This is a genomic window from Neomelitea salexigens DSM 19753, assembly GCF_000422345.1.
Taxonomy (GTDB): Bacteria; Pseudomonadota; Gammaproteobacteria; order Pseudomonadales; family Spongiibacteraceae; genus Spongiibacter; species Spongiibacter marinus_A.
The window spans coordinates 1-57671 of record NZ_AULP01000009.1; the positions used below are offsets into that span (position 1 = coordinate 1).

The 57671-nt window shown below is 53.9% G+C and carries 49 protein-coding genes (1 of these 49 running past the window's edge); 32 read left to right on the forward strand and 17 right to left on the reverse strand.

The window, feature by feature from the left end; all coding sequences use genetic code 11:
* Positions 1–204: 204 nt before the first annotated feature.
* The 12 genes from H573_RS0112875 (at position 205) to H573_RS0112930 (ending at position 12609) form a co-directional block, all read left to right on the forward strand.
* Positions 205–954 carry a CpaB family protein gene (locus H573_RS0112875; protein ID WP_084498048.1) on the forward strand — a complete coding sequence of 250 codons (750 nt, stop codon included), beginning with the start codon at positions 205–207 and terminating at the stop codon, positions 952–954.
* A 27-nt stretch (positions 955–981) separates the two neighbouring features.
* Positions 982–2322, forward strand: a complete 1341-nt coding sequence (locus tag H573_RS0112880) for a TadA family conjugal transfer-associated ATPase (protein ID WP_084498049.1) — start codon at positions 982–984, stop codon at positions 2320–2322.
* Positions 2309–3199 carry a type II secretion system F family protein gene (locus H573_RS0112885; RefSeq protein ID WP_027874485.1) on the forward strand — a complete coding sequence of 297 codons (891 nt, stop codon included), beginning with the start codon at positions 2309–2311 and terminating at the stop codon, positions 3197–3199. The genes H573_RS0112880 and H573_RS0112885 overlap by 14 nt, the downstream gene beginning before the upstream one ends.
* Positions 3196–4026, forward strand: a complete 831-nt coding sequence (locus H573_RS0112890; protein ID WP_027874642.1) for a type II secretion system F family protein — start codon at positions 3196–3198, stop codon at positions 4024–4026. Before H573_RS0112885 ends, H573_RS0112890 begins: the two co-directional genes overlap by 4 nt.
* 19 nt (positions 4027–4045) lie before the next feature.
* Positions 4046–5293, forward strand: a complete 1248-nt coding sequence (locus tag H573_RS18140) for a hypothetical protein (protein WP_051171286.1) — start codon at positions 4046–4048, stop codon at positions 5291–5293.
* 111 nt (positions 5294–5404) lie between these two features.
* Positions 5405–5734 carry a hypothetical protein gene (locus H573_RS19115; protein ID WP_051171287.1) on the forward strand — a complete coding sequence of 110 codons (330 nt, stop codon included), beginning with the start codon at positions 5405–5407 and terminating at the stop codon, positions 5732–5734.
* Positions 5735–5917: 183 nt separating this feature from the next.
* Positions 5918–7165, forward strand: coding sequence for an oligosaccharide flippase family protein (locus tag H573_RS0112905; RefSeq protein WP_027874643.1), 1248 nt, complete (start codon positions 5918–5920; stop codon positions 7163–7165).
* Between the two features lie 253 nt (positions 7166–7418).
* Positions 7419–8108 (forward strand): sugar transferase, encoded by a 690-nt coding sequence (locus tag H573_RS0112910; protein ID WP_036256813.1) that lies wholly within the window; start codon positions 7419–7421, stop codon positions 8106–8108.
* Positions 8109–8149: 41 nt separating this feature from the next.
* Positions 8150–9187: a glycosyltransferase family 2 protein gene (locus H573_RS0112915; protein ID WP_084498068.1), complete on the forward strand. Its 1038-nt coding sequence runs from the start codon at positions 8150–8152 to the stop codon at positions 9185–9187.
* Positions 9188–9272: 85 nt separating this feature from the next.
* Complete coding sequence (locus tag H573_RS0112920) at positions 9273–9863, forward strand: hypothetical protein (RefSeq protein WP_154653899.1); 591 nt, start codon at positions 9273–9275, stop codon at positions 9861–9863.
* A 158-nt stretch (positions 9864–10021) separates the two neighbouring features.
* Positions 10022–11548, forward strand: coding sequence for a WG repeat-containing protein (locus H573_RS0112925; RefSeq protein ID WP_027874647.1), 1527 nt, complete (start codon positions 10022–10024; stop codon positions 11546–11548).
* 107 nt (positions 11549–11655) lie between these two features.
* A complete protein-coding gene (locus H573_RS0112930; RefSeq protein ID WP_027874648.1) occupies positions 11656–12609 on the forward strand; it encodes a tetratricopeptide repeat protein in 954 nt (317 codons plus the stop codon).
* Positions 12610–12739: 130 nt separating this feature from the next.
* Here H573_RS0112930 and H573_RS18150 read toward each other — a convergent pair whose 3' ends face one another.
* From H573_RS18150 to H573_RS18170, 6 genes are all read right to left on the reverse strand, one after another.
* Complete coding sequence (locus H573_RS18150) at positions 12740–13654, reverse strand: glycosyltransferase family 2 protein (RefSeq protein ID WP_161624267.1); 915 nt, start codon at positions 13652–13654, stop codon at positions 12740–12742.
* The gene (locus H573_RS18155; protein ID WP_051171289.1) at positions 13651–14748 is read right to left on the reverse strand and encodes a polysaccharide pyruvyl transferase family protein; all 1098 of its coding nucleotides are present in this window, start codon (positions 14746–14748) and stop codon (positions 13651–13653) included. Before H573_RS18155 ends, H573_RS18150 begins: the two co-directional genes overlap by 4 nt.
* Positions 14735–16036: an O-antigen ligase family protein gene (locus tag H573_RS18160; RefSeq protein ID WP_051171290.1), complete on the reverse strand. Its 1302-nt coding sequence runs from the start codon at positions 16034–16036 to the stop codon at positions 14735–14737. The genes H573_RS18155 and H573_RS18160 overlap by 14 nt, the downstream gene beginning before the upstream one ends.
* The gene (locus tag H573_RS18165; RefSeq protein ID WP_051171291.1) at positions 15976–17382 is read right to left on the reverse strand and encodes a GumC family protein; all 1407 of its coding nucleotides are present in this window, start codon (positions 17380–17382) and stop codon (positions 15976–15978) included. The genes H573_RS18160 and H573_RS18165 overlap by 61 nt, the downstream gene beginning before the upstream one ends.
* A 17-nt stretch (positions 17383–17399) precedes the next feature.
* Positions 17400–18662, reverse strand: coding sequence for a polysaccharide biosynthesis/export family protein (locus H573_RS0112955; RefSeq protein ID WP_161624268.1), 1263 nt, complete (start codon positions 18660–18662; stop codon positions 17400–17402).
* Between the two features lie 303 nt (positions 18663–18965).
* On the reverse strand, positions 18966–20180 hold the full coding sequence (locus H573_RS18170; protein WP_051171292.1) for a WecB/TagA/CpsF family glycosyltransferase: 1215 nt from the start codon (positions 20178–20180) through the stop codon (positions 18966–18968).
* A 257-nt stretch (positions 20181–20437) separates the two neighbouring features.
* Here H573_RS18170 and H573_RS19120 point away from each other — a divergent pair, with 257 nt between their 5' ends.
* Together H573_RS19120 and H573_RS18180 are read left to right on the forward strand one after the other, a co-directional pair.
* Positions 20438–22855, forward strand: a complete 2418-nt coding sequence (locus H573_RS19120; protein ID WP_051171293.1) for an ATP-binding protein — start codon at positions 20438–20440, stop codon at positions 22853–22855.
* 159 nt (positions 22856–23014) lie between these two features.
* A complete protein-coding gene (locus tag H573_RS18180) occupies positions 23015–23878 on the forward strand; it encodes an EAL domain-containing protein (protein WP_084498070.1) in 864 nt (287 codons plus the stop codon).
* Here H573_RS18180 and H573_RS0112980 read toward each other — a convergent pair.
* The gene (locus H573_RS0112980) at positions 23844–26501 is read right to left on the reverse strand and encodes an ATP-binding protein (RefSeq protein ID WP_027874650.1); all 2658 of its coding nucleotides are present in this window, start codon (positions 26499–26501) and stop codon (positions 23844–23846) included. The genes H573_RS18180 and H573_RS0112980 overlap by 35 nt on opposite strands.
* 296 nt (positions 26502–26797) lie before the next feature.
* Between H573_RS0112980 and H573_RS0112985 the strand changes: the two genes are divergently transcribed.
* Entirely contained in the window at positions 26798–27541 is a 744-nt protein-coding gene (locus H573_RS0112985) for a response regulator (RefSeq protein WP_027874651.1), read from the forward strand.
* Positions 27534–28997, forward strand: coding sequence for a sigma-54-dependent transcriptional regulator (locus H573_RS0112990; RefSeq protein WP_027874652.1), 1464 nt, complete (start codon positions 27534–27536; stop codon positions 28995–28997). The genes H573_RS0112985 and H573_RS0112990 overlap by 8 nt, the downstream gene beginning before the upstream one ends.
* 32 nt (positions 28998–29029) lie before the next feature.
* Here the strand turns inward: H573_RS0112990 and H573_RS0112995 are convergent, their stop codons facing one another.
* From H573_RS0112995 to H573_RS0113005, 3 genes are all read right to left on the reverse strand, one after another.
* Positions 29030–30271, reverse strand: coding sequence for an acetyl-CoA acetyltransferase (locus H573_RS0112995; protein ID WP_027874653.1), 1242 nt, complete (start codon positions 30269–30271; stop codon positions 29030–29032).
* A 5-nt stretch (positions 30272–30276) separates the two neighbouring features.
* The gene (locus H573_RS0113000; protein ID WP_027874654.1) at positions 30277–31980 is read right to left on the reverse strand and encodes an AMP-binding protein; all 1704 of its coding nucleotides are present in this window, start codon (positions 31978–31980) and stop codon (positions 30277–30279) included.
* 72 nt (positions 31981–32052) lie between these two features.
* Positions 32053–33525, reverse strand: coding sequence for a carotenoid oxygenase family protein (locus H573_RS0113005; protein ID WP_027874655.1), 1473 nt, complete (start codon positions 33523–33525; stop codon positions 32053–32055).
* A 141-nt stretch (positions 33526–33666) separates the two neighbouring features.
* Here H573_RS0113005 and H573_RS0113010 point away from each other — a divergent pair, with 141 nt between their 5' ends.
* The 4 genes from H573_RS0113010 to H573_RS0113025 all read left to right on the forward strand — a co-directional run bounded on the left by H573_RS0113010 (position 33667) and on the right by H573_RS0113025 (position 39141).
* Positions 33667–34641, forward strand: a complete 975-nt coding sequence (locus H573_RS0113010; protein ID WP_027874656.1) for a winged helix-turn-helix transcriptional regulator — start codon at positions 33667–33669, stop codon at positions 34639–34641.
* Entirely contained in the window at positions 34638–35615 is a 978-nt protein-coding gene (locus H573_RS0113015; RefSeq protein ID WP_027874657.1) for an SMP-30/gluconolactonase/LRE family protein, read from the forward strand. The genes H573_RS0113010 and H573_RS0113015 overlap by 4 nt, the downstream gene beginning before the upstream one ends.
* 360 nt (positions 35616–35975) lie before the next feature.
* The gene (locus tag H573_RS0113020; protein ID WP_027874658.1) at positions 35976–36860 is read left to right on the forward strand and encodes a DUF1295 domain-containing protein; all 885 of its coding nucleotides are present in this window, start codon (positions 35976–35978) and stop codon (positions 36858–36860) included.
* A gap of 22 nt (positions 36861–36882) precedes the next feature.
* Positions 36883–39141, forward strand: coding sequence for a TonB-dependent receptor (locus H573_RS0113025; RefSeq protein ID WP_205618942.1), 2259 nt, complete (start codon positions 36883–36885; stop codon positions 39139–39141).
* A 250-nt stretch (positions 39142–39391) separates the two neighbouring features.
* Here the strand turns inward: H573_RS0113025 and H573_RS0113035 are convergent, their stop codons facing one another.
* Positions 39392–39787 carry a GreA/GreB family elongation factor gene (locus tag H573_RS0113035; RefSeq protein WP_027874660.1) on the reverse strand — a complete coding sequence of 132 codons (396 nt, stop codon included), beginning with the start codon at positions 39785–39787 and terminating at the stop codon, positions 39392–39394.
* A gap of 248 nt (positions 39788–40035) precedes the next feature.
* Between H573_RS0113035 and hemP the strand changes: the two genes are divergently transcribed.
* From hemP to H573_RS18195, 9 genes are all read left to right on the forward strand, one after another.
* Complete coding sequence (gene hemP, locus H573_RS19370) at positions 40036–40200, forward strand: hemin uptake protein HemP (protein ID WP_084498074.1); 165 nt, start codon at positions 40036–40038, stop codon at positions 40198–40200.
* A gap of 62 nt (positions 40201–40262) precedes the next feature.
* The gene (locus H573_RS0113045; RefSeq protein ID WP_027874661.1) at positions 40263–42392 is read left to right on the forward strand and encodes a TonB-dependent hemoglobin/transferrin/lactoferrin family receptor; all 2130 of its coding nucleotides are present in this window, start codon (positions 40263–40265) and stop codon (positions 42390–42392) included.
* Positions 42386–43096 (forward strand): energy transducer TonB, encoded by a 711-nt coding sequence (locus tag H573_RS19125; RefSeq protein ID WP_051171294.1) that lies wholly within the window; start codon positions 42386–42388, stop codon positions 43094–43096. Before H573_RS0113045 ends, H573_RS19125 begins: the two co-directional genes overlap by 7 nt.
* 12 nt (positions 43097–43108) lie before the next feature.
* Positions 43109–44143, forward strand: coding sequence for a hemin-degrading factor (locus tag H573_RS0113055; protein WP_027874662.1), 1035 nt, complete (start codon positions 43109–43111; stop codon positions 44141–44143).
* On the forward strand, positions 44143–44712 hold the full coding sequence (locus H573_RS19130) for a MotA/TolQ/ExbB proton channel family protein (protein ID WP_051171295.1): 570 nt from the start codon (positions 44143–44145) through the stop codon (positions 44710–44712). The genes H573_RS0113055 and H573_RS19130 overlap by 1 nt, the downstream gene beginning before the upstream one ends.
* Positions 44709–45131 (forward strand): ExbD/TolR family protein, encoded by a 423-nt coding sequence (locus H573_RS0113065; protein ID WP_027874663.1) that lies wholly within the window; start codon positions 44709–44711, stop codon positions 45129–45131. The genes H573_RS19130 and H573_RS0113065 overlap by 4 nt, the downstream gene beginning before the upstream one ends.
* On the forward strand, positions 45118–45987 hold the full coding sequence (locus H573_RS0113070) for a heme/hemin ABC transporter substrate-binding protein (RefSeq protein WP_027874664.1): 870 nt from the start codon (positions 45118–45120) through the stop codon (positions 45985–45987). The genes H573_RS0113065 and H573_RS0113070 overlap by 14 nt, the downstream gene beginning before the upstream one ends.
* Entirely contained in the window at positions 45965–46987 is a 1023-nt protein-coding gene (locus H573_RS0113075; RefSeq protein ID WP_234701875.1) for a FecCD family ABC transporter permease, read from the forward strand. Before H573_RS0113070 ends, H573_RS0113075 begins: the two co-directional genes overlap by 23 nt.
* Positions 46984–47745 carry an ATP-binding cassette domain-containing protein gene (locus H573_RS18195; RefSeq protein WP_051171296.1) on the forward strand — a complete coding sequence of 254 codons (762 nt, stop codon included), beginning with the start codon at positions 46984–46986 and terminating at the stop codon, positions 47743–47745. The genes H573_RS0113075 and H573_RS18195 overlap by 4 nt, the downstream gene beginning before the upstream one ends.
* Before the next feature lie 268 nt (positions 47746–48013).
* Here H573_RS18195 and H573_RS18200 read toward each other — a convergent pair whose 3' ends face one another.
* On the reverse strand, positions 48014–49087 hold the full coding sequence (locus H573_RS18200) for a TIGR03857 family LLM class F420-dependent oxidoreductase (protein ID WP_036256779.1): 1074 nt from the start codon (positions 49085–49087) through the stop codon (positions 48014–48016).
* Between the two features lie 132 nt (positions 49088–49219).
* Between H573_RS18200 and H573_RS19135 the strand changes: the two genes are divergently transcribed.
* Positions 49220–49855: a TetR/AcrR family transcriptional regulator gene (locus H573_RS19135; RefSeq protein ID WP_267878906.1), complete on the forward strand. Its 636-nt coding sequence runs from the start codon at positions 49220–49222 to the stop codon at positions 49853–49855.
* Positions 49856–49857: 2 nt separating this feature from the next.
* Here the strand turns inward: H573_RS19135 and H573_RS0113095 are convergent, their stop codons facing one another.
* From H573_RS0113095 to H573_RS0113115, 5 genes are all read right to left on the reverse strand, one after another.
* Positions 49858–51450: an ABC-F family ATPase gene (locus H573_RS0113095; protein WP_027874667.1), complete on the reverse strand. Its 1593-nt coding sequence runs from the start codon at positions 51448–51450 to the stop codon at positions 49858–49860.
* A gap of 123 nt (positions 51451–51573) precedes the next feature.
* Positions 51574–52998, reverse strand: a complete 1425-nt coding sequence (locus H573_RS0113100) for a hypothetical protein (RefSeq protein WP_027874668.1) — start codon at positions 52996–52998, stop codon at positions 51574–51576.
* Entirely contained in the window at positions 52995–53357 is a 363-nt protein-coding gene (locus tag H573_RS0113105; protein ID WP_027874669.1) for a cupredoxin domain-containing protein, read from the reverse strand. Before H573_RS0113105 ends, H573_RS0113100 begins: the two co-directional genes overlap by 4 nt.
* A 9-nt stretch (positions 53358–53366) precedes the next feature.
* Positions 53367–55556 carry a peptidase M19 gene (locus H573_RS0113110; protein ID WP_027874670.1) on the reverse strand — a complete coding sequence of 730 codons (2190 nt, stop codon included), beginning with the start codon at positions 55554–55556 and terminating at the stop codon, positions 53367–53369.
* A 149-nt stretch (positions 55557–55705) separates the two neighbouring features.
* Positions 55706–56518, reverse strand: coding sequence for a queuosine precursor transporter (locus H573_RS0113115; RefSeq protein ID WP_027874671.1), 813 nt, complete (start codon positions 56516–56518; stop codon positions 55706–55708).
* Positions 56519–56576: 58 nt separating this feature from the next.
* Here H573_RS0113115 and H573_RS0113120 point away from each other — a divergent pair, with 58 nt between their 5' ends.
* A complete protein-coding gene (locus tag H573_RS0113120) occupies positions 56577–57311 on the forward strand; it encodes an SDR family oxidoreductase (protein WP_027874672.1) in 735 nt (244 codons plus the stop codon).
* 87 nt (positions 57312–57398) lie between these two features.
* Positions 57399–57671, forward strand: the 5' portion of a protein-coding gene (locus H573_RS18210; RefSeq protein ID WP_051171297.1) for a hypothetical protein. The gene runs 2004 nt beyond the window's last position; the window shows 273 of its 2277 coding nt (coding positions 1–273); its start codon is at positions 57399–57401; the stop codon falls past the right edge of the window.

A 57671-nucleotide genomic window follows, 5' to 3' on the forward strand; every position in this document is an offset into this window, starting at 1 on the left:
CTTAACGCTGGCGACGCTGCATCATTCAGCTTCGTGACGTCAGATGGTATCGAAGGTGTTCGGGGGATTGCACCGACCGGTGCTTACTCAACTGATGCGGCGCCTGCTGTACCGACTCTGTAATCATAAAGAACGAAGTGGCGGCCTTCCGGCCGCCACGAATCAATCAACGTAGATAAACTGTAAAGAAATTAGAGGTGCAGCATGAAGAGGAAATTAACAGGAAGCGCGACTGGCTCCATTGTCTTATTCTTCGCGTCAAGCATGCTGGCCTCAGTTCTCGGCCTGAGACAGATAGACCGATTGAATACTGAGACCGCCTGGGTGGCAGGTGGCGATATTCCGGCAGGGCAAATGGTTACTCGTGCTCTACTTCGCGAGGCGAAGGTAAAAGACACTAGCCACGCAATTATTGATCCGCGCCAAATTATCGGAAAAACACTCACGAAAAATAAGCGCGACGGTGAGACGTTTAATGCCAGTGAGCTGGCTGTGCCGAAGCGTCCAACCTTGGCCCAGGCTGTACCTGAAGGCCGTGTGCTGTATACGCTTAAACCAGATCCCACCAGTATTCCCTTCGCGCAATTGCGTGGTGGCGATCGTTTAGATGTATTGGTAAGAAATCGTCACGGTGTGCATACCGTGGCAACTGATGTCCGCCTGATCGGCGTTATGCGAAATGGGGCTGCCGCGAAAAACAATAGCGGTGATGTAATGAGCTTGCTCCCGAAGGACCGTTCGGCAACGGCTGGCGGTGCAAACGTGGCATCACTGGTGGTGGCGGTGTATCCGCAGCATGTTTATCCGCTTGCCAGTATCGGTAAGAGTGATAAGGTGAGTTTAGTGTTGCACAGTGCTCGCGGTGAGAAGTTGGCGGTGCGGCCAGCGGCAACCCACCGAGAAGTGGAAATGGTAAGCGGATTGGCTCGCAAGAAAGTGTTGCTGCGGCTTTAGCGGCAACTACTGGTAGAGGAAGGGATAATGTTTGGTTCGCCACGCAGCACAGATAAAAGCAAAAATACGGCGCCAAGTAACAATAGCGAAGACTACCAGCGTCGCTTGCGCACGTTTGTTCATAAACGTTTGATCGATTCTTTAGATGATGGCGGCGCCGATATCTTAGGGGATATTGAGCAAGTTCGAGTCCGCCTTGCCGACATTCTTGAAGACCTAGAAGAAGAGCGTGGCATAGCGGTTTCCGATAGCCAGCGCCTCCAGCTTGAGCAGGAAATTCTGGAAGAGCTCGGCGGCTTGGGCCCCTTGGCGGGCTTGATGATGGAAGATGACATCACCGATATTATGGTGAATGGGCCCTATGAGGTGTGGGTGGATAGAGGTGGTCAATTACAAAAGACCGCAGTGCGCTTTGATGACGACAGTCACTTGCGCCGATTTCTCGATCGTATTGTCGGTGCTCAGGGTAGGCACCTTGATGCTAGCAACCCGATGGTCGACGCAAGACTGGCCGATGGTAGCCGTCTGCACGCGGTGATTCCGCCGCTTTGCGCCAAGGGAGCGATCGTCTCAATTCGGCGTTTTCGCTGCGAGCAGCTTGATGAAGCGCAGTTGGTGGAGAGTGGTTTCCTTAGTCAAGACATGTTGGACACCTTGAAGCTGGCGGTGAACGCGGGTGTAAACGTGGTGGTGGCGGGTAGTGCCGCAGCGGGAAAAACCACACTGTTGAATTTACTTTCGAAAAGCATTCCCGAGAATCAACGTATTGTCACCATAGAAGAAACGGCCGAATTACGCCTGAGCCATCCCCATGTGATTCCCCTGGAATCAAGAGCAGGTAACATGGAAGGGCGAGGAAGCATCAGTTTACGCGAGCTGGTTCGTACGGCGCTGCGGATGCGCGCCGACAGGATTATTGTTGGCGAGGTCCGCGGCGGTGAAGTGATGGATATGCTGCAGGCGATGAACGTAGGCCACGAAGGCAGTTTGACCACCGTACATGCTAATAGCCTTTCTGATGTACTGCGCCGACTGGAGTCCCTGGCGCTAATGAGCGATGCCGATATTCCCAGAGAGTCGGTACGCGAGATGATTGCTTCAGCGATTCAGCTGGTCGTGCATGTGGTGCGATTTCGCGATGGTTCTCGCCGTGTTGTCAGTATGGGAGAGGTGCATAGTAACGATGGCGAACTGGGCGTGACGCCACTGTTTAATTTTAAAACCGCTGCGGTCGAGCAGGATGCAGTGATACGTGGGTGCCACGAATACACGGGCGCGCCAATGCATTTTTTAGATCATGTCGCTGCACGGGGTTTTTCGGTTGTGCTGCCATTTTTGGCGAGCGAGGTGACCGGTGCCCTGGATTAATCTGATCGAATGGGGGCTACTGATTTTTGCGGTGCTTGTCGCCGCAGTCGTCGCCTACCGCCAGTTATTACCTGCGCCATTGCAGGCCGACAGTGATGCGCTAGCAGACCCTGATACTGACGGCAGTGAAATCCGTTCGCCAATGCGAGCAAATATGCGCACATTGAACTTGCGCATAGAGCCCTTTGTATTCGTGTTGGTCACGGTTGCCATTAGTTGCTGTGTGTTTTTTGTCGTATTGGAATTGTTCCCCAATGCGCTGTGGGTGGCTGTGATAGCCGCTGTAGCTGTGACGATAATGAGCTTCTTTATGCTGGCTGATATCAGCCAGATGCTGCGTCGAAAGTTTGAAGAAAAACTCGTCGATGCTTTAGATCTTGTCTACGCAGCGATTCAAGGTGGACTGCCCCCACGACAAGCTTTGCAGGTTGCCGCTGACTCCTCTAAGGGTGCCGTAAAGCGCGAACTCAACGAAATAGTTGCGCGCCTTGACTACGGTTTGAGTGTAGAGAAAGCGGTAGAGCGAATTCGCAGCCGCTACGATACCGAGGCGGTGCGCTTATTCAGTCAAGCACTGGTTGCCAAGTGGCATTCAGGCAGTGATTTCGGCTTGCTAATCAGCTCCGTGACGGTGCTGGTACGCGACCAGATTCGCATGCGAATCATGATTAGCGGCCAGCTCTCCGGTGCCCGCTACGCGGCCATCTTCACCGGCGCCCTGCCGTATCTGCTCGTACCCGTGTTTATGTGGAAACAGCCCGATTGGTTTGAGCCACTGAGCACTAACCCGAACGGCGGTAGTTATTTAATGGTGGCAGTATTGCTTCAGGTTGGTGGGTATTTATGGTTGCGCCGTTTGCTGAGGGCTGAGTTGTGAATGACAGCTGGTGGATCGACTTTGTTTTTGTATCGTTACTGATCGGCATTGCCTACATTGCTTTTCGGCTGCGTGCCGCGAGTCAAGACCTCGGTGACGATACAGAGGTTGATTTTGAAGAACAGCAGCGCTTTAGCCTTTATCCGAGTAAGCGCATTCGGCAAGCGGGTCTGGCGCCAAAAACGATGCGGCTCAGCTATTGGCTGCTGAAATTCACGCTGCTGCTGCTTGGGCCTACATTACTGCTGGAACTGAGTGCTGGGCAGGTAGCGCTGTGGTTGTTGGCGGCGGTCGCCGTCGCATTATTTTTTGTGTTTGATGTTTGGTTGTTAATGGTTCGACGCAAGCGTCGTCAGCAGATTAGGCGGTCGCTGAATTTCTTCGTTAACTTGCTGGTGGTCTATCTTAAATCAGGAATGAGCTTGGGTAAGGCTTTTGACCAAGCCGCTGAGTACGGTTTAGGGAATAAAAACCCCTTGTCACAAGAGATCTCTTTGCTTAGTAAAGAAATTGAAGCAGGACGCGGCCGTGATGAAGCGTTCGCAAAACTTGCGCAGCGAACCGGCGTTGAAGACCTTGAAAAAATTGCCGCCGTGTTACGCGTGGGTTTTCAGGTTGGCTCGCCGGTGGCGGAAACCTTAGCCGCTCAAGCGGAGCTTCTGCGGGCCAAGCAAACACAGTTGGGCACCGAACTGGTGAATCGAAAGTCTATGGAAGCCATGCTGCCAATGTTACTGGTTTGTATTCCAATGTTCGTTGTGCTGGTACTTTTCCCTGCCGGATCTCAGGTCTATGAGGTATTGCAGATGATGAAAGACTTATTTTGACAGGGTGATTATGAGAAGCATGCCGACGCCAAGAAAAGATACAGCCAACCGCCGCCGGTTACGCCAGCGGCAAGGGGGGTTTATCATTACGGTGGAACTCATTCTGATCACGACCATATTAATTATCGGGTCGTTCGCCGGCATTGTTGCGATCCGCGATGCACTGCGTGATTACAGTGCAGATAGGGCGGGTTCGGTCGCGCTAATCAGTGATGCCAATGGCGTTATATTAGGCCCGGCCGTCGATTACGACGAGCACGAGGCGCCCCGTATTCCCTATATCGACCGATCTGTACCGCCATTGGCGCCCGACCCAGAGCACCGTAATTATCGCGCGTTGATCGGCGTGCGCGATGATCGCTTTACCGGCCGGGAACCTGTCTATTATTCTGAGGCCAATTGCACTGGCACACCCTGCATCAAAGCACCCAGTGATGAACTGACAGATAGCCGCGGCTTAGACGGTAATTTGGGAGGCGGTTCGGTGGGGTATATCTATGCCCTGCAAAGTGGCCCGACCTACGCTATTGGCAGCTCGCCAGATGGCATCCAAGGCTTTTTGTATCGCCAAGCGCCTCAAGCGTGCCCGGTGGATTCAGCAGAAATTCGTTCACGCTATGTTTCTCAGAAAGTCGTGGCGGGCTCGCCGTGTGAGGCTTTTGATGGCGGTGGCCCGACCGAACCGCATACCGATTGTCTGGTTAGCACAACCGTTGTCGATGCTATTCCCTGTGAATGCCCCTCTGGTTATGAAAGTAAGGGGGATGTGTTAGATATTTATCTCGCTGATATTGAATCACTGGCTGACCGAGTGTTTGCACAAATTAACAACGATAATGTCATTGGTAAAACGATAGCAGTAGTAAATGGCGGGCCGCTGGTGCGGCCTGAAATTGGGAAAATATGCTGCCCGATTGGTGCGGCACTGGAATCCGGTAATATTGTCGACACGGTTGTTTACTTGTTGGTGTATAACTCTTTATTGAATATTACTGAGGACAACACGTTGACGGCCACTCTCGTGGAGAGAGCGGAAATCATCCTTGCTGCGCCGCCCCTCAGATTGGCCCCGGCTGATCTCAAGTGCCTGGCAAGTTTGAATTTTGCCCTAGCGGAACCCGTCCCCCATCCTGATGATGCGTCGTTAAACGCATTGGAGTTGTTTCAAGCGCCGTTCACCATGAGCTTACCTGCAGATGTGTCGACACAGTCCAGCGCTGGCTCGGGGAATTGGATTTATACCGCACCACGGAGTGAAACGCCGTGAGCTAGCCTCGGTTAGCACGTATCGCTTCGATGTTGATATTCTCCTAACGTATATCTTTAGCCTTTTCTTGGGCGGGGTGTCGTGCCCAGCCGGAGGCTGAGGAGAATGTCTATGAAAAAGGCGGTACATAGGGGTTGGGTGAAGAAAGCTCAGGCTGGGGTTGTGAGTGCAGAAATTGCCGCGTTTACCGCTTTACTCGCCACCGGCGCAGGGGTGGGGTGGACGAGTATGCGCGATGCTCAGATAGCCGAGGCTGACGATATTGCAGAAGCGGTGGGCTCCTTAGATCAGGGGTATTACTACAGTGGTTTGCGGGCAGGTCACGGCAGTGCGGCGGTCGCAGGCTCACACTACCGCGATGCGGTGGACGTAGCGGCTGGGGATGGTCAGCGCTTTCAGTTTGCCCCAAGCGCAGGCCGTGAAGGCCAGGGGCGACCGTAAATGCTCTTCATAATGCATTGCAAAATGCAATGAGAGAAGCTCAATAGATTAAGGTTCAGGGTTTTTTTGCGGCAAGGCCCCGAATTTAGAGCACTTTCGCTGCGCATTGCCCTACCTGTCTCTGCTGGCCCGACTATTGCTTTGTCCTTCCCATTATGAAAATCAATACATCGGGATGGCGGCATGTCTGCAGGTAATAGCTTTATAAAAAGTCTGAGTTGGCTCGCCACGGGTGAGTTGATGGTTCGTGTATCACGGCTGTTGACGACCCTTATCTTGGCTCGCTATCTGAGTCTTCAGGACTACGGTATCGCCGCCCTAGCTGTTGCCTCGGCGGAAATTGTCCGCATCCTCGCCGCCAACGGTGTTGGTAATCTTATTTTAAAGGCGGAGCAAGCGAAGCTGACGATCGTTACACAAACGGTATTCTGGCTGAACCTGGCCATCGGTGTAGTGATGTTCGGTCTGCAGTTTTTCGCCGCGCCATTGATCGCAGAGCTATATAATGCGCCGGTACTTGAGTCGCTACTAAAAGCCCTTTCATTTAGCCACCTGATCTACCCCTTTGCCATGGTGCAGTTCAACCTGCTTCAGCGAGACAGTCGCATGAAAGAGGCGGGGTTGATCATGGGGGCAACGGTAACCCTGGACAATATACTCTGTGCGGTACTCGCCCTGAGTGGTTTCGGGGTATGGTCAGTTATTTGGCCTAAGTTATTCGCTGCGGCACTCTGGGTAGCGGTAATTAATCGTCGCGTGCCTTGGTTGCCTCGTTTTCAGTTCTCGTGGAGAGAGTTGCGCAAAGCTCGACGCTACTCCGGTGGAGTTCTACTTGCTGAGTGTTTAAAGAATGGCCGCAATCAATTCGATATGTTTATTCTCGGCCGGCTCTTGCCCGCTGACATGTTCGGCTTATATGCCTTTGCGCGCAATGCGGGGTTGGGGATTAGTCTGTCGCTTACCAATGGCTTCAACACGGCGTTGCTGCCAAAGCTTTGCGATGCTCGCCGCGCCGGCGAAGCATTGGGTAAAAGTTATTTCTCTAGCTTATTAACCGCGATGAAATTCATAGCTCCCTTAATACTTTGCCAGGCATTGTTGGCGCCGGTTTATGTTCCCCTGCTGTTTGGTCAACAATGGGCGCCCGCAAGCATGCTGATAGTGGCGCTGTGTTTGTCGGCGATCCCTCGTATGGTGTTTGAGTCAGCGAGTATGTATTTTCGGGCGGCTGACCAGCTGCGTAGCGAAAATCAAGCTGCCATGGTTTTCACCATCATGTTTTGCCTGGTGATAGCGGCAGTGAGTGTGCTGGGAGCGCAGGCGGTCGCGCTAGCAATGATTGCCTGCTATGTCGTCGGTGCGGGCCTGCTATTGATCGTCATCAGCCGCAGCGAGCGAGTGGATGTCAATGCGGAGCTTGCCGCTGGTTGAGCCGGTCTCTTACCGTGGCAGTCCGTGGCGTTGATTGGTACAGCGCCTTCCTTTCAATATTTATCACTCCACATTTTTCCTAAATTAACAAATTAGTTCGCATAGCATTTTGCAAATCATTACTCCATTGAGCCTCAGGTCTATTTCTAATAACTTTTAAATTTACTTTAAAAACAATAGGTTAAAATAATTTTTGCTGTTGGCATACCGGTTGCAATTTCGAGTGAAAGCAAACTTCAACGGGATTACCGACATGCAAGCGATTAAACAACAAGTTAACAGCGTTTTCGCGCTTCTTTTCGCGACATGGTTTTCGTCTATCGATTTAGGCGTTAAGCAGTTTCTCCGCCGAGGCTATAAGCGCGGATACGATATCGTACTCAGCAGCCTGCTCCTTTTCGCTTTGTCGCCTCTACTGATCGTGACTGCACTGGCCGTTCGCGTTGAAAGCCGCGGTCCGGTGTTCTTTCGTCAGCAACGAGTGGGTAAAGACGGCAAATTGTTCAATATGATCAAGTTCCGCTCAATGACGACTGACGCCAAGTTGCATGCCGCCGTTGCAGAGATGGAAAGCGACCGGGACGGGGTTTGCAAGAAATTTGTTAATGACCCTCGGGTGACTCGCACTGGCCGCATTATTCGCAAGCTGTCTATTGATGAACTACCTCAGCTGCTTAACGTGCTTCGCGGTGAAATGTCATTGATTGGTCCGCGTCCCGCACTGCAAGAAGAAGTCGCACAATACAGTGATTATGATCGCCAGCGTCTTGCTGCACTGCCAGGTATTTCAGGCTTGTGGCAGGTATCAGGCCGAGCCGATCTAAGTTTTGAAGAGCAGATCGACCTGGATCTCCGTTACATCCGCGAGTGCAGCTTGTTTGCTGACCTACGCATTACCCTGCAAACCATTCCGGCGGTGCTGCGCGGCAGTGGCGCCTACTAATTAACTCGCAGCGATAAACTCTTTCACTGAAGGTGCTGAACATGACATTTCTAGAAGACACAAAAAACGTTGCGGTAGTCGAAGCGCGCACCGGCGCTCCCCTGGTGAGTGTGGTGATTCCGATGTACAACGCTGCGGCATATCTACAGGACTGTCTGGATTCGGTTTTGGCGCAGACCTACAAGAACTTTGAAGTAATCGCGGTTGACGATGGTTCGCCGGATAACTGTGCTGACATTATTAATGCTTGTGAGGACCCGAGGGTGAAGTTGGTGCGCCAGCGTAATCGCGGGTTGGCGGGAGCACGAAATACCGGGGTTTGTCGCGCCAGTGGCGAATACATCGCATTTCTCGATTCAGACGATATGTGGCGACCAGAAAAACTCGAGCTTCACGTCGGGCATTTACGCGCGAACCCTTCAGTGGGTGTGAGTTACAGTGCCTCTCAGTTTATGGATGAAAGCGGCGCCCTCATGAGTGTCGGGCAAACACCAAAGTGCGAGGGCGTGACGGCGGCGGATATTTTTTGTCGCAACCCAGTAGGCAATGGCTCTGCGCCAGTTATTCGCCGCCAAGCCTTAAAAGATATCGAGTTTATCCGCCCTGAACAGGGGCATTACGGTGCCATGTTTTTTGATGAGAGTTTTCGTCAGTCTGAGGATGTTGAATGCTGGCTGCGTATTGCCCTGTCGACAGACTGGGGCTTTGCAGGAATCGACCAGGCTCTGACGCTCTACCGCGTTAATGGCGAGGGGCTGTCGGCCAACTGGCAAAACCAGCTGGCGTCCTGGGAACGCTCAGTTGAGTGCAACCGCCGGATTGATGCCGAATTCATTGGTAAGTGGGAATCTCTGGCCCGCGCGTATCAATACCGCTACCTGGCTCGCCGGGCGGTACAATCGCGTGATGGCGCCAGTGCACGTAAATTACTGACTATGGCATACCGTTCCAACCCCAGCATTTTGCTGAGGGAGTTTGGACGGACCACCGTGACTACCGGGTGCACTGTGCTGCTGAGCTGCCTGCCTAATGACTATTATCACGCTCTGGAAAATCGCTTGATGGCGGCGATAGCTTAATATCATGGTGACGACGAAATTAGTGATAAAAAGGCGTCGCGTGCTAGAGATGCCCAGTATTGGGCGGTTGCTCTTGCCGCTAGTAATGAGCCTTGGAGCGCTGCTGTTGGCGCTGCTCGCAAGTCATCATACGGGGTTAAACCTGGCTGAAATTAGCGATGATGCGGCGTTGAGTGCCAAGCGCGGCTGGCTGATCGGCGCACTGTCCACGCTGGGAAATGTATTGCTGGCAATAGCGGTGGGTATGTCCTTGTTGGCAGTGTCATTGCGTAAACATCTTGGTGCGGGTAGGCGGCGAACCAGTGCCAGTTTTTGGTTGGGTTGCTGTAGTTTATTGCTGCTGCTCGATGACGCATTTCTCTTGCACGAGGGCTTATTTCTGCAGGTATTTGGTATTCCAGAGGTGTTGACCCAGATGCTGATTGGGGCGGTAGTCATTGGGGTATTGATGCTGTTCCGACAGGCGATAGCCGGGTCACTGTTCTTCGCGTTGCCTGCCGTGATTTGCTGGGCAATCTCTGTGCTTAGTGACAGTTTTTTAGACGGGCAGCAATTGGCTGCATTGGTGATCGAAGACGGTTTTAAATTACTGGGTATTTGCCTGTGGCTACAGTTTAGTTTCGATGTCGCCCAGCGCAACCTGCGACAGCTTGTAGGGGAAAGTAAGAAAATCTAATCAAGTAACAGCCATCGGCGCTGACACAAGCCGCGTCATACTAAAACCCCGGTGGAGAGGATAGGTGGATTTGCTATCCTATTCGTTATATTGTCGTCCTTTATGCAATTCAGCATGCCAAGCCAGCACCTTGCGGCTCGAAGGACGGATCCTCACCTATGCGTTCATGGTTTTTCTCAGTATTTCTTATAGTTTTATCTGCGGGGCCAGCCTACGCAGCAATCAAGCCGATTGTTGCGGACGTTTATTCGTACAACAGCGACGATTATTTACGCATCAAAATCCAGCCTGAATTTGCTGCGGATATGCTTATGGGCGAGCCACTTATCGCATGTCGCGCGAAATGGTCGATTCAATCAGCCCACATCAACGGCGAAAGCTACCCTGCAAACTATTTTCCTACTGATTCACTAAAAGAAGCACGTCTTTTTTCAGTGCAGCTTATATTTAAAATAGGCCAAGGCGGCTCTACTGCCATCCCCTGCGATCCCGGCTATCTCGGTGAACCCGGCAGCAACAAATGGAGTTATACGGTCACTGGGAGCCCTGCTTGGGGGAAATTGATCCGCACCGATCTTAAAAACACATTTACAAACGGCTTGCAGTCCCAATTTAATCTTCGCGCTGTGCGCAAACCTGATTACCTAGATGCCGATTCCGCCGAAAAAATCTACCACCAGTCCGTTATCGAAGCATCGGCATTGGAGCAGAATTGGCTGCGATGGGTCGCCATCGAAAAAGGGGAAGTCAATGTATGGCCAATGAAACGTTTCATACAAGAAAAACGTTTAGCCGATCGTGAAAGAGCCTTCAAAAAGCGTGACACCGAAACAAGCCCCGTAGTTGTTGATGACATAGACGCCCTATTTAATGACGCCACATTTGATGCGCAGCTTACACAGATCAGCAAGTTGGCCGATGATCGTTCGGCTCTGGACGCAATGGAACGCGACATTGAAAACAACGACAAGCAATCTCAAAGTAAAAATAACGCTTTGGCCAGACAATATCTTCTCGCTAAGCGCAGTATCAAAACCTGTATTGAAGAGACGCCGGATAAACTGACAACGCTATTAGCGAGAACACAAGAATGCCTCGCAAAATCTCAGAGACTCAAACCCTTTGAGCGCTATGGCCGTTACGGATACAAACTGGACGGTGATATCGTAATAGAAGCGCAGTACTCCGCTGCAACAGCCTTTAAAAATGGCTATGCACTGGTTAAAAAAAATGACCGGCTTCTGTCCATTACCCCCACCGGCGAAGAGCATAAACGGCTCTATGATATTAAGCTTCGGTCATCTTATTACTCATCTCAAGGCCTAATACTGGCAAGTGAAGACGGACGCTACGGCTTTATTAATTCTGAAGGCGAAACGGTGATCGATTTTCAATACAGCGACGCGGAGCCTTTTGACGACCTAGATCGAGCGATTGTAAAAAACGGTAGAGGCGCTGAACTTATCGACGAAAGTGGCACAGTGCTCGCTCGCAGTCCAATCAACTTTACGCTAAAAGATGGTCGCTATATTAGTAGCGAATCCTACGAGCGGGAACAAGGAAGCTGCGACGATGGCGACCTGATCAGTGGTACCCGGCAAGCCTACACGGCAGACGGTGAAAAAGTCGGTGGCCGAGAGCACTATAGCTATCGCCAGAAAAAGTTGTGTCTACAGCGTAATTGATTAACCTGACGACAACCCATGTATAAACGGTGTTAAAAGAAGATTCACAGCAGGTGAATACGAAGCGAGCAAAACTATAGCCAACAGCATCACGGGACCAAAAAATCATGGGTAAAATCGCAATACAAGCCGCTAAAGTCTTTTTTAGTGTGACGGTTCTGCTAGCAATGCAGGCGTGCGCTGCCCATAAAGAGCTAAAAACTGAATATGTCGGCGTGCAACACCGCTGGGACAAAGACTATAAAGCTAAGGACGACAATGTTCGCAATATAGAGCTAACTGACTTTAGTGTGCGTGAAGGGAAATTACATTTCTCCCGAAACACGCATTATGTGCTGGAAGAGTATAGTTTTGATCGCTATCAAAATTTAGAACGTACGCATCATGCGCCGAAGTGGAAATTTATACTTACGCCAGTCTTCGGCTGGTTCGCATGCCTATTTGACATACCGTATTGCGTTGGTCGCACAACGGGGTGGTACGACGCTGGCTATACAGATAAGAACGAACGCCCAACAGGGAATATCGAAAATAAAACCAAATCAGGGATACCATACGGTGCAATCTTAACTGGGAATTTATTTGGACAATCAGAGGCAGGGGAGCTTCGTAGCGAGTCCGAAACCTATTATCGTTCGATGAACGTTAAAAGCATAGTACAAAACTGGTCCCACAAACCTCGCACATTAACCGCACAATTTACTGTGCAGTATCGAGATGAAAAGTTTGAAACGGTCTACCACTTTACCGAAACGCAAATGGCATCGCTTGAACTGGAATCGGATAACTGGAATAGCCCAAAAGAGAATAAACACAAGTATTTCTATCGGTTGACCAGTGCGTTAAAGACCGGTAAGTACACAGAGGCTCTACGTGCGTTTAAAAAAATGGAAGAGATGGATTTCGAAAAACCGGAATCTTTTTGGTACCACTATGCGCGGAGTGCACGCGATGCAGGGAAGCATGTTTTGGCCGCAGCTAAGGCCGAGCGCTATTTGGATGTTTCAGTAAAACGTACTTATGAGGCAGAAGCCGCAGCTATGTTGTCGGGCGAAAAGTAGGCGGTGGGTACCGTCCTGCCAGTCGGTTTTATATAGGACTTCCGTTAAATATAAGATCGATCCTGTTTCTGCGTTCGCATCCTTCGAATGTAATTCACTGTGTTTGCGCTTTTTTCCTTCGTAGCCCGCCTTAACTTTTCGAACTCATACGTAGTTTCAGTCGCCACTTAAGCAACCTTTTGGGGAGCATCCAGCACCGTTGGTCTGCCAGTAATTGACGTGCGGCATCTCGATTGTCGGCGAGAATATTGAGTTGCGCGAGGTGGAGTAAATGATTGGCGGTCAGGCGTAACATGTCTCGCCGGCGCGGATCGTCGCTATATTTGCTGTGCTGAAACAGCCTTTGACTAAAGGGGCACTCCGTACTCGGAATATTTGCTACGCAGGCGCGGTTTTCCGCATCTTGCAAGTAGTAGCAATACACTTCATGCGAGTAGGCCATGGGGTAGTGGTAGGCAATGCGTATCCAAAGGTCTTGATCTTCGCCGATAGGTTCGCCTTCAGGAAAGCCGCCACACTGCTCTAATATCTTGCGGGGAATACAGCAGCTCGATGGCATTATAGGGAGCTCGCCGCGACTGGCGACTGCGAAAAAGTCGTAGAGGCAGTGGCGTTGTTTGCGTTGCTTGCGATTAAAGCGGGGTTTAACCGGTTTCTTTTCACCATCGGCGAATTGGTGGGCATAGCCGCAGGAGTAGGCGCCAGCCTCGGGGAAGCGCTTGATCAACTGGCGGATCTCACTGAGAAAAGCGGGATGCCAGAGGTCGTCCCCATCTAGGAAGCAGAGATAATGGCCCTTCGCTTCGCGGATTCCTGTATTTCTAGCTTTCGAGACACCGCCATTGGCCTGTGTAACTAAACGTATTTGTGAAGCCTGTTGTTGCAAGTGCTCGACAACTTCTGGGCCGTTATCTTTAGAGCCATCATCGACAACAATAATTTCGAAGTCCTGCTCATCCTGGGCCAACACCGACTGGATTGTGTCGGCGATATGGCTAGCTTTGTTGTAAAGCGGGATCACTACGGAGAATAGGCATTGATTCACGGCAGTGGTCTCCAGTTTTTCTGGGCCTTATTACAGGCGTCCTGCACGCTGAGCGATGGCGGTGAATAATCTCCTTGCCAAATGTTTGCAAGGGCAGTCTGCAAGACGTCGTTATCGATGTTGCCGCTGTCGGCCGTGTTGCTTGAGAGCTGGCCGATGTCCCGACACCAGTTGTGACATTTGGGGTGGTAATTCAAATTAAAACACGGTGTTCCCGTAAGGAAGGCAAAGATCGCCGCGTGCAGACGCATGGCGACAATGCCGCGTAGTTTGCTAATTTCATGTACGGCGGCGTAGGGGTTGGGGTTATAGGGGATGATTTTCACTGGCAAGCCGCTGAGCATGGCGGCGAGCTCGGTGTGAACGGCGTTGTCACCAATATCGGGATGACCGTTGAAGTCGATGAGGCGGATTTCAGCGCCGCTTTGCTGGTGGTGTTCGCGCAGCACCTGCGCAAGTTGTTTGAGCCGACGAGTTTCGAGATCGGCACGACCCTGAAAACGCTCTACCGGGCACAGCGCGACACCGATGGCGTTGTCAGTTGCGCTGGAGAGAGCGCCTTGGAATGGCTGGTCGAAACGTAGGCCAGGCGCGAGGTCGAACGTAAGCGCAATATTGGCCTGTGGGGCGATACACTGGGCAATTTCAAAGCTATCTCGATCTCGTAGGCCGGTGAAGTGGCATTCATTAAGAAATTTGGCGCAGGCTTTTTCAGCCGCACTGTCGACAAACGGCCCCAGGCCAACGCCGGCTGCGATATGGCGGCGCGAGTTTGCCAGTTTGAGGTAGTGTCGTTTTTGCTGGATATCTTTAGCGGTATGGAATACCGAGCCGCCTCCAATAATGATATGACGGCTTCGCAAAGCGCCTAGGTATTTCAGCAGACGGTCCTGCCCCTTAAAGCGTTGCTCGTTACTTTGAACCCCTTGGATCTCTTGGATCTTTCCGGTGGCGCTGTCTTTGGCCGCGGTAGCGCCGATATTACTTGCGCTGAATAGCTGCTTTGCCCCGGCAGCGGCGGCAGCCATGAGCATATCGTCGCCGGTATTTTGCATTCCATAAAAACCGACGAGCAGAGCATCAAAATTTTTCATACTGGTTGGGATCCACTGTTTTAGCGATAGTGTCAGACCGGAACGCGATACCGATTAATACCAGCGCGGGCCAAAAAAGGTAGGCGAGGATTTCTAGGTTCTCGCCAAAACTAAACATAAAAAGAATTAAGATGCAGCATAGTGCAGCCTGTGAAGTTGCGCAGCGCTGCGCCTTGCCAATAAGCAATACAAAGGTAACTAACATGGGGATCGCCAGCGCGAAAAATCCGACGATGCCTTTAACAAAGAGCAAACCGTACCAGCTGTGGTGGGAGCCGATAGGCATGTACTCCACTAAGTGTGGGCCGCGCTCTACAACGCCGTGTCCCCAGATTGGCGCTTCGTCGCGCCAGCGCTGTAAAGCAATACGCGCCAGCGCCGCGCGGACGCGGCTAGAGCCAGCGCGGGCGGCTTTGAACTCTTCGATCGATGATTCCGCGAATGCCATGAGTTGCGTTGCGATCACGGCCATACCGGCGAGGCCGACGCCGCCAGTTAACCAGAGCGCAGGTGAATTGAGTCGTGAGATGAAAAATACGGCCGGGGAGACGAACAGCATGGCAACCAAGCCGGCCCGAGATTGGCACATCAGTACCATGGCAATGCTTCCCACGATACCAATCCAGCGCCAGCGAATATTTTTTTCTTTCAACGCGAATACAAGGTAAAAATTGGCGAGCAGCCCAGCTGCAGGTGCCCAGGGCGTGAAAAATCGCCATCGTGGACCGAGAGATTCGGGGTTAATGCCGTACAGCTGAAATTCGAAGAACTCGGGCCCAGGGCCGCCTATTGCCTTTAACGGCGAGATGTAAATCGTGCCGGGGATTGGCGTGTAGGCCGCGATAACAAACAACGGGATAAGAAGTAGCGTGTGTAAGCAAATCACGCAGCAGGCGCGGTATATCAGCTCTGGTCGTATCGGTAAGGTAGCTCCGATAAGAATAAATACGGCCAGTAAAGCCCAGCCTTTTGCCCAGCCTATGGTTGATTTAATCGTCGCCGGTATGCCGAGATAAAAGTCGAAGTGGCCGAATACCAGCGCGACTTCCATCACTAACATCCCCGCAATCCATAGGATGACGACCGGGTGGGGCTCTGTTTGAATGCTGCGCGCACGCATCGGTGCGGGGAGCCACAAGTTGTAGGCCCAATAGCCAAGTAGCAGCCACCCCAGAACGGGGGCAACAATATACACGGCGCCGAGCACGTAGAATGGGTAGGTCAGTATTAGAGCGTACCAAATCCACTTTTCGATAATATTGTTTGGAGTAATTGCTTGCGCTTCCATAGCAGGAATAATCCGAAAAAGGCCATGCCACTGCCCATTACGCCGCCGACAACAGCGAGCACTTTGTTGGGAGAAGCTGGCTTGCTGGGCAGCGATGGCGCTGCGAGTACTTGAACCAGTGGATAAGAAGCAAAAATATCGGCTTTGCTCGTGTCTATCTGGGTAACAGCGGAAGTATAGACGGCCTCGGCAATCTCGTAGTTGCGTTCGAGCTCTTCCAGTGTTGCCGCTTCTTCAGCAAAGCGCTTGAGGCTTACGCCGTGCTGAGTAATGGCGCCATCGAGCTGCTTAATTTTGCCAACCAGACCTTCGATTTTTGCAAACGACATTAACAAGTCCTGGAATAAACCGGCGTTTTCTCCAGATTCATTTAAGCTTATTAATTTAATGGTGTTCATGTCGCTATGTCCGACGAGTGTAAAGCTACGCTGCTGTAGGGCCTTGAGTGTACTTTCCTGTTTGGCGTTTTCTTTAATCACAGAAGGGTGGCCTTCCCCCCACTTGCTGCGAAATACAGCGAGTGTTGTGGTGGCCGTCTGATAATTGGCAAGATGGTCGCGGAACTGTTGGTCAGCATTGAGAATGAAGGCGCTGGCGGCGAGTTGCGGGGTAATGCCGAGGTTGCGCGCTAGTTGGGCGACGTAGCCACTCACTTGATCCCTTTCGGCCAGAGCGCTCACGCGGTTTTCCTTTATCCGCTCCAAGCGCATGCTCAATTCTTCATACTGTCGGCCCGATACATATTCAGATGTTTGTTTGTGATCGATTAGCGCTTGCTGTGCCTCGTCCAAGCGTTGTTGATATACCGACAAGGCTTGGGCGATACCCTCTTCACGGCGCTTAAGTTCATCTTTTCGGAGCTCGGCAATTCGCTCGTTGAAAGCGTCTACGAGCGCCTTCGATTTGTCCTGTGCAGCAGAGGGGCTGCCACCTTTTACGGCCACTTGAATGATTGCGGTTTCGTCGACGAGCTTGATGACCGGTTTGCCAAAGTCTGCGTAGTCTATCTCCAGATCTTTTGCAGCAGTACCAATGACGGTGTCACTGAGCAACATCTCTTTATAATTGACGCGGGGGTTTATGCCCTTCGTGCCAAAGGGCGAAGCACTACTGGTGCTGGCCTCGCCAATGCTCTGCAGGTTGACTTTAGCGCCGCCCGATTTGCCGGGCAGAACAAAGGCAAACTTACTGACGTACTGCGGTGCCGACAGTAGATAGAGCACCACCATTCCCCAGATAGCGAGCATCGCAAGCACGCCGATAACGATGTAGCGCGTCCATCGCGGGCGGTCGACTGTGCGCTTATAGGGTACGGGAGCGCGATGTGGGTCGATGGTCGGTGACATTGCTTATAAGTCTCCGCTTAGCGCAATATTGAAAAAGGTGACGCAATTTCTACCACCGCACGAGCGATGTCGCGGATATTATTCAAAGTAGAGTCATAGCAGCTTACGGTGTCATTAGGCAATAGGTAGGGGTTGAGGCCAGGTGCGTCGGGGTTTCTTAGTAGCTCTTCGATATTGCGTTCAATGACTTCCGACTGTCCCGTAAGCGGATTTTTGCCGACTAAAACGACATACCGCGAGGAGTTGGTCATCCGTGTACCGCCAGTACAGTTGCCCGATACAACCGCCTCCAGCAGTCGCGTGCCGTAGGGCATACTGCTGGCATATTTGCCCACCGCAGCTGCGGCATTGTTACGGGCTGTGTCAGTTAGGTTTGAAATGAACACACGAACCCCTTTGGGCGTGATTTGAGTAGGGCGAATTAGTTGTGACTGAAGGCAGCCAGCGCTGGGCACGATGATTTGATCACCAGCGATTAGCGGCACATCCTGACTTTGGTGGCCAGAGAAAATCCCTGCTAGGTTAATTTCCTGCTGCCAGCCATCGCGCACTAAAATCACTTTGTCTACGCGAGCATCGGGCCTTACGCCCGCCGCTGCTCTCAGCGCCTCGCTAAGGAAGCGTTTGGTGGGGTAGTCGCCGGTGATGCGGGTTTTATTTTCATCGGTTTGCTGCGGTAATAAGTCGTTAATTAACACTCGCCCGGGCTGGAACACCGCTCCTGACACGGTAACCATTACCGGTGCCCACTGCATGGGGCGTACGCTTAGGCGCAGGGTGTGTGCCAGAAAGATTTGTTTTTCTATCAACTGAAGGCTCAAACGGGTTTCCACTTCTTCAGTATCCAGTCCGACCACTGTGATCGGCGGCAAGTAGGGCAGTTCAATACTGCCATCGTGGTTCACCACATATTCACCGCTGAACTCCTCACCTTCGTGGATGCGAATTTCTACTTTGTCGCCTGGTGATAACGGCAATAAACGACGGCTTTGGGTCAAAGTGCTGCGCGGGCTACCTGGGGTGCGGAATGAACTGGGTAGCTGAGTATTTGGGGTGATGAAGCTTTGGTCCCCTGCAAAGTGTGTGGCGTTCGCCTCACAGCGGTCAGTGAGCCGGCGGCTGTGTTCATCGGTCACAATGTGAGCGGGGTCCTGATTGTCGAAAGAGTGCACTGACTGATGCCGTCCAGCGGGATTGCCTGCGCAGCCGCTCACGCCGATGGCAATTAGTGAAGCGATGAGCAGTTTTGTCGTTGCTGTCCATGTCTGTTGGTGTTTCATTGTCTGCATCCTTTGGCGCTGTGCACATGAGTAATTGCCGTGGAACTTGCAGACTTTGTGCCAAACCTAATGGCTTAGTTAAAGTCATTAAAAACAATGGCTTAGGATGTTCTGGTTGATTGAGGGGAAATTGCAGAATGCCTTTTCTAAATTGGTTTGCAAAATGCAAGGCAAGTTGAATGGTGAGGCGCAAGCTGTCATGGCGCTGTGCATCTTGCGCCGTACTGGTAAGGCATGAGCGGGGCGGTTAAGCTCTTACTTATTGCTGTATTGTTCGCCCGCCCCGCCAGTAATACATTTTTCTTATGCTACCGAGCCAGTGTTTCTTTGCAGCCTCAGTAAAAACAGGGGATTGCCGATAACGTAACGTTTCCACATGCGGCTGGGCTCTTCTTTCAACCGCCATACCCATTCCATGCCTAACTCGCGCAACCACAAGGGTGCCCTTGACACCTTTTCTGCATAGAAGTCGAACAGTCCGCCAACAGCCATCGCGACAGGAATGGTAATTTTGTCGCGATGCGCCGCGAGCCATTGCTCTTGAATCGGTTGACCTAGGCCTACGAGCAACACATCGGCGCCACTGTTGTTGATCTCGGCAATGAGAGCATCACAGTCATCCTTGTCGAAGAAGCCGTGATGACAGCCGGCTGAGATTAATTGAGGGACGCGCTTTTGGATATTCTTCATCGCCTTGTCTGCAATACCAGGTTCGCCGCCGAGCATGAATAGACGCTGATTCTTTCTCGCCATTTGTTCGCAGAGGAGCGGCAGCAGATCCGTGCCATTAATATTGCCTTTGCGATGTATACCGCTGCGGCGGCATGCGATCTCTATGCCGCTGCCGTCCGGCAACAAATAATCGGCGTTGTTCAGTGTGCGTCGGTAAGTCGCATCGTTATAGGCTTGATTGAGTGTATGCGCATTGGCAAAGAAATAGCTTGTGCCAGCGTCATTGAAAATGTCGCGAGCAATGGTAGCCAGGGTTTTGTCCATGCTGAAGTTGTCGATACGAACGCCGAAGACGTTAAAGGCGTCGCAGTCGCGCAGTGGCGTTTCATTGCGATACATTGTCGCGGCAGCCAGGCTTCGGAAGAAGATCGCGAGACGCTGACCTAAGCTGCAGTTTTCCGCGAATTCCGCATTGCACTGTTGTTCATCGATAAAATCCAGGCCGGAGATGCGGCGTAACTCGTAGAGTGAGAACAGCCCCGGTTGGTAAAAGGGGGCGTCTGTGCCAGCACGACTGGCCGCCGAGCGTGGGCGTGTGCCGACAAGATCAATGTCGCCAGTCACCACATTCCACAGCATGGGGGCGCGCGACCAGGTATTGCGTTCGCTCAGGGTGATGACATCGGTGGTGCCACCATTTGCGCGATATATTGTTTCTCGTTTGATAAAGGGTTTTTTGGCGATGCGCTGTTTAACAGCGTGCGCGGCAAGTAGTGGACTGATAAAAACAAGGCTAAGCGCGGCAATGAATCGCTCAGTTATCGCGATAATGGTTTGTTTTTTCATAACGGTACCCTCGATATTAATGTCAGCGCAACGGCTGCTGCGGGGGGTATCGCAAGCTCTGTGCCATGGGGTTTAATTTCTTAACACGTTGATATTTAACAAAAATAAATTTTTACTAACTTGTTGACCGCAATGCGCTTTGCAATATGCCAAGCATGCTGCATTGCGTTTCCTGTTCTGGCTTGAGTTGACCTGGTCGCTAGATAGCTGTGTTAATACGGGAGGCGTCGATAGCAGGGAAAACGTTGAAGAAGGTGATGATTAATTCCGCTAAGCAAGATTGGTTGCGCAAATTGAGTTCTCGCCTGGGGGCCAGCATTGGCGCCCTGCTTATTGGCACCGCGGTCTTGGTGGGAGGAGTTGTGTTGGAAAGCGAGCACGCGCAGACAGTGCGCTCCACCGAGGTAGCAAAAATGCTGCGGGAGGTGTCGGTACTGAGAGCGAGGGTTGAATCTGCACTTAACGCTAAACTTTATTTGGTCCAAAGCCTTAACGCCTTGGTTCATGCCGAGCCGGAAATCAACGACGTAACATTTCAGCAGTTTGCAGAGGAGCTGGGCCAGAATATCCGTTCGATACGTAGCCTGCAGTTAGCTCCAAAAGGGATCGTAAGATATGTGTGGCCCGTGGAAACCAACAGCAAGGCAATTGGTCACGACCTCCTTGCTGACCCGCGTCGCAAAACAGCGGCAGAGCTGGCGATATCTACTAAAAGTATCTGGCTTGCGGGGCCGTTTGAGCTGATTCAAGGAGGGCAGGCGCTGGCTGGCCGTTTGCCGATTTTTGTTGCTGAAGATACGGAACAGCGCGAATTCTGGGGCTTTGGGACGATTCTCCTCGATATAGAGGAGCTGATCGAAGAGGTCGGGTTGGATGACTTTGCGCGTCAACATGACGTCGCCATACGGGGAGCGGACGCGCTGGGGGAAGTCGGTGCGACGTTCTATGGTGGTGCTGATCTATTCAGCAGCGATGCCATTCTCAGTGAGATCAAGCTACCGGCCGGCAGTTGGCAGATCGCGAGTATGCCACGCAACGGCTGGTCAACGACATGGCCAACGAAAGCACGTGACCGTTTGCTCTGGATGGTAGCGGCTGGCGTACTATCGGCCTTCGTCTATTGGCTGATGCGTTTGCCTAATAGTTTGCGAATGGCAGTGCAGCGTGCGGTAGCGGCGCTGGGGGCCAGTGAATCTCGCTTTCGTGATGCAATTGAAGCGCTGCCCGATGGCTTTGCTATTTACGATGCTGAGGGAGTGTTAGTGGTTGTCAACGAGCGCCTGCGCGAGCAGTTTTCAGCGGTCAGCTCAACAGTGGGCGTCGGCAGTACTTATGAGGACTTGCTAAGAACGGGCGTCGAGCTTGGTCAGTATAAGTTTAATAACAAAGAAGAGGTCCAGCACTTTGTAGAGCGCCAACTGGCACGCCGAAGCCAAGGGGTGTCCTACACTGAAAGGCAGCTGTCTGACGGTCGCTGGCTATTCGTGACAGAAAGTACGATGAGTGACGGTGGGCTGGTTGTTTTTTATAGAGACGTTACCGAGTTAAAGCAAAAAGAACTGCAACTCATCGAAGAGAAAATCGGCGCTGAGGCCGCCAATAGAGCAAAGAATGAATTCCTCGCAACGATCAGTCATGAGTTGCGAACGCCGCTTAATGCTATTCTCGGGTTGTTAGAGTTGCTCGGCGACGAGGATGGCTTAACTGCCCAGCAATGCAGCTTTATCGACACCGCCAATAACTCAGCGAAGCAGTTGCTAAACATCCTGAATGAAATTCTCGATATCAGCAAAATGGAGGCTGGCAAGCTCGAGCTTACTGAAGAGCCTTTTAATCTTGTTGACACGCTCGATGCGGCGGCGCGGGTAATGAAGGCCAATGCGCAAGCCAAGTCACTAAGATTGAGCGTTGAGCTTGCTCCTGCTTTGGCCGTGCCCTTATTGGGCGACGCGGGTCGCGTGCGCCAGGTAGTACTCAATCTATTGGGCAATGCGATTAAGTTCAGTAACGAGGGCGAGATAGCACTGCGAGCGCGCAGTATTAAAGAGACTGAGGCGTCGATGACGGTGGTGATCGAGGTCAGTGACCAGGGGATCGGTTTTGACAGCGAGCAGGCCGATAGCTTATTTGAACCGTTTTCCCAGCTCGATAACCGTTCCATACGTCCCCATGGCGGCACGGGGCTGGGGTTGGCGATTTGCCGCCGAATAATAGAGAAAATGGGCGGGGAGATTAGTGCGAACAGTCAGCTTGGCACGGGATCCTGTTTTACTATCGTATTGACGCTGTCAAAGCCTGATACACGCCCATCGGAACCCGCGCTCAACGTGCTGCTGCTAGAGCCCAGTCTTGCCGGGCGAGCGATCTGTGAAGCCATGTTGAATGATAACCAGGTTGAGTTGCAAAGTGTGAGTAACCGAGCCGAGTTGGACACGGCATTGGCCCAAACATATTTTGACGTGGTGCTTTTTGATTGTCCTTCTGTGCACGAAGGGCGCGAAACGCTGGAGGCTATTGTCAGTCGGCACGCCAGTGCGCGGGCAGTGGCTTTGTGTGATGGTGTGAGCGCCATGCCTGAGGGGGCGCATGGCTGGTTGAAAAAGCCTGTAGATAAACGTCGGCTTTATCATCTCTTGGAGGAATGTCGAAAAACTTTGCTGCAATTACATAGCTAATTTGCTTCGCAATTTGCATATGCTTTTGATGTGCTGGTCATTCCGATCGCAATGGCTATTTAAAAATACATAATAATCAGTATCTTACGATTTCTTCGAGTTGGCCCATGCTTTGCTGTATTCCAGGCAAATGAGGGCTGCTTTTACTCGGAGAGATTTATGTTAACGCCACACTGCACCAATGACGCATGCCAACCGGACGCCGATGCACCGTATCAGAATGCCGGCGCTATCCCAGATTTTTTAGATGAGGTGATCAATGACGCGCTGGCTGGCGACCATTTTAGAATGGTTTATCAGCCTCAATTCTCCATGACGAGTGGTAAGTTGATGGGCTTTGAAGCATTGATTCGCTGCCAGTCGCCCAAATTTGGCGTTATCTCGCCGGCAGAATTTATTCCCCATGCTGAAGAGAATGGCAGCATAGTGGAAATTGGTAATTGGACGTTCCAGCAAGCGTTGAGCGACCTCGCGCAAATGCGTAACAAGGGCATGGATTGTTATATGTCAGTTAACTTGTCGCCAGCTCAGTTTGGTGAGGGCGATGTGTTCGAAAGAATCATGTTGATGTTAGTTGAGTTGGACTTGCCCGCTTCTGTTTTGAAGCTTGAACTGACGGAAACCGCATTGATTCGCAATGCAAAAATGGCCATGCGCACCTTTCAAGCTTTTCAGCGAGAGGGCGCGCAAATATGGCTAGACGATTTTGGTACGGGTTTCGCTTCGCTGAACCTGCTGCGCGAATTTAATATTGACGGGCTAAAAATTGACCGCGGTTTTATTGAGGGTTTGCATCGCAGCGATGACGACTTCACGCTGTGCTCTGCGATTATTGCTATGGCGCAGCGCCTGGGTCTTTTCATCGTCGCCGAAGGTATCGAGAACGAAGAGCAAATGGCGATCCTCGGGCAATTGGGTTGCGATAGCGCTCAAGGTTTCTTACTTGGCCGTCCTGTGAGCTTGGACGAAACTTTGCAGACGTTTGCTTCTAACCTGGCGACAGGGTCGACAGGTAGATACTGATCGCGGCACGTGTCCCCTCGATGTAGGCGTTGCTTTTCTGGTGCAGCGCCTTGAGTTGATCTTGATCCAACAGGTCGCAGGCCGTTTCAAGCTGCTGGCAAAAACTCTGCAGTTGTGTGGCGCCGCAATATCCTGCACTACTTTTGCTTGAATGCGCAGCTTCACGAAGCTGGGCGATGGTGGCATTGCTATAGTCTAGTGAAGAAAGCTGGTCAGATAATTTATCAATCTCTTCGATGATCATGGCCATGATGGTGACCACTGCGTCGGGAGACGTGTCATCCACAAGCTGCTGGATAATGCCGGCGTCAAGCACTTCATCAGGCTGGCTTGTGCTGTTATTGAGCGCTTGACTGTCCGTTGCTTGGCCCGAGTTCAGCCACTTATCCAAACTAAGCAGTAGGCCCTGGCGGTCGACAGGCTTGGCAATAAAGTCGTTCATGCCCGCGTCTAAGCAGCGAGCGATATCACTGGCAAACGCATTTGCCGTCATCGCGATAATAGGAATATTTGCGGTATCGCTATCGAGCGCCCTAATGCGTTTGCAGGCCTCTATACCATCGAGCTCAGGCATTCGCAGGTCCATTAGTATCAAGCTGTAATTGCCGGTTTCCGCCGCTTCCACGGCAAGTAAGCCATTGTCAACGATATCGAGTTGATAGCCAGCGCGCTCTAGCATGGTTTTAGCAACCAATTGGTTTGCCTGATTATCTTCGGCGAGCAACAGCTTGTGTCTCTTTTCGGGGGAGCTTGTTGCTGGGAGTGGCTCACCTTGCGCCGGTGCTGAATTGGGCGACATATTTTTTATTCGCCCTGCCGCCAGTGTAGAGGGCTTGAGCGGGCGGTGGAGAACGTTGGGGAACCCCGCTGACGATGCTCCGAGTACGCTGTCAGTAGAGAAGGCTGGCGCGTAAATAATGACTTTGTCGGGGTCTATTCCTTTTACGGCACATTTGCGAGCGATGACACTGGGTGCCGAACTCGTTTGGCTAATATCGATAATATAGAGTCCCGCTTCGCCGAAATCGCTAATATCTGAAACGCACTGACAATCGTGTTGCCATAGGGCGGCTTGCTTCGTGATGGCATTTTTAAAAGATGGGTTGCTAGTGGCGACAGCAATGGAACAGTCCAACTTTGGTGAGCTGCTTGCAGGCAGAGCTTCTGTTTTAAAGGGCATAACGATACGAAATAGAGAACCCTGGCCAGGCTGACTTGTAAGATGGATATAACCGCCAAGTTGCTCGATAAGCTTCTTGCAGATAGCGAGCCCGAGTCCGGTGCCGCCGTAGTCGGTGGTGTCGCTGCTGTCCACTTGACTGAACTCTTGGAACAATTGGTGTTGCTTGTCTTCGGCGATTCCAATTCCGGTGTCACTCACTTCGAAAATAATGTCTGCGTGGTTTTCGGTGGCAGAGATTTCGCCGACAACAACGCTTAGGCAAACGCCGCCGTCGTGAGTAAACTTAACGGCATTATCCAGCAGGTTGGTTAAAATTCGGCGCAAAAAACTAATGTCACTTTGGACGGCACTGGGAAGGTTCGGATCCAGCACTACGGCAATATCGATATTTTTATTACCGGCTCTCACGGTGATCACATCGGCAACCTGCTCGCAGAGGTCCGCAAGTGTAATCGCCGTGAAATTTGCTTTGAACTCTCCGGCCTCAATCTTTGAGAAGTCGAGTATGTCATCAATGATGCCGAGTAAGCCCGCACCCGCGCTCATCGAGGTTTCAACCAGAGACTGTTGCTCCGGATTAATGCTTGAGTCTAACAGCAAGTCCATGCAGCCCAGTACGGCGTTCATCGGCGAGCGTATTTCGTGACTCATGTGTGCCAAAAAACGAGTTTTTGCTAAGTTACTGGCTTCTGCAATCTCCCTCGCTTTTTTCAATGATGCCTCGTGAGCGCGGCGCTCGGTGATATCCCGAATGGTAGCTGTAAAGTAGGTTTGCCCATCTATCGGCTGGGTGGGAACCACTGTTAGCTCGCAGGGAAAAATACTTTCATCGCGGCGCATGGCCTGAACTTCTACGCGGGTATTGAGCACGGGGCCGGTCAATGTTTCATGAAAATTCCGCATGCCGTCGTGGTGAGCTTGACGAAGTGCCGGCGGGATAATGATATCAGCGACATTCTTTCCGAGCACTTCATGGCGTTGGTAGCCAAAAAGTTTTTCCGCAGATTCTCCGAACTCGCAGATCAGGCTGTTTCCATCGATGGTGATGATTGCATCTAAGCTTGATTCGTAAAGGGAGCGCGAAATAACTTCTAAGCGTTGGTTTTTTTCGTACAGCTCACTCAAGCCGATGCTGTCTTTATAAAAAAGTAGTCTACGTGTATCTGGGATACTGCCAGCCGATGTGGTTACCACAACGAACTGGTCGTCGATATTCAGGAAGATGGTCGCCGGCTTTTCGTCGTGTTTACCGTGGGTGGAGTTTGTAACGTGCTCCGGAATATTTGGGAGTATATCGCGCAGGTATCGACCTTCCTGTTCCGCATTGAGCTCCTTGAAATCGTGGGTATTCAGCACAGTAAGCGCTGTTATAAGCCCGCTGGGGTCAAGAATAATTTCACAGAAGGCCTCGATGCCGGCGAGCTGTCGATCCTGAGTCATACACAATTTCCTCACTGCAGTAACTATTCAGTATTTTCTATGCTCGCCGTAAGGTCAACGACTTCGCTTTTTAAGCCATCGCGCGACGGAATGGCAGGATGACTTTCAATTTGATTTGCAATATGCAAATACTGGTCTACTCTTTGGCTATGGCAGGTAGCTAACACGGTCGTATATTCCTAATAGACTGAATTATATAGCTTTATTTTTGTCCGCTCGTTTTGGTTTGTATTTTGCTAACTAACTTGTCGTCCTATTAACTCAATGCTGATGTTATCTTTTCTATGGGGAGTGGTATGACGGTTCAAGAATCTTCAAAACGAGATACGGTTTTGCTTGCCGACGATAGCCTTCCCGGCTTGTTGACCGTGAAAGCCATGTTGACGAAATTGGGTTACCAAGTGAGTACGGTAGCAAATGGCGGGGAGGCGCTGCAGCTCGCAAGCCAACAGGCGTTTGACATTATTTTACTTGATGAACACATGCCAGTCCTACGAGGCTCCGAAGTGGTACGCCAAATTCGGCAAACCCGCGGCCCAAATGCTTCCACGCGGGTGGTTGCACTGAGTGGTGAAGCATCCGCTAGCGCATTGAGTAACATGCGCGAATCTGGGTTTGATGACTGTATTGAAAAGCCAGTTATAGCCTCTCAGTTAGAAAACCTTATGCGAGGTGATACCGGCGAGCCTGCGTCACCCACGTATTCGTCAGCGCTTGAACAGCTCTACGTGGACTTGGGAGAGGAGTCTGCCTCTCGATTACTCGGGCTATTTGTCCAAGAGCTGGCTCAGTTACGGGATCGATTACTCACGGCGCGTGACCGCGGAGATGAAACAGAAATACTGGCTGTAGCGCATATTCTCAAGAACTCGGCTGCGATGTACGGAGCAGCTTCGCTTGCCGAGCTTGCTCTAAGAATCAACGACGAGGGTGCACGCGGTGATGTGTCGCAAGCTGCGCCGCTAATAGAACTTTGTGATAAGGCGGCAGAAGCTGCACGGACTCGGCTGCTGCCGAAAGAGGAAAGTGATCATGAGTGAGACGCAAGAGCTGGTCTATGTGGTTGAGGACAGTTTGTCCAGTGGTGCTTTGTACTGCGGTTATTTGGAAAATGCCGGTTACCGCACGCGCCACTTCGTCGATGGCCATAGCGCGATGCTGGGGGTGAAAGAAGAGCGACCAGATATCATGGTGCAGGATGTGAGTCTGCCCGATGTCAGTGGTTTGGAGGTAATGCGCTTTGCTAAAGAGCGCGCGCCCAACTTACCCGTGATCGTGGTGACCGCTAACAGCTCAATTGATGTCGCCGTCGATGCAATGCGCCTAGGTGGTTTTGACTTCATTGAGAAGCCGTTCTCTAAAGACCGATTGATTACCTCGCTACATGCTGCCAGTGAGCAGCTGGCCGCTGACCGTACGCAAGACAATGACTCTACCCAGCCTGTAGCGCAGGCCGACGAGCGAACGTCGCCCAAGACAGCTGGGCAGCCTGTGGAGTCTCACTTTGTCGGTGAATCTGCGGCAATGAAAACGGTATTCCGTTTGCTTAACAGCGCTGCGCGTAGCAAAGCCAGTGTTTTTGTTACGGGGGAGAGCGGCACGGGTAAAGAGGTCTGTGCACAGTCTTTACACGATGCAAGCGCCAGGGCTAATGGCCCGTTTGTGGCAATAAACTGTGCGGCTATTCCGGCAGAGCTGTTTGAGTCAGAAATTTTTGGCCATGAAAAAGGCGCCTTTAGCGGGGCTGTAAGTCAGCGCTTGGGGGCAGCAGAACAGGCGAATGGTGGCACGCTCTTTCTCGATGAAATCTGCGAGATGGATCTGAGTTTACAGGCAAAATTATTGCGTTTTTTGCAGACGGGCACTTTTACCCGGGTCGGCGGCAATAAACTTCTTAGCAGCGATATTCGCATTGTGTGCGCAACGAATCGGGACCCGGCCAAAGAAGTGGGGGAAGGTCGCTTTCGCGAAGACTTGTTTTATCGCCTGAACGTGATTCCGGTGCAATTACCGCCACTGCGCAATCGCGGCAGCGATGTATTGCTGCTTGCCAAACATTTTTTACAGGAAAAGAGCCGGCAAAACGGCAAAAGCTTTTCCGGCTTTACTGCCGACGCGGAAGCACTTATTAATCAGTATGACTGGCCCGGAAATATTCGCGAGCTGCAAAACGTTATTGAGAATATTGTGGTTATCAATGATGCCGAGGAGATTGATCGAGGCATGTTGGCGGCGTTGACCACCGATGGGCAGCCTCCGATCGGCCGCCCAGCCAGTCCGCTCAGTAAAACACGTAGCGCGGGGGAGCAGAAAAACCCTGTGACCAGCCTTAACGGCGCAGAGGGCATACGCCCCTTATGGCTGGTAGAAAAAGAGGCGATCGAGTCCGCGATAGAGCAGTGCGAAGGAAATATCCCCTTGGCGGCCGCGTGCTTGGGCGTTAGTGCCTCAACGATATACCGAAAAATAAAGGGCTGGGAAGTGGGCGAGGTGTGACCGCCATTGTTGTGGCGGTGCGGCGATAGTGGTTAAGGCGTATCCCGACCGATAATAAGGCTGGCGCAGGTGGTTGCGCTGCCGCCGAGGTTGAAGGTCATGATATTTTTGGCGCCCGCTATTTGGTAGCCGCCAGCAGTCTGACGAACCTGTTTGCTGGCGTCCAAAGCCATGCGTACGCCGGTGGCTCCAACGGGGTGCCCGAGGCCAATTAAACCGCCACTCATGTTAACCGGCAGTTTGCCGCCGGGCGCGATATCGCCATTTTCAATGGCTTTCCAGGCTTCCCCCGGTGAATATAGGCCGCAGTGGTCGATAATCATATATTCGGTGATGCTAAAGCAATCGTGCACTTCCAGGCCGTCGACGTCATTGATATGCGTCATGCCCGCCCTTTGTAGGGTTTGGGAGAACAATTGCTGTATATGCGGGAAGATGGCCGGTTGCCCAGCGCTCATGCGCAGTTTTTCGGCGAAGCCGATAGGGGCATTGATGTGACCCCAGCCCTTGATATAGGGCAGCGATTCCAGGGCGATACCGCGCTGCGTGGCATAGTCCTTTGCGCGCTGTTCGCTGGCCAGAAACACCACGGCCGCCCCGTCGGTAATTTGTCCGCAGTCCTGGCGACGAATGTTGCCACTGATCCTTGGGTTAGCGGTGTCGTCGTCACTGAAGCTATCGGGGCCAAACTGCCAGTTTCGGCTTTGGGCATTGGGGTTGAGTTTGGCGTTGTCAAAATTTTGCTGGGCAATGGCGTAGAGGTGCTGTTTATCCAGGCCGTATCTCTGCTGGTATTCATCAATCATATTGTCAAAGGCGCAGGGCCACACATAGGGTGTGTCTTGCCATTCCTGACTCGCCCAGGCCGCTGGTCGCAGATTGTTGGCGGCGTCGTCCCCGGGCACATTGCGCATGACTTCGATGCCGACTACGCAGGCTACGTCGTAGCGCTCAGCCTGTAGGTCTGCCATTGCCGCGAGCAGCGCCATAGAGCCGGAGGCGCAGGCCGCCTCGTGGCTGGAGGCGGGCAGGGTTGCCATGGCAGGATCGACATGGCCGAAGAAGCCGCCCAGTTGAGACTGGCCGGTAAACAGCGATGAGACAAAGTTGCCTACGTGACCCACCTCTACGTCGGCTGGGTCGAGCGCGCAGGCATCGAGCCCCTGCCGAACCGTATCGATAAAAAGCGATGCGATATCACCGCCACTGCGGTAGAGGTTGTTGGCAAAATCACTTTGCGTCCCCCCTAAAATGTATACCCGTGGACGGCTCATGAACGTTAGACCTCTTCCGTTTCTTTACGCAGTTCCTTGCGCAGAACTTTACCCACTGGCGTCATGGGCAGCTCGTCGCGGAACTCGATGTACTTAGGGATTTTGTAGGCGGTTAGCTGCTCCCGACAATAGCTCAGCAGGGTTTCTTTCGTCAGCGTTGGGTCAGTGGGCACCACAAACAATTTGACGGCCTCGCCGGTTTTTTCGTCTTTCACTCCAATGGCCGCAGCCAGTTCCACTTGAGGGTGCTCGAGTACAACGTTCTCGATTTCATTGGGGAAGACGTTAAAGCCCGATACCAGCACCATGTCCTTGAGGCGGTCGACGATGCGCACAATGCCCTGCTCGTCGATGGTGGCGACATCGCCAGTGTGGAACCAGCCGTCTTCATCGATGACCTCGGCGGTGGCGTCGGGGCGTTGCCAATAGCCTTGCATGACTTGTGGGCCTTTCACGCACAGCTCTCCCGGTTCGCCCAGAGCTGTTTCCTTGCCGTCGCTGTCGACGGTTTTCAGGGCGGTATTGGGTACGGGTAGCCCCACTGATTCAGGGTTAATGAAGGCGCCTGCGCCACTGGCGCTAACCACGGGCGAGCACTCTGTCAGGCCATAGCCTTCCCCAATGTTGCAGCCGGTGAGTTCGCGCCAACGGCTGGCCGTGTCGGGAACCAGCGCCGTGCCACCTGAGTTCGTGGCCTTCAGCCCGCTGAAGTCGAGCTTGCGGAACTCGGGGTGTTTGAGCAGCGAAACAAAAAGCGTGTTGAGGCCGATGAAGACGTTGATTTTCCAGGGTTTGAGCGCGCGCACAAAGGTGTTTGCGTCGCGTGGGTTAGCGATAAGAATATTGTGCTGACCATTATATGCCGCTGACATTAGGTGCATGGAGAACGCATAGATATGGTACAGCGGCAGCGGCGCAACGATGTTCTCGCTTTTGGTTTTATCAAACAGCGGCTGCCCGTGTTCGTTGTGCTGCTCCAGAATGCCATTTATTTGCATCATATTGGCCACCAAATTTCCGTGGCTGAGCATTGCACCTTTTGCTGCGCCGGTCGTACCACCGGTGTATTGCAACATGGCCAAGTCGTCGCGCTTGGGTGAAACGGACTGGCGTGCTGGCGCTTTTTTGCCTTGTGCTAATACGTCGCGCAGCTGCAGTTGTTGTGGCAGGTGGTAGCTTGGCACCATCTTCTTCACGTGCTTGGCAACAAAGTTGAAAAGCAGGCGTTTACCGGTGGGCAACAGGTCACCGAGATTGGTGACAATCACCGTTTCAATGTCGGTGTCGGCGATGACTTCTGCGACGCTGTCACCAAATGTGCTCATGAAGATCAGCGCCTTGGCGCCCGAGTCTTTAAATTGATGACGCATTTCCCTGGCGGTATAGAGCGGGTTGGTATTCACCACCACCAAGCCAGCGCGCAGCGCACCGTAAATCACCACGGGGTACTGCAACAGGTTGGCCATTTGGATGGCAATGCGGTCGCCGGGTTTAAGGTTGGTGTTGTGCTGAAGATAGCGGCAGAAAGCGTCGCTAAGTTGATCAATTTCGGCGTAACTCAATGTGTGATTGATGCCCGTAAAAGCAGGGCGCTGGGCGTGTTCGGCAAAGGCCTGCTCAATGATTTCCAGCACATTATTGTAGGCTTCAGTATCTACGGTATTTGGAATACCTGGCGCGCGGAGGCCGTCCCAGAAAGCTGCGTCCATATGTTCCCCACTTTTTATTGTTGGTTGTTATGGCCGCTTGTCGGCGGCACGAACGTCAAGACTACCAGCGCTTCATGAATTTTGGTACGTGCGAATACTCTGGCCGTCGGCCCAAGTCGCGTGGGTACCGCTGCTAATGCGGTGGGGGAGAATAATTCGGCAAACGGGGCCCGCCTCAATGTCTTTGGCGTCGATCAACACGCACTCAGATCGGTCGGCTTTCATGTCGGTGATAAAGCTAACCAGGTAGCCATCGTCCTCGTCTCTGGCATTTACCCGTGGCGCGAACGGTGCTTCGCTACCGTAACGTTGTTCGCCAAAGGGCAGCTCCCAACTGTCGCCGGTTTCCAGGTCGTGTTTGACTATGCCGGAAAATAGAAACATGCCGGGTTCGTTCCATACGGAGTAGAGGTAGCGGGATTTGATGCCGGCATAGCGCTGGTTGAAGGTTCCGAATTCCAGGGCGCGCTCGTCCAGATGTTGCTCGTTGACCTCGCCGGTTTTCAGGTTGAAACGCCAGCGATGCAGCCGTGTTTTTAGCGAGCACAGGTCGATGTTGGCCATCATTTTACCCGCAGCGGGCGGTAGGCCCGGCAGCGGTGCTGGGTCGGGGTCATCCTGAAAGTAGCCGTCCAAAATAATTTCATCGCCATCTTCGTAGGCGTTCATCCAGTGCAGCACATAGGTGGGCGACGCTTCAAACCAAATGGCGTCTTCGTCAGTGCCATAGCGCGGCAAAATAGCAAAGCGCGTGGGTAACTCGGGGTGGTACTCCGCGTGATATTTGCCTTGCTCTAGCAGCGCGGGGTTCCAGAACATCGGCAGGTCGACCAGGATGGAATAGTTCTCTGTGAACGCCATGTCGTGCGGGAGGCGCGGCCCCGGTGTTGGCACCGGTGTGTAGTGCACCAGCTTGTTGTTGCTGTCTACCACGCCGTAATGTTGGTAGGGCGGATAGGTGGAGTAGTTGAAAAACAGCATTTCGCCACTGCGCTCGTCCACTTTCGGGTGGGCAGAGATGCCGTCCAGTGGTGTCCATCGCTCTGCACCGTGCTGTTCCAGGGTGAAAGGGTCGAGGCGGTAGCCGTCGCCGCATTGCCAGAAGGTGGACAGCACTTGACCGGCATGAACCACAACATCCGTCGATGAGGCATCTTTTAGATAGCCCTGCGCACCCCAGCCTGGGCGTTTGGATTTCTTCGGATTATTGGCGATGCCCGCCCAAATGGCCTCGCCAGCCTCTTGTTCAGCCTCAAAGCCTTTGGTGCGAACAAAGCGATTTCTGTACTCAGCTTTCCCGTCTTTAAACACCATCGCGTGCAGCATGCCGTCGCCGTCAAAGGGGTGATAGTGGCCGATAGCTTCGTGGACGGGGTTCTCGGTATTTCGAATATAGACGCCGTCGATATCGCTGGGAATGGTGCCAATCACCTCGAGGTCGGTGGCTGTGAGCTCGTCAAAGTTGGGTGTCCAGGCACCGTTGAGGTAGGGGTGTAGGCTCGGTTTGAGCGTGTGTTTGACGGTGTTTTTATAGCTTATCGTCACGGCGGTATTCCTTGTTGGGCGTGCCAAATCAATCGATATAGTGAGTTGCATTATGATACTGAATTTTGTGCTGTCAATGTTTTCGACTGTTGCGGCGGTGGCTTTGGTCCTATACTGCTGCTTCTCAGGTATAGAGAATCTATGAATATCAACCACTTAGTTGTTAACAGCAGTATTGCGCAAGGTTTGGATGTGATCGGCGACCGCTGGTCGTTGTTGATCTTGCGCGATGCTTTTTTGGGGCGCCAACGGTTTGAAGAGTTTCGGCGTCACACCGGGGCCAGCCGGGCGACCCTGAGTCGCCGGCTCAATGCCCTTGTCGCAGAGGGCGTGCTGCAAAAGCATGCCTACGGCGAAGGCTCCAGCCGCTTCGAATACCGCCTCAGCGAGAAGGGCCGAGCGTTGTTTTCCGCTTCACTATTGGCATGGCAATGGGAGTTGGAGTGGGGCGGGGCCGCCTATCGTGATGCCCTGCCTTACACATTGCTGCATACGCATTGCGGGCAGCCAATGCACCCGGTTGCCGTATGTGGACACTGCCATGCGCCGATAACCCTGGGCTCAATGGCTTTGCCCTCCGTGGCGCGAGATACCGAGCAACAAATCGCTGCAATTAAGTCGCTGAGCGGTCAGCGACGTGTGCGGGTTTCTCAGTCTACCGGTGAAGAAGATCTGGCCATGGCGGGGATTAGTGATCTGATTGGCGACCGCTGGACGCTGCTTATTCTCATTTGTGCGTTTTTCGGCACGCGGCGCTACGACGGATTTTTGAAGCAGCTGGGTATTGCATCGAACATATTAACGGACCGCCTCAACCTGTTGTCTGCGGTGAATGTGTTTGAGCGCAAAAGCTATCAGACCAATCCGCCGCGCTACGAGTACCACCTAAGCAAAAAAGGCTTGTCGTTGTATCCAATCATCATTGCCTTGCGACAGTGGGCGGTGGACTGGCGGCCACAGGGCGAGGTTCTGGCGCTAACGCACAAACCCTGTGGGCAGGCACTGAAAATTGATGTGCAGTGCGGCAGTTGTGAGATGCTTGCCAAGCAACAGGATGTGCAATTTGCTGCCAGCAGCCCCGCTGCGCAAGAAACGGAAGGGGAGCTGCCCGCATGAAAAACGCAATCTTGCTGCTAAGTTTGCTAATGATCACCGCCTGTAATGACAGTAGCACTGGCGGTGGCAGTGCAAACACTTCTTTCACGCCGAGCTGTGTCGCGGAGGAATGTCGCAGCAAGCAGCGTATATTGGAGATCCCCGGCGCGGAGAATGTGTTTTTTACCGACAGTGGCCGTTTATTTGTCACGGGTAACGCCAATATCTATGAAGTGGTAAAAGAGTCTGGTGAGTTTCGCGCGCTGCCTCGTTCGGTGGGTACAGCCGGTGGCAGTGGTTTTGGTGGTATGGCCCAGCGTGGCGACACGCTCTATGTCAACGTATTCGACGACGGCGGATTGTGGGCTGCGCGGCTTACCGAAACCCCTGAGTTTTCTCTTATCCATCCGCTCGGTCTGACTATGCCCAATGGCTTGGCTGCCGGGCCGAGCGGGGAGCTGTATGTTGTTAACGGGCCGGTTGAACTGGGTTTGACGCTGCCTGACCCCAAGGTGGTTAGGGTTCGATTTTCCGCCAGTGATGCCATGCAGGTTGTTGAGCAGAGCGACTGGCTCTCGCTAACAGGCTATCAACCCAATGGTATTGCGAGTGTCGGGCGCAGTTTGTTTATTACGGCAAGCCGACTACTGCCGCCAACACTCGGTGTGCTACTGCGGGTAGACATTGCCGCCGATGGCTCCGCCGGAGAGCCAGAAGAGCTTTTTCAGTTCACTAGTATTCCCGACGATTTGAGTGTCGCAGGCGATGCACTCTTACTCAGCTTGTTCAGTGAGGGCGCTATCGCACTGGTTAGTCAGGACGGCGAATTGCTTAGTCGCAGCGAGCCTCTCAGCTTTGATAGCCCCAGTCAGTTACGCCTGGGTCGCCCACCGCTTTTTGAGCCGACAGACATTCTCGTCAGTGAGAAAGGCTTACTGATTCCCAATCCCTTTCCCTACGGCAATGCGCTTTCTCTCTACCGGCTTATTCCCTAGGCGGGACTCATCCATTTTATAGCCGCATACGTACAATTGGTCGCGTTGATGCAGCTAATGCGCATCAATTGCACGTCGTGACTTACTTGCATTTACCGGTTCGCTGGCAAATGATGTATGAGCCTTGATTCAGTAATAATGGCGAAAAATAAAAGTCGAGGTATCAGGAAAATTGGCCGCTCGGTGTGCGCCTAAGCACACTGTTAAGCAGATCAATATCACTTTGAACCGCGGCGTTTCGGCAGCGTCATTTGGCAGCCGAATCACTGCCTGAAGCAGGCGATTTAATTGCTCATCACAGAAGAATGTAAGTAATTGAAGCCTGTTGCGCAGCCGGTGGATAGCTGAAGGAGATGCTCCATGAAAAAGAAACTAATTGCACTGGCAGTGATCCTGGTGTCGGTGCTAATTGCCGTGGCAATCGCTCTTGCTGGCGGTGATGGTGGCCTCGAGGTTGCCGGTTTTCCGTTGATGTTGGCCTGTGCGGGGTTGGCGTTTTTAGTGCAGTGGCTGATTTTTGTTCCATCGTATATTTTCCAAACCGAGCACTACTACGACCTTACCGGCAGTCTTACCTACCTTGCTGTGATTACGCTTGCGCTGCTGGCGTCGTCGACCTCATTGGCAGAGGCCGCTCCCCGATCGATACTGCTCAGTGCAATGGTATTCATTTGGGCATTGCGCCTCGGGCCTTTCTTATTTCGCCGGGTAAAACGTGCGGGAAAAGATGGCCGCTTCGACGAAATTAAACCTATTTGGTCTCGCTTTTTGGTTACCTGGACGCTGCAGGGGCTCTGGGTGTTTGTCACTCTTGCGGCAGCCCTCGCGGCGATAACCAGCTCGCGAGCGCCTGACATCGATGTCTGGGCGATTGCTGGTGGTTTGGTGTGGCTGGCCGGCTTGTCGATAGAAGCCATCGCCGACGCGCAGAAAACCCGTTTTAACCAGCAAACAGAGAACGCCGGCAAATTCATAAATATGGGCCTGTGGCGGTGGTCGCGTCATCCCAATTACTTCGGTGAGATTGTGCTCTGGCTGGGTGTGGCGATTGTGGCTATTCCCAGTCTGCAAGGCTGGCAGTGGGTGACGATGATATCGCCGCTGTTTGTGGTGGTGCTGCTCACGCGGATTAGCGGCGTGCCGCTGCTTGAGAAACGCGCTGACGATAAGTGGGGTGGTCAAGTGGACTACGAAGAATATAAAGCCAATACGCCGGTATTGGTTATGCGCCCGCCAGCGCGATAAGACTGAGGCCAGTGGATAAATGATGAAGAAGCGATTGCTTGCTAGTGTATTTTGTCTGTTGAGCACAGACTTGATGGCGCGCTCACCGGTGCTCGAAGAGATCGTCATTACCGCGCAAAAACGTGAAGAAAGTCTCCAAGAGGTGCCCATATCGGTGGTGGCGATGTCGGCGGAAATGATGGCGGATGCCAATATTGGCAATATGGAAGACATCTCCAACTTCACGCCTAATCTCAGCGTTTTTAGTCATGCGCCTTTTACCAGCCTGCAGGTGCGGGGCTTGGGCTCGCCCTTTGATAAAGGCTTTGAACAATCGGCTGGCCTGTTTTTGGATGGTGTCTACCTCGGTCGCCTGGCGTTTCTTGATGCGGCCTTTCTCGATGTGGCTTCAGTGGAAATTCTGCGAGGCCCTCAGGGCACACTATTTGGTAAGAACACTATCTCGGGTGCTATCAGTATTCGCTCTAACCAGCCCAGTCAGGAGTTGGAGTTCTCTGGTGAGCTGGTAACGGGCGAAGAAGACCTCGATAAGTACAGCGTAACCGCGAACATTCCTATTAACGATAGGCTGGCATTACGCGCCTCTGGTTTGATTAACCAGCGCGATGGCGCCGTGTACAACACCACCCTGGGTCGCGATGAAGGCAGTGTCGATGCGCGCATTGGTCGCCTGCAGCTGCGCTGGGATATTGCCGACTGGCTGGATGTTACCTTCGCAGCGGCCGATACCAATCAGGAATTTCGTCTCGGCAGTTTTCAGGTGCAGACCGCAACGCCCGAGCAGTTTCAGCTGATGCAGTTTTATGACCCGCGTGTTGAGCTCGACCCTTCCAATGAATTGAGCTCGCAGGACTACCCTGCTGAGACATACCAAAATGGCAATAAATACGATATCCGTTTCAACGCACAGCTGTGGGGGCATGAATTTGCCTGGATAAATTCGCTGACTACCATCGCAGAGGAATCCAATAGCGACTTGGATTTTTCACCCATTCCCCTACTGTATTTTTTGAACGCTGAGGATTATGAACAGCTGAGCAGCGAGCTGCGCATTGTTTCTCCGCTGGGCATGTTTGACGGCAAATTTGATTACGTGGCAGGTATTTACGCCGCCACCAGCGATACCCGTATTCGCGTGATTATCGATGCCGCGCCGAACCCTGAGGATTTGCTAACGGGGCTATCGGCAACCAGTGGACTGCTGGCGAGTCTCGACCCCATTTTGGCCTCAGTGATTGGCGGTGGTCCGGGAGAGAGGCTGTTGATTGACGGCTACCAGGAAAACCTCAGTACGGCGGCTTATGCGCAGGCAAGTTGGCATTTTTCGCCGGAGTGGACGTTAACTGGTGGTATTCGTGTATCGCGTGAAGAGAAGGACGTCGACCAACAGCTGCAAATGTTCACTGCCGGCACGGATCTCGATGGCCCCATCTTTACCCAGCTGGTAACCGCCGAGGAATATCGCCTTATCGATAAACGCGTCGATGAAGATGTTAGCCCCAAGTTGTCTCTCAGCTGGATTCCAGGTGACGATATTACGTTTTATGGCAGCGCGGCGGCGGGGTTTAAAAGTGGCGGCTACAGTGGTTCGGCGGTGCGCGCTGAAATAACCGAAGTAGAACCTGAGTCCTCGCTGACCTATGAGCTGGGTGCGAAAGCTCGTTTTTTCGGTGGTGCAGCCTCACTTAACTTCGCCACGTTTTACACGGAATTTGAAGACCTTCAACTTACTATTTTTGAAGGCAATGTTAGTCGTATCTCCAATGCAGCGGGGGCGATCTCCAAAGGTGCAGAGTTGGAGTCGGCCTTCGTGACGCCCTGGGGCATTTCAGGCAACCTCGCTGTTGCCTATCTTGATGCCAGTTTTACCGACTATGAAAATGGCCCCTGTCCCGCTGGTGAAGACACGCCCTGTGATCTAACCGGTCGACCGCTGGCGAATGCGCCGTTGTGGAAAGCAAACTTCAGTGTGAATTATTTTCATGACCTCGGTGAATGGCCGGTGAACGTACTGTTTGGTGTCGACGTGCTATATGAAGACGACAAGTACCTGCAGGCCGACCAGGATCCGATAGATTTTCAAAGCGAGTTTGGCACCTATAATCTGCGCCTGCGTGTCGCCGATGACGACGAGCAGTGGTCATTGCAGGCATTTTTGCGCAATGCCGGTGACAAACATGCGCTGGAAGGCAGCGGTGATATTCCAACACTTAGTGGCGCGCATTTTGGAAAGGCGATCGCGCCGCGTCAGCTAGATGTCAGCCTGAAATACCGGCTTTAATAACGGCGCCGCGGGGCGGCGCCGAATGGCTGAGTTAATCGCTGTTTCTGCGTTTTTCGCGCTTCTCGCGGCGTTTATCCTTCAGCGATTTTTGGGCGGTTTTTTTCGGCTTTTCTTTGGCCATGTTTACTCTCCCACGATCCAGCGCCATGCTGCGCCGCGTTGCGAGCGCTGCTGATCGCATTCATGTATGAATAAATAAGCGTGCGGCGCGATGAAAGCTCCATAGCGGGTTTCCCTCCACAGATGATTAGCGATAGAAGTGCAGCAGTCGGAACGTTACCGGGCGGCGAGCCATCTTGATGGACAGCTCCGCGCCGAGTGGCTGTTGATAAACGGCCCTGCCCAGCGGCGAAAGCACAGAAAGGTGGTAGTGCCTGAGCGTCACGTCTTTTGGTAACACCAATTTGACGCACAGTAATTCGCTAAATTCGCCGCATTCAAGTAGAACGTGATCACCCAGTCGCACCCGGTCATCTCCCGCAGGTGCCTGCTCGAGCCTGCACAATATTGCCAGTAACTCAGCGGGCTGGCTGAAAATTGGCGTGTCGGACAGAAGCCCGGATAAGCGTCGTGCAGGGAACAGCGATTCACGTTTGTCGGCGATGTTGCGCTTGATAGTTTGGGTAGTCTCGCGAGAAGACATGTCGACCCTCCAGTAGTGAAAACAAGGTGTTTGCCTTCATGCCGGAGAGCGAACTAACTCCCCGGCTTAGGAGAGAAATTTGAGTGGTGTTGTGCAGGTCTTGAGCTTGCGTTTCATGGTTGCCGGGAAGTCGATGAGTGAGCTGACAGCATAGCCTGGCCAAAATAAAAGGCAAGGGCTTGACTGAGAGTTGACGACATCTAAAAATTAAATGATAATAGTTCGCATTACCGTTTGGAGAGTTTGATGTGGAACCGGATCGCCGCTCAAGCCAGCGCTATGTCACGATTCGTGACAACGTTGTGCAGAGTTCGCAGTTGCTTTGCAAGGAAGGCCCGTTGCGTATTTTGCACGCCGGCGAGCAATATCAACTGCGAATTACTCGTCAGGGAAAATTGATTTTAACCAAGTAATTTCATCTCAAAATTAGGCCAGCCAGCACGTCGCCAGCAACGCCATCGTATTTGGAGCAACTATGCGAATTGCGCGACTGGGGCTGCTGGCAGGCAGTCTTACTATTCTTCCTGTGCTCGCCGATAGTCAAGGTGAGCCCGCCGATACGGCACTGCTTAGCACCGATAAATTAACCGTGTACGCGACCCGCTCAGCGCGCGACAGCCATCGCTTGCCACTGATGAGCAACGTTGTTGATGCGCGGTCGGCTGAGCATGCCTCTGCCTCACGAGTGGCCGATATTTTCGATAGCCTGGCGTCGGTAGAGGTTGCGGGCAGTGCGCGCCGCAATGGTCAAACACTGGTGATGCGCGGTTACGACAGCGACGGCGTGCTGGTGTTGCTCGACGGTGTTCGCCAGCGTTTTGAGTCCGGGCATGATGGTGCCTTCTTTGTCGACCCCGCGCTGTTGCGGCGGGTGGAGGTGATACGCGGAGCGAGTTCCATGCTCTATGGCTCCGGCGGGCTCGGCGGTGTGGTGGCGATGGAAACGGTCGACGCGGCGGATTTGCTGGCGCCGGGCGAGCAGGTCGGCGGTCAGCTGGCGGCGGGTTATCAGTCTGTCGACAATGAACGCAGCCAGACCGCCAGTGTATTTGGTCGCACCGCCGCCATGGATGGCTTGCTGTCAGTGAGTCGACGCGAGTCGGGTGACATCGATCTTTCTGACGGCAGCACACTGCCGGCCGATGATGAGGTGCTCAGCGGCTTGTTCAAGCTGGGCATAACACTGGCAGATTTTCACAGCTTGAAACTCAGTGCCCAGCACTATCGCGGCGACGCCGAAGAGCCTAACAATCCCCAGCTGGGAGTTGGCGACGATCACAGTGAGGAGCTGGTGGATAAGCGCATTGACTCGACCTTGTGGCGCCTCGGTTATCGCTATGAGAACCCAGACCACGAGGGCGTTAATCTCGACGCTCAGATCTATCGCGTAGACACGGACCTGGAAGAAACACTGACCGTCGCCACCGGCATGGGTGCGCAGGGTGACGAGCGTCGACGTCAATTGATCACCGATGGTGTGAAGTTGGAAAACAAACAGCTGTGGCAGTCGGGTGACAGCGTCACGGTGTATGGCATTGAGGCCTACCGAGAGGAGCAGCGCGGGTCAGATTCTGCAAACGGTGAAGCCAACGGTATCCCCGACGCCAAGGCGGACTTTGCCGCCGTGTACGCCCAGCAAGAGTGGCAGTGGCAGAATGCGGCGGGGCAGTGGTTGCTGCTCGCCGGTGCTCGCTACGACCGCTACCGCTCCAAACGTCAGGGCGAGGGGGCCGTATCGGGTGGCGCGGGCTGGCCGTTGCCATTTCCTCTGCCAGGCAGTGCGAGTGATCCGGATCCGGCGAGCTCAATTGATGCGTCCAAGTGGTCGCCAAGGTTTGGTATCAGTCTCGCGCCAAAGGACTGGCTGCTGCTGTTTGCCAATTATACCGGAGCATTTCGCGCGCCGACGATGACCGAAATTTATGCGACGGGAAATCACTTCTGCTTAAACATTCCCGGAGCGGGCGGTTGTAACCGCTTTGTGCCTAACCCAGACCTAAAGCCGGAAACCAATTTGACCGCAGAGCTGGGGATGGGCTTGAGCTTTCAAAATGTATGGCGAGCGGGGGATGCCCTGAATGTTAAAGCGGCTTACTTCAATGTTGATGCCGAAGACTACATCGACCTGGAGGTGAACTTCGTTCCGCCGTTTTCCGGTCAGCCCTGTTGCGGCACAACACAATCTCGCAATATTTCTGATGCGGTTATTCGGGGTTGGGATGCCACTGCCGACTACCGACTTGGGCCCTGGCAACTGGGTTTGAGTGTGGCATATAGCACGGGTAAGAACAGCCGAACCGACGAGTATCTGGTTAGCAATCAGCCGCGTACCGCCGCGATCAGTCTGGCCTACGAGGTCGCTGCGATTAACACCGAGATCGGTTTGCGTAGTCGCTTTGCGGACTCCACCAGCAAGGTGCCGCAGGACGAGCTGCGGCGGGATAGCTACCAGGTTCACGATGTTTATGCTCGCTGGTCACCGGTGGATTCGCTGACGGTTGATTTCGGCGTTAACAACCTTACCGAAGAGACCTATCAACGGCCTGTTGCACTCACTGCCGCGCCGGAGCGTAACCTAACGGCGAGAGTGAGTTATCAATGGTAGTGTCGTCGGGCACCTACCCAGCGCGGGTGTGCCAGGGGCTAAGTGCCGCTGGCGCACTTGCGGCGTTGTGGCTGCTGCAAGTACTTGCGCCGGCGTTGCTACCCGACACGGCGCCGGTTTCCGTCGCTGTTCCCGTGGGTGTAAATCTGGTGTCACCGTCATTTCAGCCGGAATCAGAAAACACGGCGGATAACGCAACAGCAAACGAGCCACCATCGCAGGCGTCGCCGCCGGTTCAACAAGCGCTCGCTGTACCCCCGCGAGAAAAATCGTCTGCACAGCCGGCCCGCCATCGATCGCCACCGGCACCGCGGCGCACCCGACGTGAGCCCCAACAAACTCAGCAGCGCGAACCAATATCACAAGCCTCACCGCAGGAAAGCGAGGTAGCCGATGCCGTTGCCGCGCAACAGCAAACCCAAAATCAGGCATCGACGCCGACCGCGTTGGCCGAGGCCGAGGTAGTTGAGCGACGAGCGCCGCGCTATCCGCGCCGCGCCGTTGAGCTGGGTATGCAGGGCATGGTGGTTCTGCATGTGTTGATCGACAGTGGTGGTGCGCTGCGCTATGTGAAGGTAGCCGAGTCCTCTGGCTTTGGTTTGCTGGATAAGGCCGCGCTTGCCGCGGTATCTCGGTGGCGCTTTGCCCCAGGCCCCATGCAGGGACAGTGGATGCGAGTACCCATCGAATTTTTACTCAATTGATATGGAGGGTGTATGAATACCTTAGTAAAGGACGGCCAGAGTTTGCTGCAGCGCTACGAAGCACTGCAGCAACAAGGGAAAACACTTCGTGCGCGCAATGCCGCTGAATCGCTGGGAGTGTCAGAGGCGGAGTTGGTCGCCAGTCGCATTGGCCTTGGCGTAACGCGTTTACGCAATGATGCGAAGGCAATACTGAAAGAAGTAAAAACACTGGGCGAGGTAATGGCCCTGACCCGTAATGAACACTGCGTGCATGAACGCAAAGGCTGCTACCAAAAAATCGGTTTTAACGGCAGCATGGGCCTGGCCGTAAACGATGAGATTGACCTGCGACTATTCATGCACCATTGGTCGAGTATTTTCGCGGTCGAGGAATCTGGTCGTCACAGTCTGCAGTTTTTTGATCGCTCGGGAACCGCGGCCCACAAGATTTATTTGACCGACGCCTCTGATGCCGCCGCGTATCGCGCCCTGGTCAGCAAATTTTCTGACTGTCCTCAGGTTGAGGAACTGGCGTTGGAGGCCTACCCCGAGCCGTCGCCGCCGCTCGCTGATAGTGACATCGATATCCAGGGGCTGGAGGGCGCGTGGCGGGCGCTGAAAGACACCCACGATTTTCACGCCTTACTCGCGACCTGCAAGGTGCAGCGTGAGCAGGCCTTGCGCTTGGTCAGCGACGATCTTGCGAAGCCGCTCGGCACAGAATCTCCCCGCCGCCTGCTTGAAGCGGCGCGCGACAGCCAGTGTGAAATTATGGTGTTTGTAGGCAACCGCGCCTGTATTCAAATTCACAGTGGCCCGGTCACTAATCTGCGCGCCACACCGGGGTGGTTTAACGTGTTGGATCCACGTTTCAATCTTCACCTTAAGGAAGATGCGGTCGCCGCGTGCTGGCTTACTCGCAAGCCCACTGTCGATGGTGTGGTCTCCGCGTTGGAGGTCTACGGCGCGGGTGGTGAGCTGATCGTCACATTCTTTGGGCGCCGCAAACCCGGTCAACCGGAATTGCCGCTGTGGCGCGAGTTGTTGCAGACCTTGGCTGACTGATGATGGCGATGTTTTCCATTGATACTCTCGGCGTACTCGCGTGGCCGCTAATCTGTTGCGCCTTACTGTTGTTCGCGGTAGCGGGAGAGCGATTGTGTTTTGCCGTGTGGGCGTTTTGGCATCGGCAACAAACCTATAGTGATGCCCTGGATTTGCTAGACCGTAACCGCGAGTGTGACAAAGCACTGCGCGACGAAGTGCTGGCCCTGCATTTACACATGCTCTCCACGCAGTGGTTGCGCGGCCAAAACGTATTGCGTGGCCTGGCTACGGTAAGCCCGCTGCTGGGAATGCTGGGCACCATCATCGGTGTGATGGCCGCTTTTCACCGTCTTAGTGAACACCGCGGTGCGGTGAATCCCGCACTGCTTGCCGATGGTCTGTGGCAGGCACTAACAACGACCGCTGTGGGTTTGTCTATCGCACTGTTTGCCGCCGTGCTGGCCGCGTTGCAAAACAGTGTTTGCCGAGTGGTGCTGCAGAACTGGGCCGCAAAACTCAATCAGCGATCGTTGGATATGGCTGGAGCCAAAGTGGCAGCACAGGCGCTGCGCGCGGAGCTTGCATGATCAAGCTGCCTGACTCTGCAGAGCCCGCGGCGATGGAGCTGATGCCGTTGATGGATATTCTCTTCATTCTGTTGCTGTTTTTCTTACTTACTGCCGGCGCTGCTGTTGCGCCAATGCCGGTAGCGCTGGTGGAGGCCCAGGGCAGCGAGTCGTCGCCTATGCCCGATACCCCGCTGCAGCTAAGTGTGGATGCGAAAGGCGTTTATGTATTGGACGGGCGTCGCTATGCCACCACCGCCGAACTGATGCCCAAACTTCTGGCGCGTTATCAGGCGAGCGCTGATGCCACCTTGCTCATCGCCGGCGACCAGCAGGCGCCGTTACAGGCCTTGGTCAGCTTGCTCGACGCCCTGCAAAAAGCGCAGGTCGAGCGCGTTCAATTATTACACCAAAGGGAAATGTTTAATGAGAATAAATAAACGCGCCGTGGCACTGGCCCTTGGCGCGGCATTGCTCTCCAGTCTGGGGAACGCGAGTGAGCGCCTGGTCACCTTGGGCGGAGATGTAACAGAAATTGTGTTTGCGCTCGGCGCCGGTGATCGCGTGGTGGCAGTAGATAGCTCCAGCGTTTACCCGCCGCAGGTGCGTCAGCTACCCCAGCTGGGTTACCTTCGCGCCCTGTCCGCCGAGGGCGTATTGTCGGTGTCGGCAGATCGTATCATCGCGAATGCCGACATTGGCCCGCCTGCAGTAAAGCAGCAGATCCTGGCCGCTGGTCAGCAACTGGAGCTAGTGGAGGCAACGCCGACACCTGAGCAGTTGTATGACAAGATTCGCCGGCTAGCATCGTTGCTGGGAACCGTGGCCGCCGGCGATGACATTATTGCAGGGCTCAAAGCGGACTTCGCTGCGCTTGCCGAGCGGCGTCAGCGTTTGTCGCATCGCCCTGGGGTACTGTTTGTGATGAATCACGGTGGTGGCGCACCGATGATAGCGGGGCGTAATACCGCGGCCGACAGCATGATTCAGTTGATGGGCGGGAGGAATGTTGCCGACGCGATACGCGCTTACAAGCCCATGACGGCAGAGGCGTTAGTGAGTGCGGCGCCAGACTGGATTGTGGTGACAAACCAGGGACTTGAGCAGTTTGGCGGTGTCGACGGCTTGTTGCGCCAGCCCGGTATGGCGTTAACGCCGGCCGCTGAGTCGCGGCGCATTCTCAGCATGGATGCATTGCTGTTGCTGGGCTTTGGTCCGCGCACGGCTGACGCCGCGACCACACTGTTTAATGCGCTACACGGCGAACTCGAAAATGATGCCCAGCGCGATTACTGAAACGCGTCACCCAAATGCGGCGTATCGCGTGCTTTGGCTATTAATGGCCTGTTTATTGGCAGCGTTGATGATGGCTGCCTTTGTCGGTGCGGCCCGAGTCGAGTGGCAGCACTGGCAGTGGCGAGCGTGGCAGAATCCTGAGGCCGCCATACTCTGGCATATCCGGTTGCCGCGCTTATGTTTGGCGGCCATCGTTGGGGCGGGGCTCGGGGCATCGGGCGCGGCGATGCAGGGCTTGTTTCGCAACCCGCTTGCTGACCCCGGCCTGCTGGGCATCGCCAACGGCGCGGCGCTCGCCGTGGCCATCAGCTTAATTGCCATTCCATCCAGTTGGGGTTTGCTGGGCCTGTACAGCATAAGCATCGCCGCATTTTGCGGCGGTTTGATTTGCTGCATCGTTATATTTCTTTTTGCTCGTCGCAGCGGCGGCGGTGTTGCGGCGCTGCTGCTGGCGGGGTTGGCGATAAACGCCCTTTGTGGTGCGGCGATTGGTTTTCTCACGTATTTGAGCGATGACCAGCAATTGCGCAGCCTCAGCTTCTGGACGATGGGAAGTCTGGGCGGCGCGCTGTGGACGCAAATCGCCGTGTGTTGCAGTGTACTGATACCGGCCTTGTTGTTGCTAACACGAAGTGCTCGGCAATTGGATGTTTTGCAGTTGGGGGATCGCAGCGCCGAATATCTGGGTATTGACCCCCGCCAGTTACAGCGCCGCACCGTCATACTGGCGGCATTAATTGTTGGTAGTTGTGTGGCAGTGAGCGGCGTTATCGGTTTTGTTGGTCTACTGGTGCCACACCTCCTTCGTATGCTTATCGGCCCTCAACATCGATGGCTATTGCCGGGCAGTGCCCTGCTTGGTGCATTGTTGCTATTGGCTGCCGACACACTGGCAAGGACGGTCGTTGCGCCTGCGGAGCTGCCGGTGGGCGTCATTACCAGCTTGCTTGGCGCACCGTATTTCCTGTATTTGCTACTGTCTCAGGGAAGGCGACTATGAGTTTGCTGGCAGAGAGACTGGGGTGGGCGCAAAAAGGCAAACAAATTCTTACCGATGTGAGCGGCGAGATAACGCCGGGAACACTGCTGGCGATTATCGGCCCCAACGGCGCGGGTAAGTCGTCATTGTTGCATTTGTTAGCAGGTGGTGAACGACCGGATAGCGGGACAGTGAGTTTAGATGGGCAATTACTTTCCAGCTATAGTGCAGCGTCCTTAGCACGACGCAGGGCGGTGTTGACCCAGGAGCAAAGCCTGCTCTTTCCGTTCGCGGTCAGGGATGTTGTGGCTATGGGGAGTTTACTCGCCGTCAACGACGAGGATATCGAACATTGCCTGCGATACTTTTCGGCCGCAGAGCTTATTGATCGCCAGTACTTATCCCTATCCGGCGGCGAGCGTCAGCGGGTACAGATAGCGCGGGTGCTGTTGCAATTGCTGCCATCATTAAAGGCCGGTGACCCCGCTTATCTGTTTCTCGATGAGCCGCTCAATGCCTTGGACCTGAACCATCAATTTGCGTTGATGGCCTTGCTTGAGTCGCTGCGAGATCGCGGTTTTGCGATCGCCTGTGTGATCCATGATCTGGTACTGGCGCGCCGCTTTGCCGACCAGGTTTGGGTATTATCCAACGGTCGGCTCGTCGCCAAGGGCGGTGCTGCGGAGGTAATTAACGAGTGCTTGCTCGACGAGGTGTTTATGCTGCCCGAGCAGCCCCGTAGAGTGATGGCCTCACTACTTGACTGTGCCGGAGCATAGTGGGGTGTTTGCAGCGCCGCTCTGGACTCAGGCTGCTGCCAATAAAGTAAGCGACATCAGATAAGCTGAAACGCCGTTTTGGCAGGCTAGAAATTTTCGGCGCAAAATCGCCGTGTATGAGGATGCTTTCGCCGCGATAGCTGGCGTGACATTTTGCCGAGTTTTATCGCCTGATTGATTGCCGCGCTCCGCGAGGACGAGTCCTCCAGGAGCGCCGTGCATTCTGTGCCTGCGTCGCTCGGCATTGCGTGATAAATAGTCGATGTATTTATGCAGGTCGATTGCTGCGTCCAGAAAAACGTGCGTGCTTGCGTATTTTCCCGTAGCTGGCAATAGCAGGCGCGCATTCCTCAGCGGTGCTGGCGTGGAGAATAACGCCGTCTGCGCCGGCCTTGAATTGCTCATCAATACGCTGTGCGGCGTGGGATGCCGTGCCGAAGGCAGCGGGCAGCCATTCCTCGGGAATCAGCGTCTGTATTTCCTGAAGTTGTTCAAGGCTGGCTACACTATCGATACCGCCAGGCATGCTCGCAACAGTAGGGTGAGCGCGGAAGGCGTCGAGTTGTCGCTGATCCCACTCGTTAATCGCAACTAGCAGTTCACCGTAGCCGGGGGCTTGTAAATAGGTTGCCATTCGAGCCACTGCCATTCTCAGGTAATCTTCTTCGCTCGGGTCTACGCCGCAGGCAAGTACACTCCAAACCTTCACACTGTCGGGGTCGCGCCCGGCGTGTTCCGCGCCTTGGCGAACCCGTTCACAGGCCCGCGAGAGTGCAGCGTCACTGAGAAACGTGTGCAGAATAACGCCGTCGAAGACACTGCCGGCAAAACTGAGACTTTTGGGGCCGAAGCCAACAAACAACTGGGGAATATCGGCAGTCACCCAGTCTGCCATATGAAGGTAGGGAAAGTTGCCCAAGCTGCCATCGTAGCCGGCAACGCGCTCGCCGCGCCACAGGCGTTTCATCATGTCACTGAAGTCGCGCAGCTGGGCGTTATTCACCTTCGACAGACCCCACAAGTCTTGGCGGATGCCGACACCACGAGCAATGCCCAGTGCGAAGCGGCCATTGGAGATATGATGGGCGGTGCTGGCCATGGCAGCGGTGTTCATGACATGCCGTGTATTGATGTTGGTCGCAGCGGTACCAACATAAATCCGCTCGGTCACAGCCGCCGCCGCGCCAACGGTGACCCCGGCCTCCTTAGCGTCGAATCGCTCTGATATCCAAGCAGAGCCCAGCCCCAGCCTTTCGGCATCGCGAACCTCGGTGAGCAGGTCCGCGGGCGTTTGGCTGTGGCCGGGAAGTAAATAGCAGCCTAGTTCGGGGTAATCTTGCATTGGTTGGTATCCTGCTTTGTTATTTTAATAACGGCGTTAACTTAATGGACAGTAGTTTATTAACATTGTTAAATAAGTCAATAACTTGTTTACACATCAGCTACCCGAGCGATCATGAATACGCGTCCTTCAATGACCAAATCCCGGCTTGGCCGACCCAGCGCCACGAGCAGGGGGGCTATTCTGGAGGCCGCGCGAGCGCTGTTACTATCGGAGGGACAGCAGGCACTTAGCATGCGGCGTATTGCGCAACAGCTCGGCGTGACACCGACCAGCTTGTATGGGTACTTTGCCAATAAGGCGCAATTGCTGACGGCGTTGGCGCAGGAGCTGTATGACGGCTTCGACGTGCAGCTGGAGACCGAGCTGCCTTGGCCGCTTGCCATTGAGCATTGGCTAAATCGTTGGCGCGACTGTTTATCAGGTGCCCCGGAGGCGCTGTTTATGGTGGGCATGATGGCGACCACGCCGCGCGGGCTTAGGGAGTTAGAGGCGGTGGCATCATTGCTGCGGCCGGTATTGGCCGACGACGTTCAAGCGGTGGCGCAGGCACAATCGCTGTGGTGGACGGTGCTCAGCTTTTGCAGTTTTGAACAGGATGCCAAACAGCCAGGTGTGCTGAAGCATTTGAAGCAAGCTCTTCCCCAGGACGGTGAGGCGAGTTGGCTGCAGGATCACCTTGCGGTGGATGATTACACCCAGATGTGGCGGGCTACAGTAGCGAGAAATATTGCCGGCCTGGAGGTGTTGGCCGGCAAGGTTGGCTGAGCTTAAACGGCGACCTGCTGGCTAGCTAGAAACTCTTCATAACTACCTTGGAAGTCATTGAGCTTCTGGTCTTTGATTTCGACAACACGAGTGGCCAGTGACGAGACAAACTCTCGGTCGTGACTCGCGAAAATCAATGTGCCTTCAAAATGTTCCAATGCGAGGTTTAAGGCTTCGATGGCTTCCATGTCCAAGTGGTTAGTGGGCTCGTCCATAATGAGCACATTGCAGTCCATCATCATCAGCTTGCCAAACAGCAGGCGGTTTTTCTCACCGCCTGAACAGACCTTAACCGGCTTTTTGAAATCGTCGGAAGAGAACAACAAGCGACCCAGCGTTGCGCGTACAATTTGGTCATCGTGACTGGGCTTCTGCCATTGCGCCATCCAGTCGAAAAGTGTGAGGTCGTTGTCAAAGTCGTTGCTGCTGTCTTGTGGGCAGTAACCGAGGGTGGCGTTTTCGGCCCATTTTACATTGCCTTCGTTGGCTTGAAGCTCTTTCATCAGGCAGCGAAGCAGGGTGGTTTTGCCCGCGCCGTTTTCACCAATGACGGCTAAGCGACTGCCTGCCTCAAGGATCATCTGGCCGTTGCTAAACAGTGGCTCATCAAAGCCGTGGCCGACGCTTTCTAGCGTCAGTGCTTGGCGATGGAGTTTTTTGTCTTGTTTGAAGCGGATATAGGGTGATACACGGCTGGACGCTTTGATTTCATCCAGCTTGATCTTGTCTATTTGCTTGGCGCGGGAGGTTGCCTGCTTGGCCTTTGAGGCATTGGCAGAGAAGCGGCTGACAAACTGCTGTAGCTCGGCGATCTGTGCAGACTTCTTGGCGTTTTGAGACTGCAGGCGCTCCCTGGCTGCGGTAGCCGCGGTCATAAAATCATCGTAATTGCCGGGATAGACACGCAGCTCACCGTAATCGATATCTGCCATGTGGGTACACACCGAATTCAGGAAATGGCGGTCGTGGGAAATGATCACCATGGTGCTCTTGCGCTCATTGAGCAGCTCTTCCAGCCAGCGAATCGTGTTGATGTCGAGGTTATTGGTGGGTTCGTCTAACAGCAGTACATCGGGGTCTGAAAATAGCGCTTGGGCCAGCAATACACGCAGTTTCCAGCCGGGGGCGACTTCACTCATCGGTCCGAAGTGCAGGCTTTGATCAATTCCGGCGCCGAGCAAAATTTCTCCGGCGCGGCTTTCCGCACTGTAGCCATCCATCTCCATAAAGCGGGTTTCCAGCTCGGCGACCTTCATACCGTCTTCTTCCGACATTTCTGTCAACGAATAAATACGGTCTCGCTCTTGTTTCACTTCCCAAAGCTCGGTGTGGCCCATGATCACGGTATCGATCACTGAATACTGCTCAAAGGCGAACTGGTCTTGATGCAGCTTGCCGATGCGTTCATTGGGGTCGAGAGAAACATTGCCAGAGGTGGGCTTGAGGCTGCCATCGAGGATTTTCATAAACGTGGATTTGCCGCAGCCATTCGCGCCAATAAGCCCGTAGCGGTTGCCGTTGCCAAACTTCACTGAGATGTTTTCAAATAGCGGCTTGGCACCAAATTGCATGGTGATGTTTGCAGTAGAGATCAACAGAATATCCAGAGCCTGCGCGATGCAGTGCGACAGTGATGAGCAGAGAGGCGCGCACTATAAGCCTTTCGGCGCGCGAGGTCGAACGGGCAGGGCTACTTTGGCGCAATATTTCCGCAGTCTCTAGCCTTTGAGGGGTTGTGCCAGAATCCACAGGCCGAAGCCGGTAAACACAATCATCAGTGCCAGCATTGGGAACTGACTGAGTGTGGCCTGCCGGCGGCTATTAAAGCAGCGCAGGGCTTCGACGTGAGCCAACCACACACTGGCGACGTGACCGATCAGTATCAGCCAAACCTGGCTATCCCAGACCACGCCCATGTCGGGAATGATGGGCAGGCGACCAGTAATAGCATTGCCAAAAATGTTCCAGCCCCAGCCAAAGGGGTCGGAGATCAAGCCGCGAATTTTCACTCCCTGATTCAGCAGTAAGGTGTAGTAGTGGGTGATGTGATAGACCAGCGCGATGGGCAGCAGGCTATAGCTGAAACGTGCGGTAAGCTCAGTGAGGGTTAGATCGCTGCGGCTCAGCGTCTTGCCCAGCCATAGAAAGCCGAGAAACAGGCCCAAATACAGCAGCGGCGACAGCAGCAACCAAAATACCTCGTAAGCGATGAACCAGGGCCGCAAATAGGGGTAGGCGTAGATTGGGTGTTCGCCGAGCAGCGGGGTGAGAATATTCCAAGGGTCTTTCCAGAATAGGTTGAACCACAGCTGCGTTTCTTTTAATCCGTCGAAGGCAGTGGACGACAGCATAAACAGAATGAATATCAGCAAACTCGGGTGCGTCGCGCGCTGGCCGATTAAGCCGGCGAACGGCCACTGCAGCACCCAACGCTGTTCCGCATTTTTTTGCAGCGGTGCCATGTGGCCGATTACACGAAATAGCACCGAGAACAGGTCGGCGTAGTAAAACCACTGGCGACTCCCGAACAGCCAGCTACCCAGCAGGGTTAAGGCTGTATACGCGAGCAGAATGACTGACAGTGAAAACGGCCGTGTATCGCCAAACAGCTCGATAATGATAAACACCATATACTGAGCCAGCGCCGGCCAGTAGGCGAGGCGTTTTGGATAGGCGATGTAGCCGCTGCCAAAAACAGGCCAGCGTTTTGACAGCACTTCTGCAGACACCTTCCAGGGATTTACGGCGTCGTACCAGCCACCCACCAGCGCACTCAGATAGCAGCCGCCCAAGGCAAACACGATCCAGAAGTAGGTCATGTTGATATTGCGATAGCTGTCCTGATTACCGATGAGGCCGGCGACGATGGCCAACACGATGCTGGCAAACATAACGGTTTGAAACAGCCGCCCTAGCCACGGCAGTTTAAGCTCGCCAAGCTGCAGGTGTCGCGGTTGCTGAGCGCTGGGGCTTTCTCTCAGAAAAAAGGCCAGCACAACAAAGGAAAGTGCCAGTGCCGCCATTGCCCCGTAGATGTACATCCAGTAGGGCATGGGGAGCTGGTAGGGTTGGGCGAAGGAGTGAGCATGCACGGTGGTGCTGCCCACACTGGCGGCGAAAGCCGTTGCGAGTCGATGTTTCACTGCCGAGGGTACACTTCCAAGGTGCCAAACTGCAGGTCGTTACCATGTAGCTCGAGCATAAAACGGCCAGTGCTATCGGCGGCGAACTCCAGCGTGGTTAGTTCGCCTGCCGGCAGCACTAAGTGTTTCTCATAGCCGTGTACGTGCATGGCATCGTCGCTGTCGCTGATGACGTCCAAACGCAAAGTATCGCCGACAAAAGCCGTGAGCGTTGCTGGTCCTTGGTATTGTTGGTCACTGAACAGCAGTGAGTACTGTCGCAACTGTGGTTCGCTCGGTGCTGAGGTGGTGGGTTTAAGCCCCCACCACAGCGCCGACAGAATCGCCGCACTACTGAGAATTAATACAATGGTGCGCATTGTGGCAGCCTACTGCGCATTGCGCGGGTTGTATGAGCGCTCCCAGGTCTGCAGATAGGCCTCTGCTGAGTTGAACAGGGCATCGATAGCTTCTTGACCGCCTTCGAGTCTGACCTCTTCAACGTAGTCGGCAACGAGGCCGTAATGGGCCATGCCCACTTCATCGATATGCCAGTACTTGCCGCTTTCGGGAATGGTCAGCATTTGCACGGTGACGGGCTCGGCGTCTTGGAACTGTGGCCCCCAGTCGTCACCCTGGAACAGCACAAAGGGATATTGCACCGGTTCAGAATCGCCACCGCGTGGCCCGGCGTGGCCGCCAAAGCCGTTGCCATCGGCGCCATAGCCCAATGCCATCAGGGAGTCGCTAACACCGGCTTTTTCGCGCCAGAATTTCAGTTTCTCCATAAACTCTTTGTGCTTAACACCGTTGCCCTTGTAGGGGTAGATTACGCCGCCATTTTTAAGGATGCGCGCAGCCTGGTCGCTGGTCAGGCCACCGTGGGCGTCGTGCGACGATACCATGGGGTAGGCGGGCGTACGCTGCTCAGCTAGGTCGAGCATAATATCCTTGCTGTGGTAGGCGGCGTGGTCAATATCCATCACCATGCCGCGGTCCATCATCGCGTTAAGCGCATAGTTACCCAGCTCGGTTACTGTGCGGGCGTTACAGCGCAGTCCCTCGGGGTAGATTGGCAATGCGCCGCCGGTGATGTCGAGCACCATGCTGGATAGCGGGTCATTGCCGCTGCCGGGCAGTGATGTTGCAATGGCGAGACCGGGGTCGCGTACGGTGGGTTCTTCGCTGGGGTAGTCGCGGCACTCTGAGGTTTTCCAGAAAGAGCCGGTATCCAGCAAATTGAGGAAGTTCATAATGTCGCTGAACAGGCCAGTGCCGCCCAGCGCTGTGTCGATGTCGTGGTAGGCGTAGAGATGGCGCACGCCAAGATCCCACAGCTCCTGTAGCTTGGCGTCGATCTGCGCTTCATCGCATTTGGGGATTTCGATATTGCCTGCGATCATGGTCATGCCGCAGTCGAAGACCTGCGCAGCTTCCATGCCCAGCACCACTGCCAACTTACCCTCGTTAATCACCTCGCGTGCCTGCTGGGGGCTGGTGACTATGCGGTACCAGCCTTTACCAGGGCCGCCGTGCTGGGCGTCGACGTAGTCCTGAATTTCATACATGTATTTGATTTGTTTGATGGCGATGCTCATATCGTTGCAGTCGGCATCGGGCGTCAGTGAATAAATAGAGCCCACGGTGCACAAACCAGCGATATTGGTGCCGTGGTTGACCATCAAGCGAAGTCCCGCCAGCCAAGCGCGCTCCACCCAGCGGTAATACAGCACGGTATGAGACAGAGACTTGTTGCGTGGCCAATCGACAAAAGTCGGCCAGCCCTGCGTTTCGTGGTTGGGCGATGCGCCGGTTTCCAGGATGAGGTCGGGGCCACGAATACCGTTGGGGCCGTGGAGTTCTTCGCAGTCTTCGAGTGCATGGGTCACACCAAAGCGATGGAAGGCCTCCCCGTAGAGTACGCCGCCAGCAGAGGGGCCAACGTCACCGGCGTAGGACAGCTCGCTGCTCATACCCATGTGATTGTGGATGTCGGCAAAGCCGATAGCGGGTTGGTCAACGCCGCGGCCTTTGAAGGTTTCGCCAGCCACCGAGGTGGGCATTTCCGGATAGTCACTGCAGCCCGCCGTGGGTGCAAACAGGAATTGGCTGGCGGTGCCGCTGGCGTCGCCTGTACTTAGCGCGCCATCGGCAGCAACGCTCAGTGTTTGTCCGCTGTGGCTTTGCAGGCTAAAGGTTTTTGAGCTGGCATCGCGCTCAATGGTCCAAATGGCGTCGTCGCTGGGTTCAGTCGCCGCGGTGATATTGCCGCCGCTGGCTGTAATAAAGCGCTCGTCGCTGGTGTATAGCAAGTATTTACCGAGTGTTGCCGGTCTCATATAGAAGCGTTCGGCGCTGGTTTTCGCGCCGTCCATACGCAAGGTGCCGTCGCTGAGAGCAGCGTATTGCTTAGTCGCATTGGATTGCAGAGAGTAGCAGCCGTTGGCCATGGCAAAGCGGGTTTCGGGAATACCGCGTTGGCTGGTGCTGTTATTGTTGTTACTCGATGATGAGCTAGAGCCGCCGCATGCGGCGAGCAGCACGGCGGCGAGAAGCGTGATAAAGAGCTTGGCGTTCATACGTATTACCCGGGTTGTGATGGTTTTGCCTTCCTGGCGCACTGCGATTGCAGTGGGCAAATTCTAAGCAATAAGAACTCGTCGATACCCTAGTGTGCAATAGTATGTTGTCACTGTCATCTATCTAACAGTAATTTAAAGTTTGTGGTTTAATTTTGCCGCTGCGCGGCAATTTTCATTTCTGTGGCAAGGGGCTCACCCAGGTAGCGGTCGATGGCGTAGTGCGCCGCATAAATTACCGGAGTGAGTGCAATGGCCATGGTAAATTTGTACAGGTAGTTCACCACACCAATGGCCAGCACCAGCGACAGCCCCCATTCGGCCCCCAAATAAAAGGCGATAAACAATACAACAAAGCTATCGATGAACTGGCTCACGAGTGTGGAGCCGGTTGCACGCAACCAGATCAAGCGCTCGCCGGTACTGGCTTTGATGCGATGAAATACCGCGACATCGATGATTTGGCCAATAAGAAAAGCGATGAGTGAGCCGATAATAATCCATAGGCCCTGGCCGAAAACCAGGCGGTAGGCGTAGTCGTAATCGGCTACTTTAGCCGCAATCGCTTGTTGCTCGCTGCTTGGCAGGGCGGGGTTGATGTGAGACTGCGGCCAGAAATCCGCTGGGGTGAGTTCTATGCCCACGTAGAACATCGCAAAGGCGTATAAAATCAGGCCGACGGTGAGGTAGGAGAGTAGCTTCACGCCGCGCTGTCCGTAGTATTCGTTGATCAGGTCAGTGAGCACAAACACAAAGGGCCACAGCAGTACCCCGGCGGTTAAGTTGAAGGAGAGGTTGTCGACGCCGAACAGGCTCAGAGACAGTGGCTCAACCCCCAGGCTGTGTTCCAGCGAGAAAATCTTAACGCCAATAAACTCAGCAATTAATGCATTGGCGACAAAAAAGCCCGCCATTAAGATGAAGAGTTTGATAGCTTTGTTATTAACGATATTGTCGATCATTCGTGGCCTGATGCTTGGGGTAAAATGAGCTCGGCAGAGCTGCCAAACAGGAAATAACATGACAGGAAGCGTTTCTGAGAACAAGTCGCCACTGCTGCTGATAAGCGGTGCCTCCCAGGGTATCGGCGCAGCAATTGCCCGGGAGTTTAGCCGCCAGAAGCCCGCTATGCGGTTGGCATTGGTGGCGCGCAATGCCGATAAACTGGAACAGGTTGCCGCGCAGTGTCGCGGTTCCGCACAGCTTGAAATCTACCCCTGTGACGTAAGCGATGCGGCGGCTGTGCAACGTCTTGGTCAGCAACTGCAGCGCGATATGGGCGCCGTCGATGTGCTGATTAATAATGCGGGCAGCTGGCACGGAGAGCCGGTAGCGGAGATGGCCGTAGAGGACTTTGACCGGATCATCGCCAGTAATTTACGCAGTGTCTTTTTGATGTGCCGCCAGTTTTTGCCGGCGATGCTGGAGCGTGAAAGCGGTGATATTTTTAATATGGCCTCTACCGCTGGGTTGGAAGGCTACGCCGGCGTGTCCGCTTACTGTGCAGCCAAGCATGGTGTACTGGGTTTTGCTAAGGCCTTGCGTGAAGAGGTGCGCGGTAAAAACATTCGTGTATGCAGCGTTTCGCCGGGGCCGACCTGGTCGCCGTCGTGGGAAAATAGCGGTATCGCCGAGCAGGCCCTGATGCCAGCTGACGATGTTGCGCGCGCGTTTTGGCATCTCTACGCGATGGATCGCAATGTCGTGACCGAGGACATTGTGCTGCGACCGCAACAGGGGCATATCAGCAGCTAAGCGACTCGTCCATTTGGGTTTTGCTGGCGGGACACTGAGCAGCGTAAGATCACGTTAATAACAATAACGTGACAAAAGGTTTTGCGTATGCGCGCTCAGTTGTCGGTGCTTGCTGCACTGCTGTTCGGCCTAACCGCTTGCGGTGGGCAGTCTTCCTCATCATCAAATACAGTCTCCCCAGCGTTAGACACAGCCCTGACTCGTGGTGCTGTACCCAGTGGCGCGCCCGCGGCAGCGTTTGGGGACATACCCCAGCTCCAGCCGCCGGCAAGCTGGCCCTTTGAAGAGGGTGCGCCGCGAACGTCCGGCACGGGCCGCTATGCTCACGGTGCCTATTACTGGACCGACTTTATTTACGAC

Bases quoted from the DNA above. Each gene is read 5' to 3' on its own strand.
- H573_RS0112875 (WP_084498048.1), top strand. From the start codon at position 205: ATGAAGAGGAAATTAACAGGAAGCGCGACTGGCTCCATTGTCTTATTC.
- H573_RS0112880 (WP_084498049.1), top strand. From the start codon at position 982: ATGTTTGGTTCGCCACGCAGCACAGATAAAAGCAAAAATACGGCGCCA.
- H573_RS18140 (WP_051171286.1), top strand. From the start codon at position 4,046: ATGCCGACGCCAAGAAAAGATACAGCCAACCGCCGCCGGTTACGCCAG.
- H573_RS19115 (WP_051171287.1), top strand. From the start codon at position 5,405: ATGAAAAAGGCGGTACATAGGGGTTGGGTGAAGAAAGCTCAGGCTGGG.
- H573_RS0112905 (WP_027874643.1), top strand. From the start codon at position 5,918: ATGTCTGCAGGTAATAGCTTTATAAAAAGTCTGAGTTGGCTCGCCACG.
- H573_RS0112910 (WP_036256813.1), top strand. From the start codon at position 7,419: ATGCAAGCGATTAAACAACAAGTTAACAGCGTTTTCGCGCTTCTTTTC.
- H573_RS0112915 (WP_084498068.1), top strand. From the start codon at position 8,150: ATGACATTTCTAGAAGACACAAAAAACGTTGCGGTAGTCGAAGCGCGC.
- H573_RS0112920 (WP_154653899.1), top strand. From the start codon at position 9,273: ATGAGCCTTGGAGCGCTGCTGTTGGCGCTGCTCGCAAGTCATCATACG.
- H573_RS0112925 (WP_027874647.1), top strand. From the start codon at position 10,022: ATGCGTTCATGGTTTTTCTCAGTATTTCTTATAGTTTTATCTGCGGGG.
- H573_RS0112930 (WP_027874648.1), top strand. From the start codon at position 11,656: ATGGGTAAAATCGCAATACAAGCCGCTAAAGTCTTTTTTAGTGTGACG.
- H573_RS18155 (WP_051171289.1), bottom strand. From the start codon at position 14,748: ATGAAAAATTTTGATGCTCTGCTCGTCGGTTTTTATGGAATGCAAAAT.
- H573_RS18160 (WP_051171290.1), bottom strand. From the start codon at position 16,036: ATGGAAGCGCAAGCAATTACTCCAAACAATATTATCGAAAAGTGGATT.
- H573_RS18165 (WP_051171291.1), bottom strand. From the start codon at position 17,382: ATGTCACCGACCATCGACCCACATCGCGCTCCCGTACCCTATAAGCGC.
- H573_RS0112955 (WP_161624268.1), bottom strand. From the start codon at position 18,662: ATGAAACACCAACAGACATGGACAGCAACGACAAAACTGCTCATCGCT.
- H573_RS18170 (WP_051171292.1), bottom strand. From the start codon at position 20,180: ATGAAAAAACAAACCATTATCGCGATAACTGAGCGATTCATTGCCGCG.
- H573_RS19120 (WP_051171293.1), top strand. From the start codon at position 20,438: ATGATTAATTCCGCTAAGCAAGATTGGTTGCGCAAATTGAGTTCTCGC.
- H573_RS18180 (WP_084498070.1), top strand. From the start codon at position 23,015: ATGTTAACGCCACACTGCACCAATGACGCATGCCAACCGGACGCCGAT.
- H573_RS0112980 (WP_027874650.1), bottom strand. From the start codon at position 26,501: ATGACTCAGGATCGACAGCTCGCCGGCATCGAGGCCTTCTGTGAAATT.
- H573_RS0112985 (WP_027874651.1), top strand. From the start codon at position 26,798: ATGACGGTTCAAGAATCTTCAAAACGAGATACGGTTTTGCTTGCCGAC.
- H573_RS0112990 (WP_027874652.1), top strand. From the start codon at position 27,534: ATGAGTGAGACGCAAGAGCTGGTCTATGTGGTTGAGGACAGTTTGTCC.
- H573_RS0112995 (WP_027874653.1), bottom strand. From the start codon at position 30,271: ATGAGCCGTCCACGGGTATACATTTTAGGGGGGACGCAAAGTGATTTT.
- H573_RS0113000 (WP_027874654.1), bottom strand. From the start codon at position 31,980: ATGGACGCAGCTTTCTGGGACGGCCTCCGCGCGCCAGGTATTCCAAAT.
- H573_RS0113010 (WP_027874656.1), top strand. From the start codon at position 33,667: ATGAATATCAACCACTTAGTTGTTAACAGCAGTATTGCGCAAGGTTTG.
- H573_RS0113015 (WP_027874657.1), top strand. From the start codon at position 34,638: ATGAAAAACGCAATCTTGCTGCTAAGTTTGCTAATGATCACCGCCTGT.
- H573_RS0113020 (WP_027874658.1), top strand. From the start codon at position 35,976: ATGAAAAAGAAACTAATTGCACTGGCAGTGATCCTGGTGTCGGTGCTA.
- H573_RS0113025 (WP_205618942.1), top strand. From the start codon at position 36,883: ATGAAGAAGCGATTGCTTGCTAGTGTATTTTGTCTGTTGAGCACAGAC.
- H573_RS0113035 (WP_027874660.1), bottom strand. From the start codon at position 39,787: ATGTCTTCTCGCGAGACTACCCAAACTATCAAGCGCAACATCGCCGAC.
- H573_RS0113045 (WP_027874661.1), top strand. From the start codon at position 40,263: ATGCGAATTGCGCGACTGGGGCTGCTGGCAGGCAGTCTTACTATTCTT.
- H573_RS19125 (WP_051171294.1), top strand. From the start codon at position 42,386: ATGGTAGTGTCGTCGGGCACCTACCCAGCGCGGGTGTGCCAGGGGCTA.
- H573_RS0113055 (WP_027874662.1), top strand. From the start codon at position 43,109: ATGAATACCTTAGTAAAGGACGGCCAGAGTTTGCTGCAGCGCTACGAA.
- H573_RS19130 (WP_051171295.1), top strand. From the start codon at position 44,143: ATGATGGCGATGTTTTCCATTGATACTCTCGGCGTACTCGCGTGGCCG.
- H573_RS0113065 (WP_027874663.1), top strand. From the start codon at position 44,709: ATGATCAAGCTGCCTGACTCTGCAGAGCCCGCGGCGATGGAGCTGATG.
- H573_RS0113070 (WP_027874664.1), top strand. From the start codon at position 45,118: ATGAGAATAAATAAACGCGCCGTGGCACTGGCCCTTGGCGCGGCATTG.
- H573_RS0113075 (WP_234701875.1), top strand. From the start codon at position 45,965: ATGATGCCCAGCGCGATTACTGAAACGCGTCACCCAAATGCGGCGTAT.
- H573_RS18195 (WP_051171296.1), top strand. From the start codon at position 46,984: ATGAGTTTGCTGGCAGAGAGACTGGGGTGGGCGCAAAAAGGCAAACAA.
- H573_RS18200 (WP_036256779.1), bottom strand. From the start codon at position 49,087: ATGCAAGATTACCCCGAACTAGGCTGCTATTTACTTCCCGGCCACAGC.
- H573_RS19135 (WP_267878906.1), top strand. From the start codon at position 49,220: ATGACCAAATCCCGGCTTGGCCGACCCAGCGCCACGAGCAGGGGGGCT.
- H573_RS0113105 (WP_027874669.1), bottom strand. From the start codon at position 53,357: ATGCGCACCATTGTATTAATTCTCAGTAGTGCGGCGATTCTGTCGGCG.
- H573_RS0113110 (WP_027874670.1), bottom strand. From the start codon at position 55,556: ATGAACGCCAAGCTCTTTATCACGCTTCTCGCCGCCGTGCTGCTCGCC.
- H573_RS0113115 (WP_027874671.1), bottom strand. From the start codon at position 56,518: ATGATCGACAATATCGTTAATAACAAAGCTATCAAACTCTTCATCTTA.
- H573_RS0113120 (WP_027874672.1), top strand. From the start codon at position 56,577: ATGACAGGAAGCGTTTCTGAGAACAAGTCGCCACTGCTGCTGATAAGC.